Annotated in this window: 41 protein-coding genes, 1 tRNA gene, 17 pseudogenes and 1 riboswitch (2 of these 60 cut by a window edge); of the genes and pseudogenes, 17 read left to right on the plus strand and 42 right to left on the minus strand. The window is 67.5% G+C overall.

Annotated elements, in window-relative coordinates; genetic code table 11:
* The 13 genes and pseudogenes from ACSJDS_RS15620 to cobT all read right to left on the minus strand — a co-directional run.
* Positions 1 to 170, minus strand: the 5' end (the start) of a protein-coding gene (locus tag ACSJDS_RS15620; RefSeq protein ID WP_473034060.1) for a cobalamin-binding protein. Its footprint begins 526 nt before the window's first position; 170 of the gene's 696 nt are visible here — the first part of the coding sequence; it begins with the start codon at positions 168 to 170; its stop codon lies off the left edge, out of view.
* A 203-nt stretch (positions 171 to 373) separates the two neighbouring features.
* Positions 374 to 2,195, minus strand: a pseudogene (locus ACSJDS_RS15625) (TonB-dependent receptor domain-containing protein).
* A 124-nt stretch (positions 2,196 to 2,319) separates the two neighbouring features.
* Positions 2,320 to 2,566, minus strand: a riboswitch (cobalamin riboswitch).
* A 35-nt stretch (positions 2,567 to 2,601) separates the two neighbouring features.
* Positions 2,602 to 2,898 carry a bifunctional adenosylcobinamide kinase/adenosylcobinamide-phosphate guanylyltransferase gene (locus ACSJDS_RS15630; protein ID WP_473034061.1) on the minus strand — a complete coding sequence of 99 codons (297 nt, stop codon included), beginning with the start codon at positions 2,896 to 2,898 and terminating at the stop codon, positions 2,602 to 2,604.
* Positions 2,895 to 3,041: a hypothetical protein gene (locus ACSJDS_RS15635; protein WP_473034063.1), complete on the minus strand. Its 147-nt coding sequence runs from the start codon at positions 3,039 to 3,041 to the stop codon at positions 2,895 to 2,897. The genes ACSJDS_RS15630 and ACSJDS_RS15635 overlap by 4 nt, the downstream gene beginning before the upstream one ends.
* Positions 2,993 to 3,628, minus strand: coding sequence for a histidine phosphatase family protein (locus ACSJDS_RS15640; RefSeq protein WP_473034064.1), 636 nt, complete (start codon positions 3,626 to 3,628; stop codon positions 2,993 to 2,995). Before ACSJDS_RS15640 ends, ACSJDS_RS15635 begins: the two co-directional genes overlap by 49 nt.
* Positions 3,580 to 4,337: pseudogene (gene cobS, locus ACSJDS_RS15645) on the minus strand (adenosylcobinamide-GDP ribazoletransferase). The gene ACSJDS_RS15640 and the pseudogene cobS overlap by 49 nt, the downstream one beginning before the upstream one ends.
* 61 nt (positions 4,338 to 4,398) lie before the next feature.
* Positions 4,399 to 5,220, minus strand: a complete 822-nt coding sequence (locus ACSJDS_RS15650; RefSeq protein WP_473034065.1) for a Fic family protein — start codon at positions 5,218 to 5,220, stop codon at positions 4,399 to 4,401.
* 201 nt (positions 5,221 to 5,421) lie between these two features.
* Positions 5,422 to 5,948: pseudogene (locus ACSJDS_RS15655) on the minus strand (bifunctional adenosylcobinamide kinase/adenosylcobinamide-phosphate guanylyltransferase).
* A complete protein-coding gene (locus ACSJDS_RS15660; protein ID WP_473034066.1) occupies positions 5,945 to 6,067 on the minus strand; it encodes a hypothetical protein in 123 nt (40 codons plus the stop codon). Before ACSJDS_RS15660 ends, ACSJDS_RS15655 begins: the two are co-directional and overlap by 4 nt.
* A 116-nt stretch (positions 6,068 to 6,183) precedes the next feature.
* A pseudogene (locus ACSJDS_RS15665) lies at positions 6,184 to 7,035 on the minus strand (pyridoxal phosphate-dependent aminotransferase); the annotation flags it as partial.
* Positions 7,032 to 7,813, minus strand: a pseudogene (gene cbiB, locus ACSJDS_RS15670) (adenosylcobinamide-phosphate synthase CbiB). The pseudogenes ACSJDS_RS15665 and cbiB, both read right to left, overlap by 4 nt.
* A gap of 8 nt (positions 7,814 to 7,821) precedes the next feature.
* Positions 7,822 to 8,007, minus strand: coding sequence for a cobalamin biosynthesis protein (locus tag ACSJDS_RS15675; RefSeq protein WP_473034067.1), 186 nt, complete (start codon positions 8,005 to 8,007; stop codon positions 7,822 to 7,824).
* Positions 8,004 to 9,063: pseudogene (cobT, locus tag ACSJDS_RS15680) on the minus strand (nicotinate-nucleotide--dimethylbenzimidazole phosphoribosyltransferase). The gene ACSJDS_RS15675 and the pseudogene cobT overlap by 4 nt, the downstream one beginning before the upstream one ends.
* A 104-nt stretch (positions 9,064 to 9,167) precedes the next feature.
* Between cobT and ACSJDS_RS15685 the strand changes: the two are divergent.
* Entirely contained in the window at positions 9,168 to 9,377 is a 210-nt protein-coding gene (locus ACSJDS_RS15685; RefSeq protein ID WP_473034068.1) for a hypothetical protein, read from the plus strand.
* Between the two features lie 28 nt (positions 9,378 to 9,405).
* On the opposite strand, the gene ACSJDS_RS15690 is transcribed toward ACSJDS_RS15685, so the two are convergent.
* From ACSJDS_RS15690 to ACSJDS_RS15715, 6 genes and pseudogenes are all read right to left on the minus strand, one after another.
* Positions 9,406 to 9,966 (minus strand): HAD family hydrolase, encoded by a 561-nt coding sequence (locus ACSJDS_RS15690; RefSeq protein WP_473034069.1) that lies wholly within the window; start codon positions 9,964 to 9,966, stop codon positions 9,406 to 9,408.
* Between the two features lie 77 nt (positions 9,967 to 10,043).
* Positions 10,044 to 11,561: pseudogene (locus ACSJDS_RS15695) on the minus strand (heavy metal translocating P-type ATPase); the annotation flags it as partial.
* Between the two features lie 64 nt (positions 11,562 to 11,625).
* Positions 11,626 to 11,766, minus strand: coding sequence for a hypothetical protein (locus ACSJDS_RS15700; RefSeq protein ID WP_473034070.1), 141 nt, complete (start codon positions 11,764 to 11,766; stop codon positions 11,626 to 11,628).
* A pseudogene (gene ctaD / locus ACSJDS_RS15705) lies at positions 11,763 to 14,281 on the minus strand (cytochrome c oxidase subunit I). Before ctaD ends, ACSJDS_RS15700 begins: the two are co-directional and overlap by 4 nt.
* A complete protein-coding gene (locus ACSJDS_RS15710; RefSeq protein WP_473034071.1) occupies positions 14,278 to 14,736 on the minus strand; it encodes a c-type cytochrome in 459 nt (152 codons plus the stop codon). The pseudogene ctaD and the gene ACSJDS_RS15710 overlap by 4 nt, the downstream one beginning before the upstream one ends.
* On the minus strand, positions 14,733 to 15,257 hold the full coding sequence (locus ACSJDS_RS15715) for a cytochrome c oxidase subunit II (protein ID WP_473034073.1): 525 nt from the start codon (positions 15,255 to 15,257) through the stop codon (positions 14,733 to 14,735). Before ACSJDS_RS15715 ends, ACSJDS_RS15710 begins: the two co-directional genes overlap by 4 nt.
* A gap of 84 nt (positions 15,258 to 15,341) precedes the next feature.
* Here ACSJDS_RS15715 and ACSJDS_RS15720 point away from each other — a divergent pair, with 84 nt between their 5' ends.
* The gene (locus ACSJDS_RS15720; RefSeq protein WP_473034074.1) at positions 15,342 to 15,857 is read left to right on the plus strand and encodes a DUF2231 domain-containing protein; all 516 of its coding nucleotides are present in this window, start codon (positions 15,342 to 15,344) and stop codon (positions 15,855 to 15,857) included.
* Between the two features lie 41 nt (positions 15,858 to 15,898).
* Here the strand turns inward: ACSJDS_RS15720 and ACSJDS_RS15725 are convergent, their stop codons facing one another.
* The 12 genes and pseudogenes from ACSJDS_RS15725 to ACSJDS_RS15780 all read right to left on the minus strand — a co-directional run bounded on the left by ACSJDS_RS15725 (position 15,899) and on the right by ACSJDS_RS15780 (position 27,732).
* On the minus strand, positions 15,899 to 16,336 hold the full coding sequence (locus ACSJDS_RS15725; RefSeq protein WP_473034075.1) for a CopD family protein: 438 nt from the start codon (positions 16,334 to 16,336) through the stop codon (positions 15,899 to 15,901).
* A gap of 167 nt (positions 16,337 to 16,503) precedes the next feature.
* Complete coding sequence (locus ACSJDS_RS15730; RefSeq protein ID WP_473034076.1) at positions 16,504 to 17,454, minus strand: alcohol dehydrogenase catalytic domain-containing protein; 951 nt, start codon at positions 17,452 to 17,454, stop codon at positions 16,504 to 16,506.
* A gap of 259 nt (positions 17,455 to 17,713) precedes the next feature.
* Positions 17,714 to 18,514: a DUF2797 domain-containing protein gene (locus ACSJDS_RS15735; protein ID WP_473035047.1), complete on the minus strand. Its 801-nt coding sequence runs from the start codon at positions 18,512 to 18,514 to the stop codon at positions 17,714 to 17,716.
* Positions 18,515 to 18,563: 49 nt separating this feature from the next.
* Positions 18,564 to 18,848, minus strand: coding sequence for a YeaC family protein (locus ACSJDS_RS15740; protein WP_473034077.1), 285 nt, complete (start codon positions 18,846 to 18,848; stop codon positions 18,564 to 18,566).
* 12 nt (positions 18,849 to 18,860) lie between these two features.
* A pseudogene (locus tag ACSJDS_RS15745) lies at positions 18,861 to 19,708 on the minus strand (rhomboid family intramembrane serine protease).
* A 257-nt stretch (positions 19,709 to 19,965) separates the two neighbouring features.
* A pseudogene (locus tag ACSJDS_RS15750) lies at positions 19,966 to 20,951 on the minus strand (metallophosphoesterase).
* 10 nt (positions 20,952 to 20,961) lie between these two features.
* Positions 20,962 to 21,843, minus strand: a complete 882-nt coding sequence (locus tag ACSJDS_RS15755; RefSeq protein ID WP_473034078.1) for an NAD(+) kinase — start codon at positions 21,841 to 21,843, stop codon at positions 20,962 to 20,964.
* Positions 21,844 to 21,902: 59 nt separating this feature from the next.
* Positions 21,903 to 22,772, minus strand: a complete 870-nt coding sequence (locus ACSJDS_RS15760) for a carboxylate/amino acid/amine transporter (RefSeq protein ID WP_473034079.1) — start codon at positions 22,770 to 22,772, stop codon at positions 21,903 to 21,905.
* A 78-nt stretch (positions 22,773 to 22,850) separates the two neighbouring features.
* Positions 22,851 to 24,503 carry a glycerol-3-phosphate dehydrogenase/oxidase gene (locus tag ACSJDS_RS15765; protein WP_473034080.1) on the minus strand — a complete coding sequence of 551 codons (1,653 nt, stop codon included), beginning with the start codon at positions 24,501 to 24,503 and terminating at the stop codon, positions 22,851 to 22,853.
* 123 nt (positions 24,504 to 24,626) lie between these two features.
* Positions 24,627 to 26,131: pseudogene (glpK, locus tag ACSJDS_RS15770) on the minus strand (glycerol kinase GlpK).
* Positions 26,132 to 26,406: 275 nt separating this feature from the next.
* Positions 26,407 to 27,034: pseudogene (locus ACSJDS_RS15775) on the minus strand (MIP/aquaporin family protein); the annotation flags it as partial.
* Between the two features lie 476 nt (positions 27,035 to 27,510).
* On the minus strand, positions 27,511 to 27,732 hold the full coding sequence (locus ACSJDS_RS15780) for a YqaE/Pmp3 family membrane protein (RefSeq protein WP_473034082.1): 222 nt from the start codon (positions 27,730 to 27,732) through the stop codon (positions 27,511 to 27,513).
* 486 nt (positions 27,733 to 28,218) lie between these two features.
* Between ACSJDS_RS15780 and ACSJDS_RS15785 the strand changes: the two genes are divergently transcribed.
* From ACSJDS_RS15785 to putP (ACSJDS_RS15810), 6 genes and pseudogenes are all read left to right on the plus strand, one after another.
* A complete protein-coding gene (locus ACSJDS_RS15785; RefSeq protein WP_473034084.1) occupies positions 28,219 to 28,626 on the plus strand; it encodes a CBS domain-containing protein in 408 nt (135 codons plus the stop codon).
* Positions 28,627 to 29,191: 565 nt separating this feature from the next.
* A tRNA-Gly gene (locus ACSJDS_RS15790) sits at positions 29,192 to 29,265 on the plus strand.
* An 85-nt stretch (positions 29,266 to 29,350) separates the two neighbouring features.
* A complete protein-coding gene (locus ACSJDS_RS15795) occupies positions 29,351 to 29,731 on the plus strand; it encodes a hypothetical protein (RefSeq protein WP_473034085.1) in 381 nt (126 codons plus the stop codon).
* 51 nt (positions 29,732 to 29,782) lie between these two features.
* Positions 29,783 to 30,604, plus strand: a complete 822-nt coding sequence (locus ACSJDS_RS15800) for a helix-turn-helix transcriptional regulator (RefSeq protein ID WP_473034086.1) — start codon at positions 29,783 to 29,785, stop codon at positions 30,602 to 30,604.
* 161 nt (positions 30,605 to 30,765) lie between these two features.
* Positions 30,766 to 33,955: pseudogene (gene putA, locus ACSJDS_RS15805) on the plus strand (bifunctional proline dehydrogenase/L-glutamate gamma-semialdehyde dehydrogenase PutA).
* Positions 33,956 to 33,998: 43 nt separating this feature from the next.
* Complete coding sequence (gene putP, locus ACSJDS_RS15810) at positions 33,999 to 35,477, plus strand: sodium/proline symporter PutP (RefSeq protein ID WP_473034088.1); 1,479 nt, start codon at positions 33,999 to 34,001, stop codon at positions 35,475 to 35,477.
* A gap of 86 nt (positions 35,478 to 35,563) precedes the next feature.
* On the opposite strand, the gene ACSJDS_RS15815 is transcribed toward putP (ACSJDS_RS15810), so the two are convergent.
* The gene (locus ACSJDS_RS15815; RefSeq protein ID WP_473034089.1) at positions 35,564 to 35,860 is read right to left on the minus strand and encodes a hypothetical protein; all 297 of its coding nucleotides are present in this window, start codon (positions 35,858 to 35,860) and stop codon (positions 35,564 to 35,566) included.
* Between the two features lie 290 nt (positions 35,861 to 36,150).
* Between ACSJDS_RS15815 and ACSJDS_RS15820 the strand changes: the two genes are divergently transcribed.
* From ACSJDS_RS15820 to putA (ACSJDS_RS15835), 4 genes and pseudogenes are all read left to right on the plus strand, one after another.
* Positions 36,151 to 36,711 (plus strand): OmpW/AlkL family protein, encoded by a 561-nt coding sequence (locus tag ACSJDS_RS15820; RefSeq protein WP_473034090.1) that lies wholly within the window; start codon positions 36,151 to 36,153, stop codon positions 36,709 to 36,711.
* Between the two features lie 256 nt (positions 36,712 to 36,967).
* Positions 36,968 to 37,594 carry an OmpW/AlkL family protein gene (locus ACSJDS_RS15825; protein WP_473034091.1) on the plus strand — a complete coding sequence of 209 codons (627 nt, stop codon included), beginning with the start codon at positions 36,968 to 36,970 and terminating at the stop codon, positions 37,592 to 37,594.
* 422 nt (positions 37,595 to 38,016) lie between these two features.
* Positions 38,017 to 39,520: pseudogene (putP, locus tag ACSJDS_RS15830) on the plus strand (sodium/proline symporter PutP).
* An 86-nt stretch (positions 39,521 to 39,606) separates the two neighbouring features.
* Positions 39,607 to 43,268 (plus strand): annotated as a pseudogene (gene putA / locus ACSJDS_RS15835) (bifunctional proline dehydrogenase/L-glutamate gamma-semialdehyde dehydrogenase PutA).
* A 42-nt stretch (positions 43,269 to 43,310) separates the two neighbouring features.
* On the opposite strand, the gene ACSJDS_RS15840 reads toward putA (ACSJDS_RS15835), so the two are convergent.
* Together ACSJDS_RS15840 and ACSJDS_RS15845 are read right to left on the minus strand one after the other, a co-directional pair.
* Entirely contained in the window at positions 43,311 to 43,811 is a 501-nt protein-coding gene (locus ACSJDS_RS15840; protein WP_473034092.1) for a gamma-glutamylcyclotransferase family protein, read from the minus strand.
* Between the two features lie 10 nt (positions 43,812 to 43,821).
* Positions 43,822 to 44,154 (minus strand): YqcC family protein, encoded by a 333-nt coding sequence (locus ACSJDS_RS15845; RefSeq protein ID WP_473034093.1) that lies wholly within the window; start codon positions 44,152 to 44,154, stop codon positions 43,822 to 43,824.
* A gap of 259 nt (positions 44,155 to 44,413) precedes the next feature.
* Here ACSJDS_RS15845 and ACSJDS_RS15850 point away from each other — a divergent pair, with 259 nt between their 5' ends.
* The 4 genes from ACSJDS_RS15850 to ACSJDS_RS15865 all read left to right on the plus strand — a co-directional run bounded on the left by ACSJDS_RS15850 (position 44,414) and on the right by ACSJDS_RS15865 (position 47,394).
* Complete coding sequence (locus tag ACSJDS_RS15850) at positions 44,414 to 45,448, plus strand: DUF3549 family protein (RefSeq protein ID WP_473034094.1); 1,035 nt, start codon at positions 44,414 to 44,416, stop codon at positions 45,446 to 45,448.
* Between the two features lie 33 nt (positions 45,449 to 45,481).
* Positions 45,482 to 45,919, plus strand: coding sequence for an ATP-dependent zinc protease family protein (locus ACSJDS_RS15855; protein WP_473034095.1), 438 nt, complete (start codon positions 45,482 to 45,484; stop codon positions 45,917 to 45,919).
* A 35-nt stretch (positions 45,920 to 45,954) separates the two neighbouring features.
* Positions 45,955 to 46,863 (plus strand): 30S ribosomal protein S6--L-glutamate ligase, encoded by a 909-nt coding sequence (gene rimK, locus ACSJDS_RS15860; RefSeq protein WP_473034096.1) that lies wholly within the window; start codon positions 45,955 to 45,957, stop codon positions 46,861 to 46,863.
* An 87-nt stretch (positions 46,864 to 46,950) separates the two neighbouring features.
* Positions 46,951 to 47,394 carry a hypothetical protein gene (locus ACSJDS_RS15865; RefSeq protein WP_473034097.1) on the plus strand — a complete coding sequence of 148 codons (444 nt, stop codon included), beginning with the start codon at positions 46,951 to 46,953 and terminating at the stop codon, positions 47,392 to 47,394.
* Between the two features lie 227 nt (positions 47,395 to 47,621).
* Here ACSJDS_RS15865 and ACSJDS_RS15870 read toward each other — a convergent pair whose 3' ends face one another.
* The 7 genes and pseudogenes from ACSJDS_RS15870 to ACSJDS_RS15900 form a co-directional block, all read right to left on the minus strand.
* Positions 47,622 to 48,281 carry a SanA/YdcF family protein gene (locus ACSJDS_RS15870; protein WP_473035048.1) on the minus strand — a complete coding sequence of 220 codons (660 nt, stop codon included), beginning with the start codon at positions 48,279 to 48,281 and terminating at the stop codon, positions 47,622 to 47,624.
* A 59-nt stretch (positions 48,282 to 48,340) separates the two neighbouring features.
* A complete protein-coding gene (sufT, locus tag ACSJDS_RS15875) occupies positions 48,341 to 48,913 on the minus strand; it encodes a putative Fe-S cluster assembly protein SufT (RefSeq protein WP_473034098.1) in 573 nt (190 codons plus the stop codon).
* Positions 48,914 to 48,915: 2 nt separating this feature from the next.
* Positions 48,916 to 50,174 (minus strand): annotated as a pseudogene (locus ACSJDS_RS15880) (SufS family cysteine desulfurase).
* A gap of 3 nt (positions 50,175 to 50,177) precedes the next feature.
* Positions 50,178 to 51,542 carry a Fe-S cluster assembly protein SufD gene (gene sufD, locus ACSJDS_RS15885; RefSeq protein WP_473034099.1) on the minus strand — a complete coding sequence of 455 codons (1,365 nt, stop codon included), beginning with the start codon at positions 51,540 to 51,542 and terminating at the stop codon, positions 50,178 to 50,180.
* Positions 51,539 to 52,290: pseudogene (gene sufC, locus ACSJDS_RS15890) on the minus strand (Fe-S cluster assembly ATPase SufC). Before sufC ends, sufD begins: the two are co-directional and overlap by 4 nt.
* A 199-nt stretch (positions 52,291 to 52,489) precedes the next feature.
* Positions 52,490 to 53,932, minus strand: coding sequence for a Fe-S cluster assembly protein SufB (gene sufB, locus ACSJDS_RS15895; protein ID WP_473034100.1), 1,443 nt, complete (start codon positions 53,930 to 53,932; stop codon positions 52,490 to 52,492).
* 86 nt (positions 53,933 to 54,018) lie between these two features.
* Positions 54,019 to 54,483, minus strand: a complete 465-nt coding sequence (locus ACSJDS_RS15900; RefSeq protein WP_473034101.1) for an SUF system Fe-S cluster assembly regulator — start codon at positions 54,481 to 54,483, stop codon at positions 54,019 to 54,021.
* Between the two features lie 513 nt (positions 54,484 to 54,996).
* On the opposite strand from ACSJDS_RS15900, the gene ACSJDS_RS15905 reads away from it, so the two are divergent.
* Positions 54,997 to 56,013, plus strand: coding sequence for a TAXI family TRAP transporter solute-binding subunit (locus ACSJDS_RS15905; protein ID WP_473034102.1), 1,017 nt, complete (start codon positions 54,997 to 54,999; stop codon positions 56,011 to 56,013).
* Between the two features lie 67 nt (positions 56,014 to 56,080).
* Here ACSJDS_RS15905 and ACSJDS_RS15910 read toward each other — a convergent pair whose 3' ends face one another.
* A protein-coding gene (locus tag ACSJDS_RS15910; protein ID WP_473034103.1) for a DMT family transporter crosses the window boundary here: on the minus strand, positions 56,081 to 56,924 show its 3' portion. It continues 92 nt past the right edge of the window; 844 of the gene's 936 nt are visible here — the last part of the coding sequence; its start codon lies beyond the right edge, outside the window; the stop codon is at positions 56,081 to 56,083.

Below are 56,924 nucleotides of genomic sequence, written 5' to 3' on the forward strand. Positions count from 1 at the left end.
CCCAGCCCCTCGAGGGTCTCCAGCTGCTCGGGCGGGTTGCCGGTCATCCAGCCGATCACCAGGTCGGGGGTCAGGGTCACCAGGGTTTCCAGGTCCATGCGGGTATGGCTGCCCACCGACTGGACCTCGCGGGCCTCGGGCGGGTAGTCGCTGTAGGCCACCACCGCCACCACCTTCTCCCCGCCCCGGCGGCGTAGACCAGCTCCGTCGCACCGGGCGAGAGCGCGGCGATGCGCTCGGCGGGCTGCTCGAGGCACACCTCCCGGTCACGATCGTCGATGGCGCAGAGCGAACCGGCACGCGCCTCGCCGACCACCGGCCCGGACAGGGCCAGCAGGGGACGGCGGAGCCAAGGACCCCGCCGAAGCGGCCGCTACTGGCCGAAGTGAACACTGACGAAGGCCGCGCGGCCGGCGTTGATGTAGTCACGAGCGGTCTCGTACTCCTTGTCCAGGGCATTCTCGACCGTCAGGCGGGCCGACCACATGGGCGCGAACGCCCAGCCTGCGCGCAGGTTGACCAGCCCGAAGCCGCTGATGCGATCCTCGTTGGCCGCATCGTCGTAGCGGTAGCCCTGCAGGATCCAGGAGCCGCCCAGCGACCAGTCGCCCAGTTCGCGGTCGACGTCAAAGCGCGCACTCTGACCGGCACGGCGCTGGATGCGGTTGCCCGCATTGGCGCCGCTGCGATTTTCCGGGTCGAGCCAGGTCAGCGCTGCCGCAAGCGTCCAGTCATCGATCTGTGCCCCTGCCGAGAGTTCGACACCGCGGATGCGGGCCTCGGCGATGTTCTGCGGCGCCCAGAGGCCGCTATCGGTGGGCGCCCAGGCGATCATGTCATCGAGATCGGTCTGGTAGGCCGCCAGGTCCCAGTACCAGGACTGATAGCTGCCACGCAGACCGACTTCGACCGTCTCGGACGTCTCCGCCTTGAGGTCGGGATTGCCCGAGTTCGGCCAGAAAAGGTCGTTGAAGGTCGGAGCGCGGAAGGCGGTGCCGACGCTGGCACGCAGCGTGTGAGCGTCGTCCAGGTCGTAGCCCAACGCCAGGCTACCGGTGACCTCCTCGCCATAGGCCTCATTGTCGTCATAGCGCAGGGCGGCCTGCAGCGCAAAGGGGGTGAAGTCGAGCAGCCCCTGGGCGAAAACGGCCGTGTTGTCACGGCGGCTCTCATCGAAATCCGTGGTGCCCGAGACCCGGTCTTCGCTGTACTCGGCGCCGGCGACCAGCTCGTGCAAGCCGAACGCCAGGGTGTTCTGCCAGCGGGCCGTCTGGGTGCGCGTCTCGATGAGAGAGGGGGATGTCGTATTGAAGGTGTCGAGTTCGTCTCGCGCCTCGCTGAGGGTCAGGCGGCTGGTCCAGCGGTCGGTCACCGGCAGCTCGGCATAGACGCCGGCCACCTGCTGGACGAAGTCGCTCTCGCCGCCGTCGAACTCGTTGCTGCCACGGGCCCTAAGCGCCAGCACGCCCAGCTCGCCCCACCGTCGAAGGTATGGGAGAGCCGCGCCAGGCCGGTGGTGTTGTCGTAGCCCTTGTCCTCGCCGTCGCGACGCACCGGGGTACCGTCGGTGTCGAAGCGGCTGCCGGCGAAGCTGTAGCGGGTGCCGCCACTGCTGCCGGAGAGGGTGGCGCTGTAGCGCTGGGTATTGAAGGAGCCGCCGCCCACCGACACGCTCGGGTGGGGGCCGCCCTCCTTCGCCTCGTGGGTGAAAAGCTGCACCACGCCCCCACCGCATCGGCGCCATAGAGGCTGCCTTTGGGGCCGCGGACGATCTCGGCGCGCTGGAACATGCGCGGGTCGAGATAGTGCCAGGCCGCACCGCCGGCCGTGGCGGAGCGCAGGCGAATGCCGTCGATCATCAGCACCGTCGATTCGTTGCCGGTGCCCCGCAGGTAAACGCTGCTGTTCTTGCCGAAGCTGCCGTTGGTGGTCACATCTACCCCCGGCTGACCGCGCAGCAGGTCGGTGACGCTGGTGGGGTCCTGGCGGCGCAGGGTCGCCTCGTCGAGCAGGGTCACCGAGGAGAGCGTCTCATCGGCGGTGCGCGGCGCCAGGGTGGCGGTGACCACCAGGGGGTTGAGCGCGACGGTGTCGGTGTCTTCGGCGGTGGTGGTCTGGGCCTGAACGGCCAGAGGGAGCGCGGCCAGGCCGAAGGCGGCCAGGCCCTGCGCGGCCATGTGTTGCTTGGTTTTCATTTTGATTCCCTTGCTCGCCGTGCCTACCCGCACGGTCTTCTCGGCGAAGCCGGGACGGCGTGAGGGGCGTCGAGAAGGGAGATGAACGGCAGCTTCTACCCTGCCTCGAGGTCGCCCACCGCAACCCGGCAATGTACCTCAGGCCGGTCTCCGGGCTGACGAGCGGAAGCGGCGTGAAGCGCCGGCTTCCCGAACGGCGGCCTTCCCGTGCCTGGGCACAGTGGCATCTCGGCCGTTCTTGTCTCGATCACCGTTGCGGGGGCAGCGTCGGAATGGCGGGCCCTTTGCCTTGGCAGGAGCTCCGCGCACCGACTTCCCGTTTCACCCCTGCGCTGTGACGCGCCTGGGGCACCTGAGAGTGCGCGTAACCTAGCAACACCGCCGGAAGCCGTCAACGCGCGGCAGCCTAGGCCTTGACCTGGGGCAGTGCCATGACGAGACCGTGACGCACGTACCACACCCGCTCGGCGCGGGCCGCGGCGTCCTGGGCGAGCCAGCCGGCCAGGTCGCGCAGTCGGCGCTCGCCGGCGGCCATGGGCACGATGCCGCGGCCCACCTCCGGCAGGATCAGTACCGTTTCTTCACCGCGGCGGCGCTCCGTGTCTCCCAGCCTGTCCAGCTCGGCGACAAGCCGCTGGCGCAGGGCATCGTCGTCGGGCTCATGGGCCAGCGCCGCCTCCAGCCAGCCAAGCCAGCCGGTCACCACCCGCACCGGGCCGGGGATTCCTGGCGACGCCCGTCGTCCAGCGGCCGGCCCGGCACCAGCCGATACCAGCTCGCCTCGGGAAAGCGCGCCGTTACGGCGTCGCGCTTGCCGGCGCAGGCACCGCCGATGAAGAGCTGCATTGCCATGCTCCCTGTTGTCGATGGAAGACGAATCGCCGCCCCTGGGCCTGACCGACGCTGCCCTCCCAAAAATCGAGGGTCTCGAAGCGGCGGCGCAGCTCGCGGATCACCCCGCCGTGGGTCACCGCCAGCACCCGCCGGTGCCCTTCGCGCCGCGCAGCGGCGAAGAGCTCCGACTGCCAGGCCTCGAGGCGAGCCCGCATCGCCGCCGCGGACTCGCCGCCGGGGGGCGCCCGCTCGCCCTGGCTGTCGATCCAGTCGCGGTAGGCCGGCCGCTCCCTGAGCGTTTCCCAGGTGTGTCCCTCGTACTCGCCAAAATCGAGCTCGCGCAGACGCGGGTCGAAGCGAGTCGCACGCTCGTCGACCTCCAGCACATGGGCCAGGGTCTGGCGACAGCGGGTCAGATCGCTGCAGTGAACGGCGTCGAAGCGCTCGCCGGCCAGGGCCTCGCGCAGCCGGGTCAGGTCGGCGAGCGCCTCGGGCAGCAGCAGCGGGATGTCGCGCTGTCCCTGGTAGCGGCGCTGGCGATTCCAGGCCGTCAGCCCATGGCGAACGACCACCAGCTCCAGGCGATCAGCAGCAGCCATAGCTCTCCTCCCTCGATGGCGGCACCCACGATATCGCCGTTGATGCCGGTGAAGGCCCGGGTCATCGCCAGGCCGTAGAGTAGTAGAAAGATCAGCAGGGCGCCGAACAGCAGCATCCACCCCGGCAGCAGCCAGAACAGCAGCGGCAGCGGCCATAGCGCCAGCAGCAGGTCGCGGTGACCCAGGTCCTGACGCCAGGCCCAGGCCAGGCCCTCGCGGCGGGCACAGGGCGCCAGTTTCAGCAGCGCCACGGCGCCGAAACGCGCCAGGGCCGGCACCGCCAGCAGCACGGCCAGGCTGACCCCGGCCTCCACCAGCGCCCACAGCAGCCCCCCTTCCAGGCCAGCAGGAAGACCAGCGCCAGGATGCCGAAACTGCCCACCTGGGGATCCTTCATGATCGCCCAGCGCTTCTCCAGCGGGGCGTTGCTGCCCAGGGCATCGGCCACGTCCATGACCCCGTCCAGGTGCAGCCCGCCGGAGAGCCCCACCCACAGGCTGAGCAGCGCCAGCGCCAGCAGCGGCGCGGGCAGCACGCCCTGCAGCAGCGCCGCCGCCCCGGCCAGCACGACCCCCAGCAGCAGCCCCACCAGCGGATAACAGCGCAGCGCCCAGCGGCGGGTGGCCGGCGTCCAGGGACACGCCACCGGCACCGGCAGGCGGGTCAGGAACTGCAGCGCCAGCAGCAGGCCGTAGGCGGCATCTTTCACGGGTATAGGCATGCAGGGCTATCGCTCCATCGGCAGCACTGTTGAGGGGAATCCCGAGTTATCAAGCATCCTTGTCGTTCTGCTCCGGGGCGTGCTCTTCGAGGTAGCGCCGGCCGCGCTCGGTCAGCCGATAACGCTGCTTGCTGCTGCGGGGCTTGTCGGGGATGGTCATTTCTATCAGCCCCTTTCCCAAGGCAGGCACTAAATAGGCTTTACGGAAATATTCAGCATCCTTCAAGGAAAGCTTCTCTTGAAGCGCCTGCCGCGACATTTCCCCATCCAGAACCCCGCACAGGCGAACTTCCGGGGTGACTTCCGGGGTGACTTCCGGGATAACTTCCGGGGTGACTTTTTCGGAGTCGGGACCAAGTCGCTCCCGCTCCCGCTCCCCCTCCTCAGCCATCACCTGCCGCGGAAAACGCAGCACGAACCAGTGCGGCGAGACCTCGATTTCTGGCTCGGCCACACCATACTCGGCGCACAGCCGGCGGATGCGCCGGATGCCGGAGCCGATATGCTCCACGGCCTCCATGCGGTGCAGCATGCCGAACAGCAGCGGGTTGCGCGGGATGCTCTTGATGCCCAGGTCCGCCTCGCTCATGCCAGCAGGCAGGCCGCCGGGGCTGACCACCTCGACCCGATCCTTGAACACATAGACATGCACATTGGCGGTGGAGCGGTAGTCGCGGTGCACCAGGGCATTGACCACCGCCTCGCGCAGAGCCTCCTCCGGCAGTTCGGGGCGCTCCTCGCGCTTCACGTGCTTGATGATATAGGCGACGTTGAGCTTGGAGAGCAGCCAGGCCATGGCGTCGTCGATCATCGAATAGACATCGCCGTTGAAGCCACGTCGGTCGAGGATATGCACCTTGTCGGTACCCATACACGTCACCTGTCTTCTACCTTACTTATGTTTGGCTCTTCGCACTTTAGCGTGAACATGCTTGCCAGGTTCTATGGTGGTAGGCGGCTCTGCCGGCGGTTCAACGCTTCAACGTAGGCGCCCCATGGGTAGCGCTGCGCGCTACTTCGCAAGCTGAAGCTCCCTCCCACAGGGTAAGTTCACGCCAGTCTGCGATGAACCTCATGCTTTCCACTCGATGGGCACGCCGGCCACTACCTCGATCACCCGGTCCGCCTCGGCGGCGAGGCGGCGGTGCAGGTGCTGCAGAAAGGCGATGTAGCGCCAGGTCTCGGCGTCGCGGGGTGGCAGGTCCTCGTTGAGGTCGTTGGAGACCACCACCAGGTCGAGGGGCCGGGCGCGGGCATCGGCCAGCAGGGCGACGAACTGCTCGAGCCCCTGATCGTGGCTGTATCGCGCCTCGTAGAGGGCGCGGCTGGCCCACAGGGTCAGGCAGTCGAGCAGCACGCAGGCGCCCGCCGGCATCTCCTCGAGGGCCTGGCCCAGCGCCAGGGGGGCCTCCCGGGTGAGCCAGCCCTCCCCCGCGTACGGCGGTGGCGCGCGATACGGGCGGCCATCTCGGAGTCGCTGGGGCGGGCGGTGGCCAGGTAGGCCCGCGGCCCGCCGCCCCGGCGCTGCCGCTCGCCCACCAGGCGCTCGGCCACCTCGCTCTTGCCCGAGCGCGCCCCGCCGCTGACGAAGGCGATCATGCCCCGGCCTCCTCGGCCAGCGCCGCCAGCAGCCGGTCGTTGTCGGCACGGTCGCGCAGCGCCAGGCGCAGCCAGCCGCCGTCGAGGCCGGCGAAGTTGTGGGTGTGGCGGGCCAGCATCCCGCGACGCAGCAGCCCCTCGAACAGTCCCGGGGTGGCCTGGGGCCCCCGGCGGGCTGGACCAGGAAGAAATTGGCACGGCTGGGCACGACCCGCAGGCCCTGCCCGGCGAGGCCCCGCTGCAGCCGGGGGTGCTCCGCCGCCAGCCAGCTGTGCATCCGGGTCATGAAGTCGTCATCGTCGAGCAGCGGCTCCACCAGCTCGGCGGCCAGGTGATTGACGCTCCAGGGCGGCTGATGGTCGCCGGCCCGGCGAAGGGTCTCGGCCCTCCCCAGCAGATAGCCCAGCCGCAGCCCCGGCAGCGTATAGCACTTGGTCAGCGAGCGCAGCAGCAGCAGGTGGGGAAAGCGCGAGAGCAGCGGCGTCAGGCGCTCGTCGTCCGGGGCGACGAAATCGATAAAGGCCTCGTCGACCACCACCCGGCAGCCGAGGGGCTCGGTCAGCGCCAGCAGCCGCTCGACGGCCTCGCGGGGCACCAGGGTGCCGGTGGGGTTGTTGGGCCGGCACAGGAACAGCACCCGACAGCCCGCCAGCTGCGCCGCGACCCGCTCGGGGTCGAGCCGGAAGTGCGGTGGGGTCAGCGCAATCGACGACACCGCCAGGCCGTGGGCGGCGCAGGCCCGGGCGTACTCGGCGAAGCTGGGTTCGACGATGGCCGCCCGGGTGCCGGCGTGCAGCGCTGCGGCGAGAAAGATCGCCTCGGCCCCGCCGTTGGTGAGCCGCACCTGATCGATTCCGACGCCCTCTCGACGGGCGATGGCGGCACGCGCCCGGGTGTAGTCCGGCGCCGGGTAGCGGGCAAGCCCCTGCACCAGCGCCGCGAGCCTCGCCGGCACCCAGGCCGGCGGCCCCAGGGGGTTGAGATTGGCGCTGAAGTCGATCAGCGGATGATCGGCGGGCAGCCCGAAGCGGCCCAGCAGCGCGGCGGCCTGGCCCCCGTGGGCCGGCCATGGCGGAGACGGGCTCATCGCAGCGCCTCCCTCAGCAGCACCCCGCCGGCCATGATCAGCAGGAAGAGCGCCCAGCCGGCGTGCATGTGGCGAATCGCCCGGTGAACATGGGCCACCCCCAGCGCCTCGTGAGGCTCCCCCAGGGTGGCACGGTGGGACGCCACGCCGGCGTAGCGGTTGGTGCCCCCCAGCTGAACGCCCAGCAGGCGCGCCATCATCGCCTCCGGCCAGCCGCTGTTGGGGCTGGGGTGACGCGGCGCCTCGCGCACCACCGCGGCCATGGCCCCACGCCGGCGAGCGCCGCCCACGGCCAGTCCCCCAGGCACATCGCCAGGGCGGTCAGCCGTGCCGGCAGCCAGTTGGCCAGGTCGTCGAGCCTGGCCGAGGCGTAGCCGAAGTCGGCATAGCGCGCACTGCGGTAGCCGACCATGGAGTCGAGGGTGTTGACCGCCTTGTAGGCTAGCGCCAGGGGCACCCCGCCGAGCAGGGCGAAGAACAGCGGCGCGGTGATACCGTCCACGCTGTTCTCGGCGACCGTCTCGACCGCGCCTCGGGTGATCTCGGCCTCCTCCAGCGCCTCGGTGTCGCGTCCCACCACCTGCCCCAGGGCCCGTCGCGCCTCGGTGAGATCGCCCCGGGCCAGCGGCAGCGCCACCGCCAGGGCGGCATCGCGCAGCCCCTTGATGGCCAGGGTGGTGGCCAGCAGCCACAGCTCGGCGGCCAGCGCCAGGCCCGGATGGAGGCGGGCGAGTCCCGCCAGCGCCAGCCAGGCGAGCAGGAAGACGCCCGCCACCACCAGCGCCGTCAGCAGGTAGCCCTTGCGTCGCCTGGCCCGGGGGAGCCGCGGTTCCAGGCCCGTTCCAGCCGGGCGATCACCGCGCCCATGCCCACCACCGGATGGGGCAGGCGCCGCGGGTCGCCGATCAGCAGATCCAGCAGGACGGCCGCGGCCACCAGGCCCAGCAGCGCCAGGGAGAGCGGCTCGGTCATCCCGCCCCGTCCGCCTCGCCGGCGTCGACGCCGGCCGTGTCGAAGGTGGCCATCTCACTCAGCATCCGGCTGGCCGACTCGAGCAGCGGGAAGGCCAGGGCCGCCCCGGTGCCCTCGCCCAGGCGCAGCTCCAGGTCGAGCAGGGGGTGAGCGCCGAGGGCGGCCAGGGCGTGGGCGTGCCCCGGCTCCCGGGAGCGATGGCCGAAGATCAGATAGTCGCGCACCGACGGGCTGAGTCGGCAGGCCAGCAGTGCCGCCGTGGTGGCGATGAAGCCGTCCACCAGCAGCGGCACCCGCCGCGCCGCGCCGCCCAGGTAGGCGCCGACCATGGCGGCGATCTCCAGGCCGCCCAGCTTCGCCAGCACCTCCAGGGATTGTCGGGATCCGGCGCCCGGGCCTCGATGGCCCGGGAAATGATCCTTCGCTTGTGGGCCAGGCGCTCCTCCACGAGCCCCGTGCCGGGCCCGGTCAGGCTGGCCACCGGCTTGCCGGTCAGCACCGCCAGCAGGGCGCTGCTGGCGGTGGTGTTGGCGATGCCCATCTCGCCGACGATCAGGCAGCGGCAGCCGGCATCGACGGCCCGCTCGGCGGCGCGGATGCCCGCCTCGATGGCGCGCTCGGCCTCGCTGGCGCTCATGGCATCCTGCTCGATGACATTGGCCGTGCCCAGGCGCACCTTCTCGTCGACGACCCCCACGGTCGGCAGCGCCTCGGCCACCCCCACGTCGATCACCTCGAGTCGCGCCCCGATCCCCCGGGCGAAGACATTGATCGCCGCCCCGCCGGCCACGAAGTTGGCCACCATCTGGGCGGTCACCGACGGGGGAAGGCGGAGACGCCCTCGACCGCCACGCCGTGGTCGGCGGCGAACACCAGCACCCCGGGAGGCGACACCCGCGGCAAGGGCTCGCCGGTCATAGTGGCCAGATTGACGGCCAGCGACTCCAGCTGTCCCAGGCTGCCCGGCGGCTTGGTCAGGCAATTGAGGTGGTCGACGACCTGGGGGACGATCGCCTTGTCGACCGGCCGAAGGCGCGCGATGGTCTCGATGAGCATAGGGGGCATCCTGCGTTGGCTCGAAAACGGCGCCCATCATAGCAAGCTCCCCCGCCGCCGACAGGCACCAGCGTCCCTGCGCCATAGGGAGACGCTCAAGACGCTTGCGTCGGGCTGCCTCCGGCGCCGCCCGCGGGGACCAGCGGCGGCTCGGCTGGCCGGCCCGAGCCAGTGCCCCGGTCGCCGGCGCCTGGCTCCAGGCCAGCCGCGCGGCGTTGCCCATCACGCTCAGCGAACTGGCCACCATGGCCAGCACCGCCACCAGGGGCGGGATCGTCATGCTCACCGCCAGCCCCAGCGCCAGCGCATTGTAGAGCGCCGAGAGCACCAGGTTCTGGCGCATCACCCGCCGCGTGCGCCGGGCCAGGCACCAGGCCTCCTCGACGCCGCCGATGCCCGATCGCAGCAGCACCACCGCCCCCCCTCCCGGGCCGCCGCGCTGGCCCCCAGGGGCGCCATGCCGACGCTGGCCGTGGCCAGGCCGAGGGCATCGTTGATGCCGTCACCCACGTAGAGGGACGGCTGGGGGAGCGCCTCGATCAGCGCCGCCTTGGCCTCGGGGGAGCGGCCGGGGAAGCACTCCGCCTCGCCCAGGCCCAGTGCCCGGCCCAGCCGCCGCACGGCCGGCGGACGATCGCCGCTGATCAGCGCCAGGGCAAGGCCGCCGCGGCGCAGCCGCGCCAGGGTCTCGGCGCTGCCGGGCAGCGCCGCCTCGCCCAGCAGGACGCTCCCCAGCCAGCGACCGTCGCAGGCCAGGGCCACCTCGCTGTCGCCTCCGGGTTCGTCCGCCGGCACGGCGATCCCCCGCTGCGCCAGCCAGGCCCGGCTCCCCAGGCACAGTTCGCGGCCGTCGACCAGCTGGACCCGGCGGCCGAGGCCGGCAATCTCCTGCTGACTGGCCACCTCGCCGGCCGCAGGCAGCCCCCATCGTGGGCCGCGCGCCCCAGGGCACGGGCCAGGGGGTGGTCGCTGCCCTGGGCCGCCAGGGCGGCCAGCGCCAGCAGCGGCTCCGCCTCGATGTCCGGCGCCGGCAGCAGCCGGGTGACGGCGGGCTCACCGGCGGTGAGGGTGCCGGTCTTGTCGAAGGCGGCCGAGCGCACCCGGGCCAGGGTCTCGAAGGCGGCGGGATCGCGAAACGCGATGCCCCGCTCCAGGGCGCGACCGCTGCCGGCGAGCCCGGCCAGAGGAATCGCCAGCCCCACGGCACAGGGGCAGGCCACCACCAGCACCGAGAGGGCACGCACCACCGCCTCCTCCGCCGGGATCCCGGCCAGCCAGGCGAGCAGCAGGGTCAGCCCGGCCAGCCCCACCGCCAGCGGGCTCAGCCAGGCGGCGAAGCGATCGGCGAGGCGCGCCAGCTCGCCCTTGCGGGCCTGCTGCCACCACATCTGCTCGCAGAGGCGGTCGAGCCGGCACTCACCGGCCTCGGCGCTGACCGTCATCTCCAGCGCCGCTCCCGCATTGCGGCAGCCGGCGGCCACCGCCTCGCCGGACAGCCGGCGCTGCGGGGCGCTCTCGCCGGTGAGCGGCGCCATGTCGAGCCGCGCCTCGTCCGAACGGAGGGTGCCATCCAGAGGGATGGGGGCCCCGGCCGCCACCCACAGCCGATCGCCGCGGCGCACCGCCTCCAGGGCGCAAGGCTGCCAGCGCCCCCCCTCCCATCGGCACACCTCGGCCGGGGGCTCATGCAGCGCCTGCAGGGCACGCAGCCCCCGGTGGCGGCAGAGGGTCTCCACCAGGCGCCCCACCAGCAGCAGGCCGATCAGCATCACGGCGGTATCGAAATAGACCTCCGCCGAGCCGCGCCCCAGCAGCCACACCGACACGGCCACCGCCCCCAGGGCGCCCAGCGAGACCAGGGCATCCATACCCGGCAGGCGCGCCCTGAGCGTGCGCCAGCCGGCGCGATAGAACGGCAGGCCTGCGTAGGCGACCACCGGCACCGAGAAGGCCCCCGACACCCAGGCCATTACCCGCTCCAGGTCGTCGTCGGGCAGGGCACCGGCGTAGATCAGCAGCGAGGCGAGCATGGTCCACATGCCGAAGGCCGCCGCCACCAGCAGCCGCAGGCTCAGGTAGCGGCTCTCCGCCTCCAGGCGCGCCTCGGCATCCCGCGCCGCCTCCGGCGGCGCCAGGCGGTAGCCGAGCCGCGCCACCGCCGGGGCCAGGCGCGCCTCCTCCAGCGCATCCGGCTCTCCGCTCACCAGCAGGGTCGCGCTGGGGTAGTGCAGGCTGGCCGAGTGGACGCCCGGCAGACGCCGCAGCTGCGCCTCCACCGCCAGCGCACAGCTGGTGCACCGCAGCCCCTGCACCGAGAACAGCGCCTCGCGAGAGGAAGTTCCCGACGCCGACGGCGCTACAGGCATGGCGGCACGGCGATCACCGGCACCCCGATGTAGAGCGTGCCCACCGCCGAGAAGGCGTAGAGCCAGGCGGCGACGCGCGCCACGTAGCAGCCGCGGCCGCTGGCGGCCCCGGCAACCTGCCAGCTGCGCCATGCCAGGGCGGCGAGCAGTGCCACGGTGGCCAGGGTGAGCAGGCCCAGCGCCAGGTTGATGGGAGTCAGCGCCCCCGCTCCGGCGCCGGGGGGGCCACCGCACAGGCTACGGACAGGCCGCCATAGACGATCACGAACCACAGGCTCCAGAGGGTCAGGCCGATGGCCAGATGCAGCGGATGGGTCAGCGGCAGGTTGGGTCTCATGCGCCACCTCCCAGCAGCGTCGGCAGCAGCCACAGCGATGCCGCCGATAGCCAGTAGGCCCCCAGCAGGTAGCGCCACAGCAGCACCACCACCCGCGGCTCGTAGGGCAGCTCGGCGCCGACGTAGCCGTAGCCGACCCGCAGCGCCTGCAGCAGAGCCAGCACCGTGGCCAGGCCGGCATGAATCATCAGGTAGATCAGCGCCACGCAGAGTACCGCATCGTGGGCATTGTCGGTGGGGGCGATCGGCGCCTGCCAGAGCAGCGCGATCACCCCCAGCAGGTGCAGCCCGCCCAGGGCCGCCACCGCGTAGAGCCCCGGGCCCAGCCCCCGGTCGCGGCGCTGGCAGAGCGCCCGAACCAGCCGCTCGAAGCCCAGCCAGCCCAGGGTGAGCAGCGCGCCGGCGGCGAGCAGCATCGATAGCGACAGCGGCGAGGCCTCGGGCATCCGCCATTCGGGCGAGACGGTCCACAGATAGAACCAGCCGAACAGCAGCGACAGCAGCAGCGAGCCGTTGGCCAGCAGCGCGATGCCCATGCACCAGCGCCCCGGGCCGTCCAGGGTGCGGGAGTGCAGCGGCGGGTAGCCCTCGGCCACCCGGCCGTCCGCGGCGGCGCGGGGGTGGGCGCCGTTCTCCCAGGACCAGCGCAGCAGCAGCAGCGTGGCTACCAGGGTGGCCAGGGCCGCCACCCAGTAGACCCGCACCAGCAGGCTGACGCACACCACCGCCAGGGCGGCGGCCGCCAGGAAGGGCCACCAGCTGCTGGTAGGAATATGGATCACCTCGCGCAGCTTGCCGGTCAGGGGATCGCTGCCCCAGAGCTCGCGGCGCCCGTAGGGGGCCCCGGGCAGGCCGTGCTCCCCGGCCGAGGTGCTGCGGGGCAGGTCCGGATCGTCCCAGAGCGGATGGCGACTGTGCACCGCCGGCAGACTGACCAGGTTATAGGGACTCGGCGGCATGGTGTTGACCCACTCCAGGGTATCGGCGCCCCAGGGGTTGCGCGGCGCCCGCCGGCCGAAGCGGAAGTGCAGGCCCAGATCCAGCAGCAGCATGGCAATGCCGGCCGACATCATGAAGCCCCCAGGGTCGAGATCAGGTTGAACAGCTCCCAGCCCATGCCGGCGTCGTAGGTATAGACACGCCGCGGCATGCCCAAGAGCCCGGTCCAGTGCATGATCAGGAAGGTCAGGTTGAAGCCGATGAAGGTCAGCCAAAACCCCCAGCGCCCCAGCCGTTCGTTGGGCAGCCGCCCGGAGAGCAGCGGCAGCCAGTAATAGGCCCCGGCGATCAGCGGGAAGAGCATGCCGCCAACCAGCACATAGTGCAGGTGGGCCACCACGAAGTGGGTGTCGTGGACCTGCCAGTTGAAGGGCACCAGCGCCAGCATCACGCCGGTCAGCCCGCCACAGACGAAGATCACCAGGAAGCCGACGATCCACAGCATCGGCAGGGTCATGCGCGGCCTGCCCAGCCACAGGGTGGCCAGCCAGGCGAAGATCTGGATGGCGGTGGGCACCGCCACCAGCATGCTGGCGGCGGAGAAGAAAGCCTGGGCGAGCTGCGGGATGCCCACCGTGAACATATGGTGCACCCAGAGCCCGAAGCTGACGAAGCCGGTGATGATCACTGCCGCCACCACCCAGCCATAGCCGACAATGGGGCGCCCGGCGAAGACCGGAATCAGGGTCGAGACGATCCCCGCCGCCGGCAGGAAGATGATGTACACCTCGGGGTGGCCGAACAGCCAGAACAGGTGCTGCCAAAGGATGGGATCGCCGCCGGCGGCCACCTCGAAGAACGGCATCCCGGCCGCCCGCTCCAGCTCCAGCAGGATGCTGGCGAGGATCAGCGGCGGGAAGCCCACCACGATCATCAGTGCCATGACCAGGATGTACCAGGCGAACAGCGGCATGCGCAGCAGCGACATGCCCTGGGTGCGGGTGCGCAGGATCGATACCACCAGCTCGACCCCCGCGGCCATGGCCGATATCTCGATGAAGGTGATGCCGAGCAGCCAGAAGTCGGAGCCCGGCCCCGGCGAGAACTCGCCGGAGCTCAGCGGGGTGTACATGAACCAGCCGCTGTCCGGCGCCATCTCCAGCAGCAGGCTGGAGAACAGGATGATGCCGCCGAACAGGTAGCACCAGTAGCCCAGGGCGGTGAGCCGGGGGCAGACCAGGTCGCGTGCGCCGATCATCTTGGGGATCATGTAGATCGCCAGCCCCTCGAGCATGGGGATGGCGAACAGGAACATCATCACCGTGCCGTGCATGGTGGTGACCTGGTTATAGATCTCCGGCGACAGGAAGGCCTGGTCGGGGAACGCCAGCTGGGTGCGCACCAGCATCGCCAGCACCCCGCCGAGCAGGAAGAAGACCAGGCCGGTGGCCATGAAGCGCAGGCCCAGGGTGGTATGATTGACGATGGTCAGGGCCCGCAGGCCGCGGGGGTTGCCCCACACTTCCTCCATGTTGCGATGCAGCTCTGCGGGGTCGCGACGGGCGGTCTCGCTCATGGTTGCAGGGTCTCCAGCCAGGCGCCGATCTGCTCCAGGGTCTCGGCGTCGATGTCGTCATGGGCGGGCATGCGGTTACCGGGCTTGAGGTCCTGATGGCGCTGCAGCCACTCGCCGATGGCGCCCTCCTGCATGGCCATCACCCCCGCCCCTAGGGTGGCGCGCGCGCCCACATCGCTCAGGTCGGGGCCCAGGTTACCCTCGCTGACACCGGCGACACGATGGCAATCCGCGCAGTGCTCACGGAAGTGTTCCCGCGACTCGGCGTGCTCCGGTACCGTCTCTGGCTCGGGCTGCCGCGCCGCCAGCCAGTCCTCGACGTCGTCTCTCGGCATCGCCTCCACGTGGAGGCGCATATGGGCATGCTGGGCGCCACAGAACTCGGCGCACTGGGCACCGAAGACGCCGGCCTGGTCGGCCTCCAGGCGAATCCGGTTGGTGCGGCCGGGAATCATGTCGATCTTGCCCCCAGGCGCGGAATCCAGAAAGAGTGGATCACGTCGGCCCCGGTGACCTGAAAGTCCACCGGCTCGCCCGCCGGCATCACCAGCTGGTTGGCAGTCACCACCTCGCCGCCCTCGGCGTCGGGGTAGCGCACCTCCCACCACCACTGGTGCCCCACCACCTTGATGACCATCGGCGACTCGCCGCCGGGCAGCGGCAGCATCCGTTGGCCTGCCGGCACCCCCCAGGCCAGCAGAACGACGATGGTCACCCCAGGCAGCAGGATGCCGCCGCCGATCACCCAGCGCCGGGCGATGCGGCGTTCCTGCTCGGCGCTGAGCTCGGGGCGCTCGCCGCGGCGAAAGGCGTAAAGCCACAGCCCCACCACCGCCACGAATACCAGGGTGAAGAAGGCCAGCATGCCCCACCACACCAGGGCCACGTCACGGGCCGCCGGCCCGGCGGGGTCGAGGATCGAGGTGTCGCCGCTGCAGCCGGCCAGGCCGACCATCAGCGGCAGCGCCCAGAGCACCGGGCGTTGGCCAGGCGACTTGACCCCGGCTCGGACGGCGCCTTGAATGCGAAGACAGACACTGTCACGACCCGGAGAGGCTCCATGGCCAGGACACGTCAGCGCGCGACCCAAACGCCCAAGGGCACGGTGTATCACACCATCAAGAGCCACGCTGCCATCGCCGGTCATCCCCTGCACCCGGTGATGATCCACTTCCCGGTGGCGATGCTGATAGCCCTGGTGGCCAGCGATCTGGGCTATCTCTACACCGGCGATCCCTTCTGGGCGCGAACCGGCCTGTGGCTGGCCGGGGTGGGCGCCTTCGGCGGCTGGATCGCCAGCATCGCGGGGCTGATCGACCTGACCACCATCAAGGAGGTGCGGCGCCTGGTGGCCGGCTGGTGTCACGCCATCGTCGCGGTGATGATGCTGTCGCTGGCGTCGCTGAACTGGCTGCTGCGCTTTCACGATCCCAGCGCCATCCTCCCCTGGGGGCTCGGGCTGTCGCTGCTGACCGCCGGGCTGGTCGCCCTGGCCGGCTTTCTCGGCGGCCAGCTGGTCTACGAGCACGCCGTGGGCGTCGACCTGGAGCACGCCCTTAAGGAGCGTCAGGAATGAGGAGCGCCCGGCCCGACGGCCGGGCGGTGTCTGCCGGAGTTTCATGGCATCCCTCCCGTCCAATCCAGCGGCTTGACCAGCACCAGCCCGATCACCACCAGCATGCTCAGCCCCGCCAGCAGCGCGCAGCCCAGGGCCCCGACACCCAGCCAGCGCTCGCTGCCCGCCTCCAGGCGCAGGATCAGCCAGCCCAGCAGCACATGGCTGACCACCATGCCGCTGACCGCCACCAGCTTGCCGATGAGCCAGCCGCCCAGCAGGCCATGCAGCAGGAACAGCAGCGTGCCCGAGGCGATGGCGACCAGCGCCGCCGGGGTGGTCAGACCGTTGAACAAGGCGCGTGGTAAGGGCGGGGCATCGCTGCCGAAGCTGGCATCTCGATGCTGAGACAGGCTCTGGGTGAGCAGCGCGGGGAGATACAGCAGCGTCCCGCACCAGATGACCAGAGCAACGATGTGCAGAAACTTTAGCCAGGGCATAGCAGCTTCCTTGCACGGTGACTGATATCGACGGTGCCGACTCTGTTCACCCTAGCCAAGGGGCCCGTCCAGGACCAGGCAGGCTGTCAACGGCAAGCCTGCGGAGCGGCCGGCGCCAGGCTCAGGGCATCAGCACGGCGGCCCCGGAGAGTCGCCCATGACGCAGGTCATCCAGCGCTTGATTGGCCTGGTCGAGCGGATAGGCACGGGTCTCGGTGCGAATCGGCACGCGGGGTGCCAACCGCAGGAAGGCCTCGCCGTCGCCACGGGTAAGGTTGGCCACTGAGCGGACGCTGCGCTCCTGCCACAGCAGCCGATAGGGAAAGGCCGGGATGTCGGACATATCGAATCCCGCCCGATACCACCGCGCCTCCCGGTCGCACATGCGAGAGCGCCGTGGGGATGAGCTCGCCCACCGGGGCGAACAGCAGGGCCGCATCCAGCGGCTCAGGTGGCGCCTGGTCGCTGCCACCCGCCCAGACCGCACCCAGCCGCCGGGCGAAGTCCTGGGCGGCGCTGTCGCCGGGGCGGGTGAAGGCATACACCGCCTGCCCCTTGGCCACGGCCAGCTGGGCGAGGATATGGGCGGCGGCGCCAAAGCCGTAGATGCCGAGCCGCCGCGGCGCCTCCCCGCCCGCCAGCCGCCAGGTACGGTAGCCAATCAGGCCGGCACAGAGCAGCGGTGCGGCCGCCTGAGGGTCTTCGGCTTCCAGAGGAAAGCAGTAGCGGGCATCGGCGACACCGTATTCGGCGTAGCCGCCGTCGCGGGTGTAGCCGGTGAAGGCGGCGCGCTCGCAGAGGTTCTCGTCGCCGCGCCGACAGGGCTCGCACTCGCCGCAGGTCCAGCCCAGCCAGGGCACCCCCACCCGCTGCCCGACTCGCAGCGCCTCGACACCCTCCCCCAGGACGGTGATCTCGCCGACGATCTCGTGGCCGGGAATCAGCGGCAGCGTCGGCTCGCTGAGTTCTCCGTCCACCACGTGCAGGTCGGTGCGGCAGACGCCGCAGGCCAGTACCCGAAACTGCACCTCGCCCGGACCGGGGTCGGGGCGGGGAATCCGCTCCAGCACCAGCGGCTGGCCCGGGGCCTGCAGGCGCATCGCGCGCATCTCGCTCATGGTTGAGCTCCTGCCAAAACCTCATGTTCGATACTGGGCTCGCACGACAAGAAGCACTCACGACAATGGGTGATGTCTGCTGTGGGAGGCCGGTTTACCGGGCGAAGCAGCGCGTAGCGCTGCCAGTAAGGGGCACCTGCGGTGCCTTCGCGCGGCGGAGCCGCCCTCCCACAGGTAATGTCTTCCCAGCGAAAAGCTGCCCGATTGGAAAGCGTTGCGTCATGCGATCACCCTGGCTGTCGACAGGATAGTCCAGCATTCAGGCGGCCACCGCCACCTCGTAGCCGGTGAACTTGCGCAGGTTGATCACCCCGCTGTCGAGGATCAGGTACTGGCCCTTGAGGCCCAGCAGGGTCCCGGCGACCTCGGGCTGCTTGTCGAAGTTGTGGGAGACGATCTTGGCGGGAAACTCCAGCACCGGGTAATCGAAGCTCACCGGCGCTGCGTCCAGCGGACGAATAGCCGCCTCGCCGAAGCGCTCGCGCAGGTTGTCCAGCCCTCCCGCCAGACGGGCCAGCAGCCGGTCGCGCTCGGCGGGGAGATCCAGCATCCGGGTCTCGCCCTTGAGCATGGTCCGCCAGTTGGTGCGATCGCTCACCTCCTCCTTGAACAGCACCTCGACGAAGCCCGACTGCTGGCGGGTCTCCACCTCGAGGATCGGCAGCGCCTGCACGGCCCCCTGGTCGAGCCAGCGGGTCGGCACCTGGGTGCCGCGGGTGATCCCCACCTTGAGGCCGGAGGCGTTGGCCAGGTAGATCACATGGGGCTGGAAGCAGTGGCGCTCGCCCCAGTCGGGCTCGCGACAAGTCCCCTCGAAGTAGTGGCAGAGCTCCGGCTTCATGATGCAGGTGTCGCACTGGGCGAGCCGCTTGAAGCAGGGATAGCAGTAGCCCTGGGCAAAGCTCTTCCGGGTGGCGCGCCCGCAGTGGGTGCAGGCGATGGCGCCGCTCCAGGTCAGCCGCAGCGGCCGACCCAGCCAGGCGTTGAGATCCAGTCGGTGCTCACCGGCGCGCAGGGTATAGCGCGCCGCTTCGCCCGGGGCGCCGGGCTCGATGTACATCTTGCGCAGACAGCCCTGCAGCGGCTCCGTCGCTGCGATCTGCCGGTCATCAGTCACGGGTGGCGTCCCGGGCCAGGCCGGCCAGCTCCGGCGGCACGTCGGCCCCACTGCTGGCGCTGCCGCAGGTGCGCTGCTCCAGGTAGCCCACCCGCTGCTCCTCGGGCACCCGGCTCTCCACCTCGTAGCGCATCACCGCCTCCAGGCATAGCTCGGTCTGCTCCGCGGTCAGCCGGCGCCCATCGGGCCATTTGCGCAGGGAGACCGCCTGCTTGAGGCTCTCGTAGATGCTCGGGGTCATCTGCTGGATCATGCGCTCGAAGGTCATATCGCTCATGGCGTCATCCTGTCACTGTCGAAATCGGGCCTGGCTCGAATCGTACCAGCCCATCGCCAGGCCCACGACCAGCCCACCCAGGTGGGCCTCGTTGGCCACGTTGCCGAAGCCCACCGCGCCGGCGGCGTCGGTCATGGTGAAGACCATCCAGCCGAGCATGAACACCACCAGCATCTGCGGCACGAAGAAGCCGCTGTGCGGGGCGCGGCGCGACATCAGCCACACATAGCCGAGCAGCGCGTAGTCGACGCCGGACATGCCCCAAACAGCACCGTACCGGTGGCGTACTGGGCCAGGTTGGCCCCGATCCCGGCCACCAGCAGGATCATCAGCATGCGCCGCGAGCCGTGGAAGGCCTCGACCTGGCGGCCGAAATACCACAGCCACAGCATGTTGAAGATCAGGTGCATCCAGCCAAAGTGCAGAAAGGCCGGCGACAGCAGCCGCCACACCTGGCCGGAGGTCAGCGCATCGCCGAGGCTGCCGAAAGCGAGACTACCGTTGACGATACCGATGGGCACGATGGTGAGCATGGCCACCACGATGTCGCCCATGATCGCCATCAGCGCGAACACCAGCAGACACAGCGCCAGGGTGGTGGCACAGACCGGCGCCTGACGAAAGGGCACCGCCAGCGAGGCGCCGCCTGCCGGCTGGCGCCGCCGCTCGGGCATGACCCGCTCGCCGCGCTGCCAGCGTGTCAACAGCTGCATCATGGCCTCGTGCTGGTCGGGGTCGGCCAGCCAAAGCACCTGCCCCTCGGCTTCCTCGGTGAAACGATGACCGATGCGATGGGCCCACAGCGCCTGGCGCAGATCGCGGGTGTCGATATCGTGGGGAAACAGCATGACGCGATACATGAGCTCTCCCTGAGATTGGCGTCTAATCCCATCATGCGGCGAGTGGGGCGACACCACAATGAGTCAGCATATCAGCGGGAGTCAGCATAAAACCCGCACGCAGAAAAAATCCGGCGGAAGGGGGGCCGCCGGACAAGAGCAAGGGATCATTCAAGGGAACACCTACTCTGATGGGCATCGCCCCGGGAAGTTCACGCCGGGATAAAAAAATCATGTAATAAATTGTATGCTGGGCTAGGTCACTTGCACGCAACGCATCAGTCGAACTCGATCTCCCAGGGGCAGGGTCGCGCCTCCTCTTCCCGAGGCACCCGCACCCAGACGAAGTGATTGGCATCCAGACGCGACTCGCCGCTCCAGCGGTAGGCCACCAGGCGCCCGAACTTCACCGCGCTGTAGTCCAGGCAGGCCACGTTGGCGGTAGGCAGCGCGGGTATGCCCTCGCACCAGTAGTGACCGATGAACAGCGGCCGCTCGCCGGGACCATCGAAGCTCAGCCGAGCCCGCTCCTCGTCGGTCAGTGGCCGCTGCTCCAGATCGCCGGGGAGGTTGTCGGGCTGGAAGACCACGTCGCCCAGGTGACCGGAGCCCGGGCCCAGAAGTGGGCGCGAAAGCTGCGCCGGGTGAAGCCGTCGCCGGAGTGAATCTCGGTGCCTCGGGGCAGCGGAATGTGGGTGCCCCGGGTCAGGCGGTCGAGGATGCGAAACGCCTGGGTCGAGGGGTCCACCGAGGCCTCCAGGAAGCGCTCGTCGATGCGCCCGTCGGGGCGCTCGCGGCACAGGGCATCGATCAGCGACTGGTCCCAGCAGGCGTGGACCACGCGCAGGCCGGCAAACTCCAGGAACAGCGGAATCTCCAGGAACCAGGCCAGGGTATCCTCCCACTCGGCAGGATGATCGCGGTACTGATCCAGGGTTTCCTTGATGATGCGGTTGTGGCGCGGCGAGTGGTCGCGCAGCCATTCCCGCCCCAGACGGCGCGGGGCCCGATGGCAGTAGGCCAGGGCGTTGTATTCGTGGTTGCCCATGACGATATGGGCCTCGCCCTCCTCTACCATGCGCCGAGCGATGGTCACCGCCAGCCGAATGCGCGGGCCGCGGTCGATCAGATCGCCGAGGAAGATGACCCGCCGTCGCGGATGGCGGTAGACGCCGCCACGCTGGTGATAGCCGAGCTTCTCCAGCAGCGCGGCCAAGGTGGCACCGCAGCCGTGCACGTCGCCGATCAGGTCGTAGCCTTCGATTGCCGTCACCTCAGTCCCCCAGGCGGTTGCTCCAGCCCAGCTTGCTGCGCAGGACTTCATAAAAGTTGTGTCCCAGCGGATGCACCAGCTGCACCCGCTGGGGCTTGCGGCGCACCACCAGCACATCATCGGGCTTGGCCACCGCGCGGGTCTGGCCGTCGCAGCTGATATGCGGATAGGTCTGGTTGGTCTCACCGATATGCACGCGGATTTCGCTGGCGGCATCGATGACGATGGGTCGGCTGGAGAGGGTGTGCGGGAACATCGGCACCAGCTCGATGACGTCGAGCTTGGGATGCATGATGGAGCCGCCGCCGGAGAGCGAGTAGGCGGTAGAGCCGGTGGGCGTGGCCATGATCAGGCCGTCGCTGCGCTGGCTATAGACGAACTGACCGTCGATGAACAGCTCGAACTCGATCATGCGCACCGCCTTGCCCGGGTGCAGCACCACCTCGTTGAGCGCGTCGCCGCTGCCGACCAGGGTATCGCCGCGATAGAGCTCTGCATCCAGCAGGAAGCGCTCCTCCACCTCGTACTGCCCGGCCAGCACGTGGCCGACCCGCTCCTCCAGCTCGTCCGGGGAGATATCGGTGAGAAACCCCAGCCGTCCACGATTGACGCCCAGCACCAGGGTGCCGCTGTGACAGAGGGTGCGCGCCGCCCCCAGCAGGCTGCCGTCGCCCCCCACCACGATAACCAGGTCGCACAGCTCGCCCAGGGTGCGTCGACTGGCCTCGGGATGGCCGTGGTCGAGCAGCACCGTCGCGGTGCGATCCTCGACGATGACGTGATAGCCCGCTTCGTCGAGGAAGTGCATCAGCCGTTTGAGGGTATCGACCACCTTGGCGCTGCCCAGGCGGCCGATCAGCCCGATATTCTTGAAGGATTGCATTCCCTGGCCTCTCGGATCACGGCCGCTCATTATGGCGGCTGGCCGCGGGCCCAGCAAACTCAAGCCGCAGCCGGCACCCGCCGGCGAAGCCACCATTCGTTGAGCAGCAGCGAGCCGACGATGATCGCGCCGCCCAGCGCCAGGCGGACCAGGTCGGCGTCGCGGTTCCAGATCACCAGGTTGACCAGCAGACCGGCGGGAATCAGGGCGTTGTTCATGATCGCCAGCGCTCCGGCGTCGACCCGGGTGGCCCCCAGGTTCCACAGGAAGTAGCCCAGGCCCGAGGCCACCAGTCCCAACCAGGCCAGCACCCCCCACTGCACGCCGGTGGTGGGCATGGCGCCTGCGTTGCCGAGCAGCGCGAAGGCCGGCAGCGCCACGGCCATGGCGCCCAGATAGAACCAGGCGAAGACGCTGTAGCGTGGCAGCGACGCCGGCAGCTCGGCGGAGAGCCGCCGATAGCCCACCTGTCCCAGGGCGAAGCAGAGGTTGGCTCCCTGCACCACCAGAAAGCCGAGCCAGAAGTCGCCGCTGACCCCGTCGTAACGGATCACCGCCGCGCCCAGCACGGCCAGGGCGGCGGTGAGCAGGTAGAAGGGGGTGAAGCGCCCGAACAGGGCGTCGTCGAGCAGCGCCACATAGAGCGGCGTGAAGATGGTGAACAGCAGCACCTCCGGCACCGAGAGCAGCAGGAAGGACTGATAGAAGAAGATATACATCGCGCCCAGCTGGACGGCCCCCAGGGCCATCAGCGCCAGGCGCTGGCGGCCCTTGAGCAGCGCGGGGCGCAGAAAGGGCAGGAATACCAGCGCCGCCAGCGCCACCCGCACCAGCACCGCGAAGTAGCTGTCCACCTGGCCGGCCAGGTAGACGCCGATCAGCGAGAACGAGAAGGCCCAGAGGGCGGTGACGCCGATGAGATAGCCCACGGTTAACTCCAGTCAAAAAATCAGGTTGACGGAGATTATACCCACCCAGCCGCGGGCATCAATGCAGTCCTCTCTTGACTAGCGCCCCGACGCCTCGGCGCGCTCCGCCTGCTCTGGCGCCGACTCGGGCGTCTCGGCGAAGTACTCATCGAAGCGAGTCCGAGCCTGATCACCAAACAGGATCTCACAGGCTTCGAGCAGACCGGGCGAGCGGCGAATCCGCTCGTTGCTGACCACCAGCGAGATCTTCGAGCGGCGACGCAGGAAGTCTTCGAGCCGGGTGATCATCTCGCGGCGCTGAGCCTGGCGCAGCTCGCAGCGGATGTATTCGGTGCCCTCTATCAACAGCTCACCCTGGCGCGGATCCTCGCGAATTTCCTCGATCATATCCAGGGCATGAGTGCCGTAGCGTCGCCACAGCCGGGCCGTCAAGGGCTCCGAGGCCTCCGGCGAGGTCATGGCGTCCAGCCCCATTAGCCTTGCCTGGTGGAGGAATTCCTGGCGCACCGACTCGGGAGGCTCGCCGTACCAGCGGTAGTCAGGATATGGCACCGCGACGCCCAGTCGCTTGACCTCGTCGACGATCTCCTCGCCTACGTTCAGGCAGTCGGTCAGCTTGCCACCGAAGATGCTGATATGCGCCTTGGCAGGGTCGGTATCGACGGCATGCTTTCGTGACAGCTGTAGGAAATCGCGGCTGCCGCCGGCGCTGGCTTCGACCGCCAGGGGGCGAACGCCGCAGCGGGTGGCGATGATATCGTCGCGGCTGAGCGGCGCGTCCAGGTCGAGACGCTTGTTGATGTTGTCCAGCACGAAGTCGATATCGCTGTCGGTGACGTGCACCTCCGGACTCTCCATGCGCGTATCGGTGGTGCCGATGCAGGTACGCTGGCCCATGGGAATGACGAAGAACAGCCGGCCGTCATCGGCGAAGAAGGCCAGCACGCGCTGACTCTCCGTCAGTCGCGGCACGATCAGATGAATGCCCTTGGAGTAAGCGTGCCGGTGGCGGGTCTGCTGCCCGGTCAGCTCATTGTGCTTGTCGACCCAGGGCCCGGCGGCATTGATCAACACCTTGGCACGGATCTCGAAACTTTCGCCGTCCATCACGTCACGGGCGCGGGTCACCCAGACCCCGTTCTCGCGGCGGGCGCCCTGGGACTCGACGTAGTTGGCCGCCACGGCCCCATAGTTCAAGGCACTGCGGACGAAATTAAAGACGAAACGGGCATCGTTGTCATGCAGGTAGGCGTCGGAGTACTCGAAGCCGCCCACGGCATCCCCGACATCGATGATCGCCTCCCGCTGCTTGAGGGCTGCCGGCGTGAGGAATCGGGGAGTCCGCGTAAAGCCATTGCCCATCAGCCAGTACAGCCAGGTGCCCGCCCACAGGTAGCGCGGCCGATAGCGAAACCCCTGGGTGATGGTGGTCAGAAAGCGGATCTCCTTCACCGTAGAGGGGAAGCTCTTGATCAGGTGGTTGCGACTCTTGCAGAGCTTTCGCACCAGTGAAAAGTCATAGCTTTCCATGTACTTGATGCCTCCCCAGACCAGGTTGGAGGAGTGCATGCTGGTGCTGCCGGCGAAATCGCCGCGGTCGATCAGCGCCACTTTGACCCCCTTGCCGGCCAGCGCCGCCGCCGCCGAGGCGCCGTTGATGCCGCCACCAATGACCAGCGCATCGTAGGTATCGTTGGCCAGTTTGCCGATATTGCTGTTACGCAGTTGCATGTGAGCACTCGTCTGTTGCGAAGATGGGAGCCGCCCAGTGCGCCGGGCGGCACCGCGAACCTCGCCTCGCCACCGGACATCGGGCGTGAGCACCCGGCGGCGTGCGAGGCGGCGGCAGAGCGGTCAGTCTTCTTCGTCCCGCTCCCAGTGCATGGTGCGCCGGACGGCCTTCTTCCACCCCTTGTAGCTACGCTCCCGGCATTCGGCGTCCATCTGCGGCTCGAAGGTGCGCTCCAGCTTGACCTTGCCGCTCACCTCCTCCTGGGTCCACAGATCCACGGCGATGCCGGCCAGGTACGCCGCCCCCAGCGCCGTGGACTCGGTGATCCGAGGGCGCTCCACGTTGACTCCCAGCATGTCGGCCTGGAACTGCATCATGACGTTGTTGGCCACGGCACCGCCGTCCACTCGCAGGGACTTGAGTGTGATGCCGGAGTCGGCCTGCATGGCATCGATGACATCGCGAGTCTGATAGGCCAGTGAATCCAGGGTGGCGCGGGTGATGTGCTCCTTGCGCGTGCCCCGGGTGATGCCAAAGATCGCCCCGCGGGCGTACATGTCCCAGTAGGGCGCTCCCAAGCCGGCAAAGGCCGGCACCACGTAGACGCCACCGGCGTCATCCACCTTGCCGGCGTAGTACTCCGAGTCCTCGGCGGAATCGATCAGCTTGAGCTCGTCGCGCAGCCACTGCACGGCCGCCCCGGCAATGAAAATGGCGCCTTCGAGCGCGTACTCCACCTTGCCATTCAGCCCCCAGGCGATGGTGGTCAACAGCCCAGACTTGGAAGGCACCGGCGTATCGCCGGTGTTCATCAGCAAGAAGCAGCCGGTGCCGTAGGTGTTCTTCACCATGCCCTTCTCGAAGCAGGCCTGACCGAACAGCGCGGCCTGCTGGTCACCGGCGATACCGGCGATGGGCACGCGAGCACCGCCGAACATTTCGGCCCCAGTGGTCCCGTAGACTTCGCTGGAGGGCCGCACCTCGGGCAGCATGGAGGCCGGAATATCCAGCTCATCGAGCATGCGGGCATCCCACTCCAGGCTGCGAATGTTGTAGAGCAGCGTGCGCGAGGCATTGCTGTAGTCGGTGACATGACGCTCGCCGCGGGTCAGGTTCCAGACCAGCCAGGTATCCATGGTGCCGAACAGCAGATCGCCGCGCTCCGCCCGCTCCTGGGCACCTTCGACGTTATCGAGAATCCAGCGAATCTTGGTGCCCGAGAAGTAGGCGTCCGCCACCAGGCCGGTGGTATCACGAATGTAATCCTCCAGGCCGCGCTCCTTGAGCTGGTCGCACAGCGACGCCGTGCGCCGGTCCTGCCAGACGATGGCGTTGTGGATGGGCTTGCCGGTATGCCGGTCCCAGACCACCGTGGTTTCGCGCTGGTTAGTAATGCCGATGGCGGCCACCTGCGAAGGCTTGATCCCCTGGGTTTCCAGCACTTCACGAGCCACCCCCATCTGACTCCCCAGATCTCCATGGCATCGTGCTCGACCCAGCCGGGCGTGGGGTAATACTGCGTGAACTCCTTCTGGGCGACGCCGACGATCTGGGCGTCGCGGTCGAAGAGGATGGCACGGCAGCTGGTCGTGCCCTGATCGAACGACATGACGTATTGTTTTTCCATGAGTGGCCTCCTAGGTGTGGCGGGTAGCAATGTTGCTGTTGTTATCTTAGTAATGGCGATGAACGGTGCGGGTAACGCAGCGATCACTCTTGCTCGAGCTTCGTTTTACCGGTTGGCCAGCGCTTGGCGAAGATGAAATCCACGCCCAGACAGGTCATGATCACCCCCAGCGCGATCATCATGGCGGCAGTGCTGCTATCAATGAAGACATGGCGGTAGAAGAGCCCTCCGGCCACCCCGCCCACCAGCGGTCCCACCACGGGTATCCAGGCGTACTTCCAGTTCGAAGGGCCCTTGCCGGCCACCGGCAAGAGCCAGTGAGCCAGGCGCGGGGCCAGATCGCGAGCCGGGTTGATGGCGTAGCCGGTGGTGCCCCCGAGAGAGGCCGATGGCGAGGATGAACAGCCCGATGATCAGCGGATTGAGCCCCTCGGTGAACTCATTGGCCCCGATTGCGAGCACGCCCAGCACCAGCACGAAAGTACCGATGATCTCGCTCATCAGGTTGGACGGCGTATGGGCGATGGCCGGGTCGGTACAGAACACCGCCAATTTGGCGGCCTGGCTCTCGGTGCGCTCCCAGTGCGGGTAATCGTGCAGCCAGACCACCACCGCGCCGATAAAGGCGCCGATCATCTGTGCCAGCACATAGACTGGCACCTTGGCCCAGGGAAACTCGCCGATGACCGCCAAGCCCAGAGTGACCGCAGGGTTGATGTGGGCGCCGCTGAACTGGCCTACCGCATAGATGGCCATCGCCACACCCAGGCCCCAGCCGAAGGTAATGACGATCCAGCCGCTCGCTTCGGCCTTGGAGTGCTTCAGCACCACCCCGGCGACCACGCCGCCGCCGAATATGATCAGCAGCATCGTGCCGAATATCTCGCCTAGAAAAGGGGTCATGACGCATCCTCGCTGTATTGTGGTTGTTGGCGTTAGCGCTATCGGTGAGCTGCGTCGAAACGAACAGGAAGGCCATTGCGCCGCCCATCGGCATGTTCGCTTTCGATCACACCCGCCCTCTCAATGTTCGATTTCGATAGCGACATTAGCCTGACACGACACCCAAGGCAACGCCTGATGCCGAGAAATTTATGCGACTTTAGTAGCAAAATAACCGGAAAATACATTAACGCTTGCGTATTCATGCCGAAAATAGCGCCCAGACAAGCAGGCCGCACGACTTTCGAACACAATCATAAAAGATGCAAAACGAACATCTGGGAAGCAGCCGCTTTCGGAACGCCACGACAGAGCGCCTCGCACAGACACCTCCGCGGAGGCAGCGAAGACGACTGCAGGACGGCTTTTCGGCCGGCCGGGACGAGACGCTAGGAAGCGAGAGAAGGTGAGTAAGGAAAGAAGGTGATAAAGGGGGATCAGAAGCGACGCCGGGCCTTGGCATGCTGCAACCAGCGCAGCGCATGCACCACGCCGGGGAGCCAGCCAAGCAGGGTCAGCAGCACATTGACCATCAGGCGCCTGCTCCCGCCGCGGGACAGCCCAACGGCCAGCGGCGGCAGCAACACCGCCAAGGTCGTGAACGCCAGCCGCACCGAGGGATGAGCCGGCACCGGGCTGGCACCCGTCTCTTGCGACACGTCGCCGTCGTGACCCGGGAGGGCTTTGGCTTCCCCTCCTTGAGCGCCCGGTGAGCCTCGTGATCGATCTTCTGATCGATCTCTCGACCCCCTCGGCGAGCTCGTCATGGTGGCGCTCCCAGTCTTCCCAGTCGTGGGGCGTCCCCGCCCGCGGGCGATGATCGCCGGCCTCGCGGGCTCGCGCCCAGGCCTTCTCTTCGAGCGTATTGGGGCGCTCTTCATCACGGCCCCCGCCAATGCCTTTCTTGGCCATGTCTTCCCGTGCATCCATCGCGATCTCCTCTTGATGGCAAACAGCTACCAACTGTCAGACTGGACGGCGAACCTTGCCAGGCACAAGCATTATTCATTTGGAGCGCACGACCTCTGCCGGGTTCCGGAGCCGTGGAAGCCCAGCGTTGGTAAAAGTGTTGGCGACCGTCCGCTTCGCCCCTACCCCATTCGGCTATGCTGAACGCAACAGAACCATGGACAAGGAGATCCGCCATGCCCAGCAAGGCCCCCACCATCGTTCGCGATATCATGTCCCGCGACTGCTACCGGGTCACCGGCAACACCTCGGTCACCACTCTGGCCGAAGGCCTGGCACTGCACCGACTCCCCGGCGTGCCCGTGGTCGACAGCCATGATCACCTGATCGGCTTCATCTCCGAACAGGATGTCCTCGGCAAGCTGCTGGAGAGCGCCTATCTCAACGAGGAACCGCCGCTGGTCAGGGAGCTGATGCGTCACGAGGTGCTCTCGGTAACGGCCAACAAGAGCATCACCGACCTGGCCCAGGAGATGCTCGGCTCCAAGCCCAAGGTCTACCCGGTGACCGAGCAGGAGCGCCTGGTCGGCATCGTCACCCGACGCGACGTGCTGACTGCCATCCTGCGCATGCGCCACGCCTAATCCCCACTGACGACGCCCGGCCCACCCTGTCGGGCGTCGCTGCGTCAGGCGTTTACGGCGGCGCGTCGCGCACAAAAGAAAGGTTCATAGCAGACTGGCGTGAACTGGTGCTGTGGGAGGGAGCTTTAGCTCGCGAAGTAGTGCGCAGCGCTACCCAAGGGGCACCTACGGCGCCTTCGCCCGGCAGAGCCGGCCTCCCACCTTAAAGCTTGCCAAACATATTCACGCTAAAGAGCGAAGAGCCAAAAGAAAGCCGCCACATGGAGCCATGGGCGGCAAGATCGAAACTGCGAGCCAGAGCAACAGTGTTAGCGACTGCCATCGCGCTGTTGTCTGTACCCACTAAGACACGCCTGCGCCAAAAAGTTCTCGCGCCTCGATAGGTTTTTCCAGCGCCCTGGGCGTACGCCCTCGGCGAGCCCGCCGCCCGCCTGGCGCACGAGGCCGTGCCGGATGAGAACGACAAAACAGCCATTTAGCGCATAGATGCCGGCAGAGAACAAGCGCTAGAGGGCGAGACAGCTTGCAAGCGGCAACCATTTGGTTTTACTATCGAAACCGCGTCGCGGGTGTAGCTCAATGGTAGAGCAGAAGCTTCCCAAGCTTAAGACGAGGGTTCGATTCCCTTCACCCGCTCCACTCGCCGCGGCCACACGCCTCGCTTCACTCGTATCCGTTCTCTCCTGCGGCGCCCCTGTCACGCTCCTGTCCAACGAGACTTCGCATGGCGCTACTGCTGCTCGTCTTCGCCGTCTGCCTCCTGATCATCGGCAGCATGGTGCTGATCCTGATGTTTTCGCACACGCCGCGCTACCGTACCGAACCCGAACACCTTCTGGAGGCCTTCGACAAGGCCCTTGAGAGCCGGGTCAGCGAGAATGAGTGGAATGCGGTCGTCGGCTACCCGATTCGTCATGATGAGTACCTGGAGGGGGTTCGCCGCCGCGCCCAGCGGCTGATGAGCGAGCACGGCCGCCATTGGCAGATCCCCCAGGGCAAATCGCTGCTGGACGCCACGGGTCAGGAGGAACTGGCGGCCCTACGCGACCACCTGGCCGCCCACACCCGGCTCAGGCGACAGCAGGAACAGGACAATGAACGTTGACCGGGCATCGGCTATACTCTGACGCCAATACACGTCAGGCCGGGAGCGTGCATGTCCAGCGCCATTCGCCAGATCCCTCTCGACACCGCCACCCAGCACCATGCGCACGACTTTCACCAGATCGTGATCGGGCTGAGGGGACAGGCCGAATTCGAGATCGAGGGACTGGGCGGTGCCATCTCGGCGCTTTCGGGCTGCATCGTGCCGGCAAACCATGTTCACTACTACGTCGGCCAGGGCGACAATCGCCAGCTGATCCTCGACCTGCCCGCCGACGCCCCCTCACTGACCGGCTACCATCATGAGCTGGTTCGCCTGTTCGATGCCCCGCGCTTCTTCGAGCTCGATGACCCCCTGAAGCGCTACCTCGATTTCCTGCTCCATGAGCTGGCAAGCTCGCCCGCGGATTGCCACGATCCCCTACAGAGCGACCGCCTGGCGGCTACCCTGCTAGGCTGCCTGCACGCTCGCCTGGGCAGCAGCGCGCCACCTCCGCCCCTGCAGCGGCTCGACCTGGCCAAGCTCGACCACTATATCGACCAGCACCTGGCCAGCCCGCTGACGGTGGGCGACCTGGCCGCGCAGGCCTGCCTGAGCGAGGCACACTTTCGCAGCTGCTTTCGCGAGCAGACCGGCCTTTCTCCCTGGCAGTACGTTCGCCGCCGGCGCCTCAACCGCGCGAGGCGGCTACTGCTGGAGAGTCGCATGCCGCTGTCCGAGGTCGCCGCCGCCACCGGCTTCACCCACCAAAGCGCCCTGTCTCACGCCTTCCGGCGCACCTTCGGCTGCGCCCCCAGCAAGCTGCGCCAACAGCCGCTCGGCCGCCTGAACCACAGCGGCGAGAATGCCCACAGCATCCGACTTAAGTCGTAACCTCCTGTCACCACGCGCGAAATCGACAAACGTACCCCTGAAATCGACAAGCACAACGCCGACCTGCCCCTACTCTCAAGCTAACCCACCGGCCCCGGGCACTGTGCCCGAGCGCGGCCGTGGTGACGCCTTAGCAAACGGGTAATACCCGGGGGATCCTCATGCTCGATGCCAACAAGATGCTGGACACCGCCACCTGGCAGCAGGAGCTCGACGCGCTCTTCGCGCGCGTCAGCGAACACTACGTGGTCGACGAAGACGCCTTCGTCGGCGAACTGATCGAGGTGCTGAGCGCCAACGCCGACGACTTCCGGCGCATTGCCGGCAAGACGGCCGAACTGGTGCGCGAAGTACGCGAGATGGACACCGCGGTGGATACCATCGACGAGCTGTTGCAGCAGTACAGCCTGGATACCCATGAGGGCCTGATGCTGATGTGCCTGGCCGAAGCCATGCTGCGCATCCCTGACAAGGCCACCGCCGATGCGCTGATCGAGGACAAGCTGGGGCCGGCCGACTGGAAGGCGCACATGGGCCAGAGCGACTCCTGGCTGGTCAACGCCTCCACCTGGGGGCTGCTGATGACCGGTCGCGTCGTGACACTCGACAAGCCCCGTGAAGGCAAGCCCAGCGGTTTCATCAACAAGCTGGTCAACCGCATGGGCGAGCCGGTGATCCGGCGCGCCATGGTCGAAGCCATGAAGATCATGGGCAAGCAGTTCGTGCTGGGCCGCGACATCGAGGAGGCCCTGAAACGCTCCAAGCCGCTGTTCGACAAGGGCTATACCTACTCCTACGACATGCTCGGCGAGGCCGCTCGTACCCGCGCCGACGCCAAGCGCTACTTTCACGACTATGCCCGCGCCATCGAACGGGTCGGCCATACCAGCCAGAGCCTGTCAACCAAGACCCCGGCACCCTCGGTGTCGATCAAGCTCTCGGCGCTGCACCCTCGCTACGAGTTCGGCCGTCGCGAACAGATCCTTCGCGAGCTGGTGGGCAGCGTGCGCAAACTGGTCGACATGGCCCGCGAGCGTCACGTGGCGCTAACCATCGACGCCGAGGAGGTCGACCGTCTCGAGCTGTCGCTGGAGGTATTCCGCGCTGTCTTCGAAAGCGACAGCTGCCGGGGCTGGGGCCACTTCGGCCTAGTGGTGCAGGCCTATTCCAAGCGGGCTCTACCCACGCTGCACTATCTCAATCGCCTGGCCGAACGTCAGGGCGACGAGATTCCCCTGCGCCTGGTCAAGGGCGCCTACTGGGACAGCGAAATCGAGGAGTCGCAGCAGCTTGGCGTGGACGGCTATCCGGTCTTCACTCGCAAGGCGGCCACCGACGTGGCCTACCTGGTGTGCGCCCGTTTCCTGCTCTCCGACGACACCCGCGGGCGCATCTTCCCGCAGTTCGCCACCCACAACGCCCACACCATCAGTACCATCCTCGAGCAGGCCAATGCCGCCCAGCGCGCCTTCGAATTCCAGCGCCTTCACGGCATGGGCGAGGCGCTCTACGACGCCGCCCTAAGGCGCGCCCCCAAGGGCACCTACTGCCGCATCTACGCGCCGGTGGGCGCTCACAAGGACCTGCTCCCCTACCTGGTGCGCCGACTGCTGGAGAATGGCGCCAACTCATCGTTCGTGCACCAGCTGGTCGACCCCAAGGTGCCGGTGGAATCGCTGTGCGTGCATCCGGTGGAGAGCCTCAAGCAGCACAGCCGCTACGCCAACCCCAAGATCCCGCTGCCCCGCGACATCTACGGCGAGCGGCGGCGCAACTCCCGCGGCGTCAACCTGAACGTGCGCAGCCAGTACCGGCCGCTGATGGACGCCATGGACGGCTTCATGGATCAAACCTACAGCGTGCGGCCGCTGTTGGCCTTCGAGGTTACCGCCGACCCGGCCAACACCCACGAGGTGACCAGCCCCTTCGACCGCACCCGGCGGGTGGGCAGCGTGCAGTGGACCCGCGCCGATCAGGCCGCCCAGGCAGTCGATGCCGCCTGGGCCGCCTTCCCGCGCTGGGAGGCCACCCCGGTGGCCGAGCGGGCCGCCATCGTGCGTCGCCTGGGCGACCTGATGGAAACCCACATGGCGGAACTGATGACGCTGTGCTGTCGGGAAGGCGGCAAGCTGCTCACCGACGGGGTCGACGAGATTCGGGAAGCGGTGGACTTCTGCCGCTACTACGCCATGCGCGCCGAGACGCTGTTCGCCGAGCCGACCGTGCTGCCCGGCCCCACCGGCGAATCCAACCAGCTGATGCTCGCCGGCAAGGGGATCTTGCGGCGATCAGCCCCTGGAATTTCCCGGTGGCGATCTTCTGCGGGCAGATGGTAGCCGCCGCCGTGGCGGGCAATACCGTGCTGGCCAAGCCGGCCGAACAGACCTCGATCATTGCCCACCGAGTCGTAGAGCTGCTTCATGAGGCCGGCATGCCGCGGGACGTGGTGCAGCTGCTGCCGGGTGACGGCCCCACGGTGGGCAGCGTGCTGACCGGCGATCCGCGCATTACCGGCGTGGTCTTCACCGGTGGCACCGACACCGCCCAGATCATCAACCGCGCCCTGGCCGCCCGCGAGAACGCTCCGCTGCCGACGCTGATCGCCGAAACCGGCGGCATGAACGCCATGATCGTCGACTCTACCGCCCTGCCCGAGCAGGTGGTGATGGACGTGATCCAGTCGGCTTTCCAGAGCGCCGGCCAGCGCTGCAGCGCGCTGCGGGTACTCTACCTGCAGGATGACATCGCCGACCGAGTGATCGAGATCCTCGACGGCGCCATGGACGAGCTGCACGTGGGCGATCCCCGGGAGCTTGGCACCGACGTCGGCCCGGTGATCGACGAGGACGCTCGCCAGGGGCTGCTCGAGCATATCAAGGCGCTCAAGGGCGAGGGTCGCCTACTGGCAGAGACGCGACTCGACCCGCTGCATACCGCCAACGGGACCTTCGTCGCCCCGGTCGCCTTCGAGATCGACGGCATCGAGGCGCTGGCGCGCGAGCAGTTCGGCCCCGTGCTGCATATCGTGCGCTACCGGGCCAGCGAGATCGACAGGGTCATCGAGTCGATCAACCAGCGCGGCTATGGCCTAACCTTCGGCGTGCATAGCCGCAATGAGTCCTTTGCCGATGAAATAGCGCAGAAAATCCGAGTTGGTAACGTGTATATCAACCGCAATATCATCGGCGCCGTCGTCGGCGTTCAGCCGTTTGGCGGTCAGGGGCACTCCGGAACGGGCCCAAGGCTGGCGGACCGCACTACCTGCTGCGCTTCGCCACGGAAAAGACGGTGACCAATAACACCGCCGCGCTGGGCGGCAATGCGTCACTGCTTGCGCTGGGAGATGAGTGAACACTCATGACTGGAACCACAACAACACTGAAGGAACTCTCATATGATTGAGAACAACATGGCCATCGGCTTTACCTTCGTGGCGTATCTGCTGCTGATGCTGGGCATCGGTATCGTCGCCTATATGCGCACCACCAACCTTTCCGACTACATTCTCGGCGGTCGCTCGCTGGGGCCCTGGACCTCGGCGATCTCCGCCGGCGCGTCGGACATGTCGGGCTGGCTGCTGCTGGGGCTGCCGGGCGCCGCCTACGTCAGCGGGATCTCGGCAAGCTGGATCGCCGTGGGCCTGCTGGTCGGCACCTGGCTCAACTGGCTGATCGTGGCGCGGCGCCTGCGTCTCTACAGCTTCAAGCTGAGCGACTCTCTGACCCTGCCGGAGTACTTCGCCAACCGCTTCCAGGACAAGACGCAGCTGCTGCGGGTGATCTCGGCGGTGTTCATCCTGCTGTTCTTTCTCTTCTATACCAGCTCGGGCCTGGTGGCCGGCGGGCGTCTGTTCGAGACGGTCTTCGGCTATGACTACACCCTGGCGGTGACCATCGGCACCCTCGCGGTGATCTCCTACACCTTCTTCGGCGGCTTCCTCGCGGTCTCCTGGACCGACCTGATCCAGGGGCTGATGATGGCCGCCGCGCTGGCCATCGTGCCGATCATCGCCTTCGGCGACCTGGGGGGCACGGCCGGTGCCGGTGCCGCCCTCGCCGCCGAGAGCGAGCACATGCTGGCCTGGTTCCGCGACGCCTCCACCGGCGAGGCGCTGACGGCGATCGGCATCATCAGCTCGCTGGCCTGGGGCCTGGGCTACTTCGGCCAGCCGCACATCCTGGCGCGCTTCGCCGCCATTCGCAGCGACCGTGACATCCCCACCGCGCGCCGCATCGCGGTGAGCTGGACCGCCATCGCGCTGGTCAGCTCCGTAGCCGTGGGCCTGCTGGGCGTGGGCTATGTTCAGCGCGACCTGGCCGACGGCGAGACGGTGTTCATGGTGATGGTCAACCTGATCTTCCATCCGGTGATCGCCGGCATCCTGCTGGCCGCCATCCTGGCCGCCATCATGTCGACCGCCGACTCCCAGCTGCTGGTCTCCTCGTCGGCGCTGACCGATGACTTCTACAAAGCGATCTTCCGCAAGGACGCCAGCCAGACCGAACTGGTGTGGGTGGGTCGCTTCGCGGTGGTCGGCATCGCCGTGATCGCCTACCTGCTGGCCCTGAACCCGGACGCCACCGTGCTCGACCTGGTGGCCTACGCCTGGGCGGGCTTCGGCGCCGCCTTCGGCCCGGCGCTGATCATGTCGCTCTACTGGCGACGCATGAACAAGTGGGGCGCGCTGGCCGGCATCGTGGTGGGCGGCGTAACCGTGGTGGTGTGGGCCGAGCTCTCCGGCGGGCTGTTCGACCTCTACGAGATCGTGCCCGGGGTGATCTTCGCCTATATCGCCATCGTGGCGGCAAGCCTGGCCACCGAGGAGCCCAACCTGCGCGTGACCGCGGACTTCGATACCTTCGCGGAACCCTGATCATTGCCGCTTCTGGCATTTCACCACCCTCGACAGGCCGCCTCCGGGCGGCCTGTCGTTTAATGGCCTGGCAGTCACCGCCATGCTTACGCCAGCCAGATCGCCCTCAGTAGCAGGATCAGCGTGAAAGCCCCCAGGGCCATCAGGCTCCAGGGCGGCGCCGTCGCCCACCGCTGCCAGTGGCGCTGCGGCTCGAGGCCCAGCGGGCGCATGAAGGCGGCCCCCAGGGCCCAGACTCCGAGAGCGATCAACGGCAGACGCAGCGCCATGGGCAGCGTACTGATCAACTCGGGACGCAGCAGCAGCCACATCGCCAGCACGGCTGCCACCAGCATCGCCACCAGCGCGACAAGGCCGGCTCGCGCAGACACATCGCTTTTCATCGGCTCACCTCCAGACGCTGCTCTACCCTCCCCAGTCAAGACGATAGCGCAGTGAATGGCGAATCCGCATATGCTGCACTACGGAATTTCTTATACAGTAATAACTGCTACCTCACCGCTTCCCGGCATCAGGGGCCATAAAATTCCCATATTGCGCCAATCAACGTCATTGAATAATTTTACAAGACGTTTAGAAACGGCGTTCCTACAATGAAAGCTGTCCAATGCCGCCGGCGCTGTTCACCCGGCACCCCTGACTCGTCACGACCCCTACCTGGAGGATTCCCCTGATGAGCACCACTCGACTGCTTCCCGTCGCCGTGATCGCCGCCGGCTGCCTCTTCGCCAGCCAAACCGCCCTGGCCTTCAGCGCAGGCGACACCTTCATCCGCGGCGGCTTCGCCAAGACCGACACCCGTACCGACAACGGCGTGCTCGACACCGTCAGCAGTGGGGAAACCGGCTTCACGTTCGGCGCCGGCTATCTGTTCCACGACAATATCGGCGTCGAGCTCAACAGCTCCGAGAAGGTCGAGCACGACTTCGCGGCTGGCCCGCTATCGGGGAGCGTTGACCGCATGCCGGTCAATCTAATGGTCAACTACTACCCGCTGGGTGGGCTCGACTCCCGCGTGCAGCCCTACGCCGGCGCCGGCCTCAACTACACCCGCTTCTCCGGCGAGCCCGCGGGCGTCAATGCGCGCCGTAGCTATGGCGCCGTGGGCCAGCTGGGCGTCGACCTAGCGGTCACCGAGCATTTCATGTTCAACGGCTTCGCCAACTACGCCGACGTGGACTCACGAATCTCCGTAGGGGAGAGCGTGTCGGCACCGCCAAGATCGATCCGCTGACCATTGGCGGCGGGGTCACCTTCCGCTTCTGAGCGTTCGCAGACCCTCTGCTGTCTCACCACGCCGGGCCCTGCGCCCGGCGTTTTGATCTGGACACGCCTGGATAACAGGTATGTAAAATACTCATTTAGTTGTCGAATACAACTATTGCCACAGATCAAGAATCGCCGCGCATGAGCTGAGTAATATGGCGCCAGGAATCCCCACGCGGCTATGGCCGCCTCGCTCCGAACCGCATATCGACAAGGAGTTGCCCATGCGTAAGACCACCCTGCCCACTCTGCTCGCCGCCAGCCTGGCTGCCGCCGCCGTGACCACCAGCACCCAGGCCATGGCCTACGGCGAAGGCGACTTCTTCACCCGTGTGGGTGTCGCCCACGTCAGCCCCAAGAGCGACAACGGCTCCCTCGCCGCTGGCGCCATCGACGTCGACGTGAAAAGCGATACCACCCTGGGCTTTACCCTCGGCTACCGCTTCCACGACAACTTTGGAGTCGAACTGCTGGCCGCCCTGCCCTTCGAGCACGATATCAAGCTCAACGGCGACACCCTGGCCTCCACCAAGCACCTGCCGCCGACGCTGACCGTGCAGTACTACCCGCTGGGCGGTAGCGGTGCCATGGTGCAGCCCTACGCGGGGATCGGCCTCAACTACACCACCTTCTTCAGCGAATCCAGTGACCTGGGCGACCTCGACCTGAGCAGCTCCTGGGGCGCCGCCGGCCAGCTGGGCGTGGACGTGCTGTTCGATGACAACTGGGCGCTCAACGCCGCCGCCTGGTATATCGATATCGACACCGACGCCAGCCTGGACGGCAACGACCTGGGGACGGTCAACATCGACCCCTGGGCCTTTATGGCCGGTATCAGCTACCGCTTCTGATCGACCAACGCGTCGTCACGAGGCCCGCCAACTGGCGGGCCTCGTTGCGTTGGCAGGCGTGCAAGTAGTACCGGCTCCCGCCGCAACGCCACGCATGATCTCCCCCGCTGACAACAGTCGCCGCGCATTCTCCCAACCGACACCGGCCGGAGTGTCTCGGCTTACCTGCTACGCTTGATAACAGAGTTCGAATACGGTCAAGCCAGCAGCGTGCCTTGCCCGCGACACTCTCCCGAAGACAGAACGCTGAACGCCAGGAGGCAGGCCACAAGATGTTTCCCAAGCGCGACGAGCGGTAGCGCCTCGTTGCGCCAGGAGAATGCGGCACTACAACAATAATCCCGCGCCGCTACCGGACTCCAAACGGTAGATGCGCCACCCGGCCGGAGCTGGCTCCGGCCCACGAGAAGTGGAGAAATCACATGGCAACTGGAGTCTGGATAAGCCTGTTGGGGTATTTCGCACTGATGATCGCCATTGGCGTCTATGCCATGCGAAGGGCCACGTCATCATCCGAAGACTACATGCTGGGCGGTCGCGCCCTCAGCCCGCAGGTGGCGGCCCTGTCGGCAGGGGCCTCGGACATGAGTGGCTGGTTGCTGCTGGGGCTACCCGGGGCGCTGTTCGTCTCGGGCCTGGGCTCGGCCTGGATCGGTATCGGTCTGCTCGTGGGCGCCTTCCTCAACTGGACCCTGGTCGCACCTCGTCTGCGTGAACAGACCGTCCACTATGGCAACGCCATTACCATTCCGGAGTTCCTGGCGAACCGCTTCCCAACCCGGGCGCTCTCCCTGCGCACGGTCTCCGCCATCGTCATCGTCATCTTCTTCGCGGTCTATACCGCATCGGGCCTGGTGGCCGGCGGCAAGCTGTTCGAGAGTGCGTTCTCCGGCATCTACAACATCGGGGGCATGAGCGACTACGCCATGGGGGTCGTGATCACGCTCGGCGTGGTGCTGATCTACACGGTGGTCGGCGGCTTTTTGGCGGTAAGCCTCACGGACTTCGTGCAGGGCTGCATCATGATGCTGGCCCTGGTGATCATGCCGGCGGTGGTGCTCTTCGGCGAGGGTGGGGCGGTTTCGCCCAGGCCTCCCAGACCCTGAACGAAGTCGATCCCACGCTGCTCTCGTGGACGGCGGGACTGACCTTCGTCGGCTGGCTCTCGGCGGTGACCTGGGGGCTGGGCTATTTCGGGCAGCCCCACATCATCGTACGCTTCATGGCCATCCGGACACTGAAGGACGTGCCCGTTGCCCGCAACATCGGCATGAGCTGGATGCTGGTCTCCCTGGTCGGCGCCATTTCCGTGGGGATCTTCGGCCGGGCCTTTGCGATCCGCAACGGCCTGGATGTCCAGGATCCGGAGACCATCTTCATCATTCTGGCGAACCTGCTGTTCCATCCGCTGATCACCGGTTTCCTCTATGCGGCGCTCCTGGCGGCGATCATGAGCACGATTTCCAGCCAACTGCTGGTGTCGTCGTCATCGCTGACCGAAGATTTCTATCGCCTGTTTCTGCGCAAGGAAGCCACCGATAAAGAGACCGTGACCGTCGGCCGAGCCTGCGTGGTGATCGTGGGCCTGGTCGCCGCCATCATCGCCTCCGACGAGGACTCCCAGGTGCTGGGCCTGGTCAGTAACGCCTGGGCCGGCTTCGGTGCTGCCTTCGGTCCGCTGATCATCCTGTCGCTGATGTGGCCGCGCACCAACGGCGCCGGTGCCATCGCCGGCATGGTGGTCGGGGCCGCCACCGTCATGATCTGGATCACCCTGGGCTGGAATGCCGAGTTCCTGGGCGGTCCCGGGTCTACGAGATCATCCCCGGCTTCATCGCCGCCATGATCGCCATCGTGGTGGTAAGCAGCGTGACCGCCGATGCGGGGGAGTATCAGCACATCGATCGCCAGAAACAGACGACCTGACTCGCTCAGGGTAGCGCAAGGGCGCCTGCGGGCGCCCTGTCGGGCGGCGCACCGGCGCTGCGTGTCGGTTACCCAAGGAGACCACCATGAACGAAGCCAACCTACCCCCACATGGCGCCGTGAGTGAGACCCGGGCGCGCATTCGCGACTACTATGCGGCCGACGAGGCAGCACTGCTGCACGAGCTGGTCGAGCGTATCGGGCTGTCGGACGACGAACGCCGCCGGGTGGCCGACAGCGGCGCCCACTATGTGGAGCGGGTTCGCAAGGAGCGCTCCCCCTCGATGATGGAGGCCTTCCTGGCCGAGTACGGGCTCTCCACCGCCGAGGGCGTCGGCCTGATGTGCCTGGCCGAGGCGCTGCTGCGCGTGCCCGATGCGGAGACCATCGACGAGCTCATCCACGACAAGATCGAGCCCTCCGACTGGGGCGCGCACCTGGGCAAGTCCGCGTCGTCGATGGTCAACGCCTCGACCTGGGCGCTGATGCTGACCGGCAAGGTGCTGCAAGACGATCCCAAGGGCCCGGGGCGTGCGCTGCGCGGCCTGGTCCGCCGCATGGGCGAGCCGGTGGTGCGCAAGGCGGTCGGTCAGTCGATGCGTATCCTCGGGCGTCAGTTCGTGCTCGGCCAGACCATCGAGGAGGGCATGAAGATGCCCGGGAGCTCGAGCAGCAGGGCTATACCTACTCCTACGACATGCTGGGCGAGGCGGCGCGTACCGACGCCGATGCGCTTCGCTATCACCAGGCCTACGCCAGGGCGATCACCGCCATCGCCAAGCAGGCCAAGGGCGACGTTCGAGGCAGCCCCGGCATCTCGGTCAAGCTCTCGGCGCTGCATCCGCGCTACGAAACCACCCACCGCGACACGGTGATGGAGACCCTGGTGCCCCGCGCCCGGGAACTGGTGCGGCAGGCGGCCAAGGCCAATATCGGCTTCAACATCGACGCCGAGGAGCAGGACCGTCTGGACCTGTCGCTGGACGTGATCGAGGCGCTGCTGGCCGACCCGGAGATCGCCGGCTGGGACGGCTTCGGGGTCGTGGTACAGGCCTACGGGCGGCGCGCCGGACCGGTGATCGAGGCGCTCTACGACCTGGCCGAGCGGCTCGGCCGCCGGATCATGGTGCGGCTGGTCAAGGGCGCCTACTGGGACACCGAGATCAAGCTGGCCCAGGAGATGGGCGTCAAGACCTTTCCGGTCTTCACCCGCAAGGTCAACACCGATGTCAGCTACATGGCCTGCGCGCGGATGCTGCTCGACCGGCGCGACCGCATCTATCCGCAGTTCGCCACCCACAACGCCCATACCTGCGCCACCGTCGTCGCCATGGCGGGCGACGACAAGGAGAGCTACGAGTTCCAGCGCCTGCACGGCATGGGCGAATCGCTGCACCACATCGTCAAGGAGGCAGAGGGGACGCACTGCCGCATCTATGCGCCGGTCGGCGCTCACCGCGACCTGCTGGCCTACCTGGTCCGCCGTCTGCTGGAGAACGGGGCGAACTCCTCCTTCGTGAACCAGGTGGTGGACGACGCGATTCCCCCAGCGAGATCGCCAAGGATCCGGTGGCCGGCCTGCAGAGCCTGGGCGACGCCATCCCCAGCCCCCTGATCCGCCAGCCCGGCGAGCTGTTCGCCCCCGAGCGCAAGAACTCCCGCGGCTACCGGATCAACGAGCCCGCCTCGATCCTGCCGCTGCTCTCGGCCCGCGAGGCCTTCGCCGACGCCACCTGGACCGCCGGGCCCATGCTGGCGGAAGCCCGCCCCCCAGGGACCGGGGCGCGACGCCCTGTCGCCCGCCGACGGTTCTCGGGTGGTCGGCCGGGTGCAGGAGGCCACGAGGGACGAAGTGGCGGCCGCCCTCGATGCCGCCGAGGACGGGTTCCGCGACTGGTCGGCGCGCCCCGCGGCGGAGCGCGCCGAGGTGCTGCGTCGTACCGCCGATCTCTACGAGGAACACATTGCCGAGCTGACCGCGATCGCCACCCGCGAGGCCGGCAAGATGCTGTTCGATGGCATCGCCGAGGTACGCGAGGCGGTGGATTTCCTCCGCTACTATGCGGGCGAGGGGGAGCGTCTGGAGGCGGAGGCGCCCGGCAGTGCCCGCGGCCTCTTCGTCTGCATCAGCCCCTGGAACTTCCCGCTGGCCATCTTCACCGGCCAGATCGCCGCGGCCCTGGCGGCCGGTAACGCCGTGCTCGCCAAGCCCGCCGAGCAGACGCCGCTGATCGCCGCCCGGGCCGTCGAGCTGATGCGCGAGGCCGGCCTGCCGGAGGCGGCGCTACAGCTGCTGCCCGGCGACGGACCGACGGTGGGCGGGCCGCTGACCAGCGACCCGCGGATCGCCGGCGTCTGCTTCACCGGCTCGACCGAGGTGGCGCAGATCATCCATAAAGCGTTGGCCGAGAATGCCGGGCCGGATGCGGTGCTGATCGCCGAGACCGGCGGGCTCAATGCCATGATCGTCGACTCCACGGCGCTGACCGAGCAGGCGGTGCGCGACATCCTGATCTCCTCCTTCCAGTCGGCCGGCCAGCGCTGCTCGGCGCTGAGGATGCTCTACGTTCAGGAGGAGGCGCGCGAACGGCTGCTGACGATGCTCGATGGCGCCATGGACGCGCTCACCATCGGCGACCCCTGGAATACCGATACCGACGTGTCCCCGGTGATCGACACCGAGGCCCAGGCCGATATCAGCGCCTATGTGGCTGACCAGCAGAAGGCCGGCAAGGTGCTGAAGACGCTGCCGGTGCCGGAGTCCGGCACCTACGTCACCCCGGCGGTGGTGGAGGTCGAAGGCATCGAGGCGCTCGAGCGCGAGATCTTCGGCCCGATCCTGCACGTGGCCAGCTTCAAGGCGCGGGAGATCGACCAGGTGGTCGACGCCATCAACGACCGCGGCTACGGGCTGACCTTCGGCCTGCACACCCGCATCGACGATCGCGTGCAGCAGATCGTCGAGCGCGTCCATGTGGGCAATATCTACGTCAACCGCAACCAGATCGGCGCCATCGTCGGCTCCCAGCCCTTCGGGGGCGAGGGCCTCTCGGGCACCGGCCCCAAGGCCGGCGGCCCGCTCTACGTCAACCGCTTCCGCCGCACCGCCGCCGCGGCGTCCCACCCGGCGCCCCAGGGCGAGGCTGTGTCCCTTGACGATCTTCAGGCAGCCCTCGACAAGCTCGACCCGCGCAACTGGGCGGCGCGCCCCGATAGGGTCGAAGCGCTGCGCAAGGCGCTCTCCGGCAAGGGGGGTGTGATCCGCAAGGCGCTCGCCGAGACCGCGGCGCTGGACATGACCCCGCAGACCCTTCCCGGGCCCACGGGGGAAAGCAATCGCCTGGCGATGTATCCCAAGGGTCCGGCGCTCTGCCTCGGACCGACCCCGGAGATCGCCATCGCTCAGGCGGTGCAGGCGCTGGGCGCTGGCTCCCCCGCGGTGCTCGTGGTTCCGGGGGCGGCTCAGGCCGCACGGCCGCTGATCGACGCCGGAGCGCCTATCGCCGCCCTCGACGGCTGCGTCACGCCCGACGCCCTGACCAAGGTCAAGGGCATCGCCTCCGTGGCCGCGGCCGGCGCCAGCGACTGGACCCGGGCGCTGCGCATTGCGCTCGCCGAGCGTGACGGGGCCATCGTGTCGCTGGAGACCCGGACCATCGCGCCGGAGCGCTACGTCGTGGAGCGCCATCTGTGCATCGACACCACCGCCGCGGGGGGGAATGCTAGCCTGCTGGCAACGGCCGTCTAGGCGACGTGGGGTTTACCCAGCTGGGTAAACCCCGAAAACGCCTTAGCGCGGCCCGTGTCGGGAAAGTCCCAGCGCCGCCAGACTGGCATCATCGAGCTCGCCGACCGCCTCCACGGCCGCCAGCCGCGCATGATAATCGCGGCTGTGGAAGGCACTGCCCGCCAACAGGTGTTCCAAGTACTCACGCGCCGGGCGCAGCGCTTCGGCGGTGGTCCCCGGCGCGGCGATGTACACCCAGGCCTCGATATCACCCTCCATCGTGACCACCGGCAGCCGGTGGCGCTCATACTCATGGGGATACCCTTCGAAGGGGTCCATCAGCTGAATCTGCTCGGGGTCCACCAGCTCGAACAGCGCTCCCTCGACCCGCTCACCGGGCCTCGGGGCCACGTTGGCATGAGCGATACCGGCCACCCGCGACGCCTTGTCGAAGCGCAGCACATGGTCGTGGAGCACGCCCGGCAGGGCGCGCCGGGTGGCGCCAATGCGAGCCTCGACCCGGGCCGGATTCATGTTGCTGCCGTAGGCAAAATAGTAGGGCATGTTCCTTCGCTCAGTTTTCGGTAATCAGCCTGTCCAGCTCTTCGACAGCCTTGGCAACCAGCAGCCGGTCTCGGGCACGCACGCCGCGCTGGGCCAGGTAGGCTTCCACCGCCGGGGCCACGTCGCATTTCGCCGGCATCGGGCCACGCGCCTCGACGAGGGCATCGAGCCGGGCGATGAAGACGAAGCGCAGCCACTGCAGCGGGGTCATGGTGTCGATGCAGAACGGCTGCTGGCTGTTGAAGGCGTCGGCCTCAGGGCACTCCATTCGCCACATATCGGTCGCCTTCAGGGTCGCCTCGAGCCGCCTCAGCGCCACATCGAGCTCCTCGTGAACCGTCATATTGCACACCTCGCTTGCATTGACCCCCATTATCCCGAGGCATCGCTGCGCTGGCCACCCCGCGGCACCGGCACTGTACACAGATAGGCTGCATGAGCCTGTGGATAATCTCTGGAAAATCGTGCGAAACCCCGATGACAGGCGCGTCCGCGGGAAGCGATCATTTCATGACCAGGCGCAGCGGCTGCCGGGCTCGGCCGGGTAGCTGACAAGCCCCCGGCGACCACGGTAGAGTGCACGCTTCAGCAAGGGAGCCGACATGCAGCCAATCCTTACCCTTCATGAATTCTTCGTGCGCACCGGCGCCGAGGTCCGTGCCTATCACCTGGGCCGACGGGTCGAGCCCGTCGCCCTGGCGACCCTGGCCGGCTTCGAGGCAGGCGAGCAACCCTGGCCCTCCCCTTGGCAGGGCCAGGCGCGCCTGGGGCTGGTGTTTCGGCTAGGCGACATGCCCGAGCCGGCCATCTGGTTCCTCGCCCTGCCGCTGGATGAGCAGGGCCAGCTGGTGGCGGCTCCCCGCGACGCCTTCCTGCAGCGACTGCTGGAAACCCTGGGACGTCGCGTGCAGCGCCTAGGTCAGCCGGACGAGGGCGCCATCGACAACCTGATGAAGGACAACCCCCTGGCCTTCACCCCGTCGCTGCCCTTCCAGGCGATGCTGCACGCCCGCGCTCGGCATGACATGGGGCTGTCCGCCAGCCAGCATCTGGAGCCGGTGGAGGACTATCTCAGCGGCCAGCAGGCACTGGACTGGCAGGCGCTGGGGCTGCAGGGACTCGCCGACTTCGCGGTGCGCCTGGACGCCGACAGCGGCCGCTCGCTCGCCGCAAGGCTCGCTAGCCTGCCCGAGGAGGTGCTGATCTCGCTGTGCTACTGCCTGGAGCATGTCGAGGTGCCGGACCCGCTCGCCAAGGCCCTGCGCGCACGCGGTGAGCGGGCCGCCGCCCAGGGCGATATCGAGGGCTTCTGTGCCTGCGTACGCGCCCTGGGCGGCGCCTCCGAGGCCATCGCCGGGGCCTGGTTCGACAGTCTGCTCGACGACCCTAGCGTCGGCGGCCCCGATCTGCTGGCCGCCATCGCCGGACGCGGCTGGTCGCATCTGGAGCACGCCGAGCGCCTGCCGCGCTTTCTGACCCGACTGGCCGAGGAGCCTCGGGCCGACTTCGCCGCCGTGGCTCGTGACCTGGCGCTGATCCCGCGGCTGCGCCTGCCGGTGCTGATGGCGCTGCGCGAGGCCGACAGGGACTCGGCCATCGGCCAGCGGCTTCACGCGCTGACGCAACAGGCCGGCTGAAGCCGCAGGGGTAACCACACAGGAGTCGCTGCCATGAAGGAACTGCCCTACACCCCCAAGGCGGTGATCGGCCGTCGCGAAATGATCACGCTGCCGGCACTGCGTCTGACGCTGTGCTGCAAGGCCGACACCGGCGCACGCACCTCGGCACTGCATGCCGAGGATATCGAGACCTTCGAGGAAGACGGCCACCTCTGGGTCAGCTTCACCACCCGCGGCGGCGGCCCCGGCACGCCGGCGCATGTCTATCGAATGCATCTCCACGACCACCGCCGCGTGACCAGCTCCAACGGCCAGGCGGAATGGCGCTACGTGATTCGCACCCCCATGCAGCTGGGCAAGCTCGAGATGATGGTGGAGCTCTCCCTGGCCGACCGCAGCAGCATGCGCCACCCCATGCTGCTCGGCCGCCGCGCCCTGCGCCGGCTGCTGGTGGCCCCCGGGACCGCCTTCCTGCACGGCGAACCCTGAGCCCTACCCGGCCCCCCTGACAACCGGAGCCCGAGATGCATATCGCGCTGCTGTCACGCAATCGCAACCTCTATTCCACACGCCGGCTGGTGGAAGCCGCCGAGCAGCGGGGGCACAGCGCCCGGGTGGTGGATACCCTGCGCTGCTACATGAGCATCGTCTCCCATCACCCCTCCATCCATTACAAAGGCAGGGAGATCGAGCACTTCGACGCGGTGATCCCACGCATCGGCGCCTCGGTGACCTTTTACGGCTGCGCGGTGCTGCGACAGTTCGAAATGTCGGGCACCTACGTACTCAACGACTCGGTGGCCATTACCCGCTCACGGGACAAGCTGCGCTCGCTGCAGCTGCTGTCACGCAAGGGGCTCGGGTTGCCGATCACCGGCTTCGCGCATTCGCCGGACGACATCCCCGACCTGATCACCATGGTCAAGGGCGCTCCACTGGTCATCAAGCTGCTGGAGGGCACCCAGGGCATCGGCGTCGTACTGGCCGAGACCAACCAGGCGGCGGAATCGGTGATCCAGGCCTTCATGGGCATGAAGGCCAACATCATGGTGCAGGAGTACATCAAAGAGGCTCGCGGCGCCGATATTCGCTGCTTCGTGATCGGCGACAAGGTGGTGGCGGCCATGAAGCGTCAAGCCGCCGACGGCGAGTTCCGCTCCAACCTGCATCGCGGCGGCAGCGCCAGCGTGATCCGCATCACCCCGGAGGAGCGCTCCACGGCGATCCGCGCCGCCAAGGCCATGGGCCTGCGCGTGGCCGGCGTCGACCTGCTGCGTGCCAACCACGGCCCGGTGATCATGGAGGTCAACTCCTCGCCGGGGCTTCAAGGCATCGAAACCGCCACCGGGAAAGATATCGCCGGCATGATCATCGAGCACATCGAAAAGAATGCCGGCGCCTTACGCAAGGCGCCGCCCAAGCCGAAGGGCTGAACCGACTGCGACGAAATAATTGTCAACGGGGGTGGCAAAAGCGTGTCACCCCCCCACAATCGGCGTCACCGGAGGAGGTGACCGCTCATGTTTCTCGACAATCGCCAGGTGGCGATGGACAGCGTACTGGAAGCGCTGGCCGACAGTATCGACTATTTTCAGGACAACCTTGAGCGCCTGCGCCCGTCGCTGCGCGAAGCCCTCAAGCCCCACTATGAAGCCCGCGCCAAGGCGATGCGCCAGCTCGGGGATCAGGCCCGCCGTCACCTCAAGCTACTGCCGCGCGATGCCGACGTCGAGCGCGACGACTACATGTGGCTGTGGAGTCGGCTGAAGAGCTTCGTGGGCAACGAGAGCCAGGTGGTCATCGGCGAGCTTCTCGAGCAGGAGCGGGTGCTGATGCAGGCGTTGGCGACCCTGCTGACCCACCCCCTGCCCGACCCGCTGGAGCCCACCGTGGAACGGTGCTGGCAGGAGTGTCGCGCGCTGATCCGCGAGCTCTACCGACAGCAAAAACAGCGCCAGCGCTGACGCCATCCGTGCTGAACCTATTCGGTGTCAGGTCCATCGCAGACTGGCGTGAACTGGCTCTGTGGGAGGGACGGTTCGACGCTTCGACTTCAGCTCGCGAAGTAGCGCGCAGCGCTACCCATGGGCGCCTGCGGCGCCTTCGTCGAAGCGTCGCACCGCCGGCAGAGCCGGCCTCCCACCAAAAAACTTGCCAAACTTGTTCACGCTAAAGTGCGAAGAACCTTCGGTCAGGGCGCCTCGACCGGCAGGTGCCATGCCTGGGGGGCGATCTCCAGCGGCTCCAGCGGGCCCAGGAAGTGGGGCTCGCGGCCCCACAGGTAGAGGTCGCCCAGCGTCGCCACCCGGGCGACCCACTCACGCGCCTGCAGCCGCCACAGCCCGGCCACCGGGCGAGCCGGCGCGGCGCAGCCGATGACCTCCAGGCCAAGCGCATCGGCGATGAACAGCGCCCGCGGCAGATGCCACGCCTGGGTCACCAGCATCGCCCGCTCCACCCCGAAGACGTCCCGCGCCCGGGCCAGGGTGTCGAAGGTGCTGAAGCCGGCATAGTCCAGGGTCATGTCCTCATCGCGGACCTGGCGGCCGCGCAGGTCGCGCCACATGGTCACCGGCTCGTTGTAGTAGCGCGTGCGGTTGTCGCCAGAGAGCAGCAGGTGCTCGACCCGCCCCATGCGGACCAGCCGCGAGGCGGCACTCATCCGCGCTTCGAAGTGGGGATTGCGCACGCCGCTGCGCGTCCAGTGGGAGGTGCCGAAGACGATCCCGACCCGGTCGGGCCCGCACAGCGGCAGTTCGTATTCGATACGCCCCTGGGTCTGCCCCAGCATCCAGAGGTTGGCCCCCACGAACAGCAGCGACGCCAGGAGCAGCAGAGCCCCCAGCGCCATCAGCACCCCTTTGAAGAGTTTCCACGCCACCACAGGTATCCCCATCCACACTGGAGGGGCTAGAACATCCCGAGTTCCAGCTTCGCCTCGTCGCTCATCATCTCACGACTCCAGGGCGGATCGAAGACGATCTCGGTGTGCACCTGGCTGATCTGTGGCGCACCGAGGATCTTGTTGCGGGCATCGGCGGCGATGACATCGCCCATGCCGCAGCCCGGCGCGGTGAGCGTCATGCGGATGGTGACGATGCGCTCGCCGGTGATCAACCGCTCAATGCGACAGCCGTAGACCAGCCCCAGGTCGACGATGTTGACCGGAATCTCCGGATCGAAGCAGGTCCGCAACTGGTCCCAGACGAACTGCTCGATCTGCTCCTCGGTGGCATCTTCAGGCAGGGTCGGCCGTGGCAGCGGTTCGAGCCCCAGGGCATCCAGGTTGGCCCCTTCGATCAGATAGAGTCGGCCCTCGAAGCCGACGCTCACCGTACTGCCCTTGGCCTGCATGACGCTGACCTCACTGTCCTCGGGTAGGGTCACGGTCTTGCCGAAGGGGATGGAGATAGCCGCAACGTCGCGCTGAAGGGGCAGGGTCTGCCCCTTCTCCAGGCTGGCAATCTGCTCGATAGTCGACATGATCAGCGCACCATTCCAATGACCCGCTCCAGGGCCTCGACGAAAACCTCGATCTCTTCCAGGGTGTTGTAGGCAGCGAAAGAGGCGCGGCAGGTGGCGTCCACGCCGAACTGGGTCAGCAGCGGCTGCGCGCAGTGGTGGCCGGTGCGAATCGCCACGCCGAGCTGATCGATCAGTAGGCCGATGTCCTGGGAGTGAGCCCCGTCGACCACGAAGGAGAGCACCCCCGCCTTGTCCGGCGCCGTGCCCAGGATGCGCAGGCCGTCGATACGCGACACCGCCGTGGTGGCATGGGCCAGCAGCCGCGCTTCCCAGGCGCCGATGGCATCGAGCCCCACGCCGCCGACCCACTCCAGGGCACGCCCCAGGGCGATCACCTCGGCGATGGCCGGGTACCGGCCTCGAACTTGTGGGGAATGTCGGCGAAGGTGGTTGGCGTCTCGAAGGAGACCGTCTTGATCATTTCCCCACCGCCCTGCCAGGGCGGCATGCCCTCGAGCAGGGCCGCCTTGCCATAGAGCACGCCGACCCCGGTCGGGCCGTAGACCTTGTGGCCGGAGAAGGCATAGAAGTCGGCGTCGATGTCCCGAACGTCGACCCGCTGGTGGGGCGTGGCCTGGGCGCCATCCACCAGGATCAGCGCCCCATGGCCATGGGCAACGGCGGCCATCTCGCGCACCGGGTTGACGGTACCAAAGGCATTGGAGACATGGTTGACCGCCACCAGCCGGGTGCGCTCGGTGAACAGGGCCCGGTAGGCTTCCATGTCGAGCACACCGCGCTCATCGACCGGAATCACCTTGACCACGATGCCCAGCTGATCGGCGAGCAGCTGCCAGGGGACGATATTGGAGTGATGCTCCAGCAGCGAGACCAACACCTCGTCGCCGGCCTCGAGGTTGGCCCGCCCCCAGCTGTTGGCCAACAGGTTGATCGCCTCCGTGGTGCCTCGGGTGAAGACGATCTCGCGCGTCTCGCTGGCATTGAGGAAGCGGCGCACCGTTTCCCGGGTGCCCTCGAAGGCCGCCGTCGCTTCATCGGCCAGGGTGTGCAGGCCGCGGTGGATGTTGGCGTTGTAGCGGCCGTAGTAGTCGCTGAACGTCTCGATCACCTGGCGCGGCGTCTGGCTGGTGGCGGCGTTGTCGAGATACACCAGCGGCTTGCCGTGCACCCGGCGCTCGAGAATCGGAAAGTCCGACCGTACCCCGGCCACGTCCAGGAGCGGGGTCTCGATCACGCTTTCGGTGGCCAGTTCGGTCATGGCTTACTCCTCGTCTTCGTGCAGGGCCACGGCGGCTTCCACCAGCCCGGCCAGATTGAAGCGCTCGGGCAGCTTACCGGCCACCGCCAGCTCGACCCGCTCGGCCACGGCATCCAGCGCCACCCGCTCCATGACCTCGCCGGCAAAGGCAAGGGTCAGCAAGCCGCGAGCGGTCTGCTCGTCGAGGCCACGGGTACGCAGCGCAAACACCGCCTCCTCGTCGAGCTGCCCGGTGGTCGCGCCGTGGGAGCACTTGACGTCGTCGGCATAGATCTCCAGCTCCGGCTTGGTGTCGATCTCGGCGCGGTCGGAGAGCAACAGGTTGGCGTTGCTCTGATGCGCCTCGATCTTCTGGCTGTCACGCTTGACGATCACCTTGCCGTTGAACACCCCACGAGCCCGGTCGTCGAGAATGCCCTTGTAGTTCTCGTTGGAGAAGGTCCGGGGAGCATTGTGGTTGGCCAGGGTATGGTTATCCACATGCTGGCGCCCCTGGCCGAAAAACAGGCCGTTGAAGTTGGCCTCGGCCCCTTCGCCGTTGAGGTCGGCAACCAGGTCATTGCGCACCAGGCCACCGCCCAGGTTCAGGTTGAACGAGGTATAGGTGCTGTCGCGCCCCTGCTCTACCTGGATGCTGGCCACGTGCAGGTCGGCCAGCGGCGCCTCCTGCAGCTTGTAGTGGGTGAGATTCGCACCGCGATCGAGAATGATCTCCTCCACCAGGTTGGTGAAGTTGGCGGCCTCTGTCTCGCCCACGTGATGCTCGATCAGCGTGGCCTGGCTGCGGGAGCCGGCCTCGATCAGGATGCGCGGATGGCTCATCACCGGCGTCTCGCCGCGGCGGGAGAGAAACTGCAGGATGATGGGCTTGTCGACCACCGCACGCGGCGCCAGCCGGACCAGGGCCCCCTCCTCCATGAAGGCGGTGTTGAGCGCCGCGAAGGGAGAGAACTCCACCCCGGTCAGCCGGCCCAGCGGGCCGCCCACCGCCTCATGGTTCTCGGCCAGGGCGTGGGACAGGGGCATGACCTGCACCCCCTGGGGAAGAGCGTCGAGGGAAGAGAGCTCGGCGGAGAAGATGCCGTCGACGAAGGTCAGCCGATACGCCTCGATGGGCAACGTCAGCGTTGCCGCGCTGGCCGGCGAGAAATCGGCATTCTCGGCCAGCACGAAGTCGCCGGTGGCGATGGGCCGCACATCGGTATACTTCCACTCCTCGACGCGGCGATTCGGAAAGCCCAGCGCCTCGAAGCGAGCGGCCCCTGCCTGGCGCCGCGCGGCGATCCAGGTCGGCTCGGGCCCGTGGGCCTGGCGACGCGCCTCGCTGCGCTCGCTCAGGCGATCGAGAAAGGTCTGAACGTCGCTCATGCCGCCGATTCCTCCTGAACCCAGTCGTAGCCGCGGGCTTCCAGTTCCTTGGCCAGCTCGGCATCGCCGCTCTTGGCGATGCGGCCGTTCACCAGCACATGGACCTTGTCGGGCACGATGTAGTCGAGCAGACGCTGATAGTGGGTCACCAGCAGGATGCCGCGATCCTCGGCGCGCAGGGAGTTGACCCCGTCGGCCACCACCCGCATGGCGTCGATATCGAGGCCGGAGTCTATCTCATCGAGCATGGCGAGCCGGGGCTGCAGCACCAGCATCTGCAGGATCTCGTTGCGCTTCTTCTCACCGCCGGAGAAGCCCTCGTTGACGGCACGCTGCAGGAAGCTGGCATCCATCTTCATCTCGGCGATCCGCGACTTGATCAGCTTCATGAACTCCGGCGCCGGGATCTCCCCCTCGCCGCGGGCCTCGCGCTGAGCGTTGAGGGCCGCCTTGAGCAGATAGATGTTCTTGACCCGGGGATCTCCACCGGGTACTGGAAACCGAGCAGCAGGCCCGCCCGGGCACGCTCCTCGACCTCCATCTCCAGCACGTCCTGGCCTTCGAAGGTGATCGAGCCCTGGGTCACCTCATAGCCGTCCTTGCCGGCGATGACCGCCGATAGGGTCGACTTCCCGGCGCCGTTGGGGCCCATGATGGCGTGCACCTCGCCGGCCTGGATGGTCAGGCTCAGGCCCTTGAGGATTTCCTGGCCTTCGACCGTGACGTGCAGATCCTTGACTTCGAGCATCGTGACTACCTTTGATTCGTGGTGAGCCGCCTCGGCGGCTCCATCATTTCGTTTGTCGGTGACTGCAATGGGTTGTCCAGCTCCCGGTGGGAGGGTGCTTCAGCTCGCGAACGCGGACTCCAGAACAACTGAAGCAACACCGCCCGGGCGCCTTCGGCGCCATTCGCCCGGCAAAGCCGGCCTCCCACAGGAATCTGCCTTAGCCCACGGCGCCTTCCAGGGTGACACTCAGCAACGCCTCCGCCTCCACGGCGAACTCCATGGGCAGCTCCTGGAAGACGTCCTTGCAGAAGCCGTTGACGATCATGCTCACCGCATCCTCCTCGGAGATACCGCGGCTCTGGCAGTAGAACAGCTGGTCCTCGCCGATCTTGGAGGTGGTCGCCTCGTGCTCCACGGTGGCACTGCTGTTGCCGATCTCCTGATAGGGGAAGGTATGGGCGCCACAGGTGTCGCCGATCAGCAGCGAGTCGCACTGGGTGAAGTTGCGCGCTCCCTTGGCCCGCGGCCCCACCTTGACCAGGCCGCGGTAGGACTGGTTGCTGCGCCCGGCCGAGATGCCCTTGGAGACGATATAGGAGCGGGTCCCCTCGCCGATGTGGATCATCTTGGTGCCGGTGTCGGCCTGCTGGCGGCCATTGGTCACCGCCACCGAGTAGAACTCGCCGACGCTATCGCGGCCACGCAGCACGCAGGAGGGATACTTCCAGGTGATGGCGGAGCCAGTCTCCACCTGGGTCCAGCTGATCCGCGAGCGATCCCCGCGGCAGTCGCCGCGCTTGGTGACGAAGTTGTAGATGCCGCCCTTGCCATCCTCGTCGCCGGGGTACCAGTTCTGCACCGTGGAGTACTTGATGTAGGCATCATCCAGCGCCACCAGCTCGACCACGGCGGCATGGAGCTGGTTCTCGTCGCGCATCGGCGCGGTGCAGCCCTCCAAATAGGAGACCTGGGCGCCCTCTTCGCAGATGATCAGGGTGCGCTCGAACTGGCCGGTGTTGGCGGCATTGATGCGGAAATAGGTGGAGAGCTCCATGGGGCAGGTCACGCCCTTGGGCACGAAGACGAAGGAGCCGTCGGTAAAGACCGCCGAGTTGAGGGCCGCAAAATAGTTGTCCGCCACCGGCACCACCGTGCCCAGGTACTGCTTGATCAGCTCCGGATAGTCGCGGATCGCCTCGGAGATGGAGCAGAAGATCACCCCCGCCTCGTGCAGCTTCTCCTTGAAGGTGGTGGTCACCGACACCGAGTCGAACACCGCGTCCACCGCCACCCCGGCCAGGGCCGCGCGCTCGTGCAGGGGAATGCCCAGCTTCTCGTAGGTCTCGAGCAGCTTGGGGTCCACCTCGTCGAGGCTCTGGGGACGATCCTCGGGACGCTTCGGCGCGCTATAGTAGGAGATCGCCTGGTAGTCGATGGGCGGGTAATCCAGATGCGCCCAGGAGGGCGGCGTCATCTTCAGCCACTGGTGATAGGCCTTGAGACGCCATTCGAGCATCCACTCGGGCTCACCCTTCTTGTTGGAGATGAAGGCGATGGTGCTCTCGTCGAGACCGGGCGGAACCGTGTCGCTCTCGATGTCGGTCACGAACCCTTCCTTGTAGTCGCGACGAACGAGCTGTTCCATTTCCTGACTTGCCATGATGTCTCCCCTCCCGGGCGGTTGGGCCGGCGAGGCGGGCTCGCCTGGGTAGTGTGATTCGGTGAAGAAACCGGGTCGCGAATGCCTCAGGCCGTATCGGAGGCCAGGCTGACGCTCTGTATGGGCAACTGAACCGGCAGCTTGAGCGGTGCGGTATCGGCCAGGTGAGCGAGGGTGACGCTGTCGAGCAGGGTGCGAATGGCCAGCGACACCCGCTGCCAGTTGTCGGCCACCCCACACACGCTGGCCAGATCGCAGTCGCCGTCGGCATGACTGCATTCGGTCATCGCCACCGGCCCCTCGATGGCGGTGATGATGTCGCGCGCCGTGATCCGCGAGGCCGGACGCGCCAGCGAATAGCCGCCCTGGGCGCCTCGCCGCGACTCCAGCAGCCCGGCGCGTACCAGCATCTTCAGCGTTTTGCTGACCGTGGGATGCGGCAGCTGCACGGCCTCGGCCAGCTCCGCCGCGGCGTGGGGCTGCTGCGGGTGGCGGGCGATCTGCGCCATCACCACCGCCGCATAGTCGGTCAGCCGAGAAAGCTTGAGCATGCCTGACTCCTGAGGGTGCAACGGCGAGCCGCGTTTGGGCCTCGCCCTCGATTGGGGACCATTTTAGTCCTGTATCGATTCGATGTGAAGCCCCTGCCCCGCTTCCTGTCACAGAAGCGCGGTTTCGCCGCACGTTCACCGCCGTTTACGACAATAACGACAACCATTCTCACTCGACAACCGGGCGCACTCCGCCCTAGGAGCCTGTCGGGTTTGACCGATCGTCGCGAGGAACACGGATTTCGAGACAAGTTTATCGATCTGATGAGGCGAATAGCGCGCTATTTAACGAATCAGATCGAATGAAATTGGCCGAAAGCTCGGGTTTCGCAGCAGGTCAGCGTTAAGTTCGACAGGCTCCTAGGAGCCAGATCATCGAGCGCGCCGGCGGGCAGCGCTTCCTATCCGGCCCTCGCGTCACCGGCCTGCTAGACTTTTCTCGAAAGCCCCCGATGGGCCCTCAACGAGTCGACTCCGGTCGCAGACACCGGAATCGCGCAGCGGGAGACGACGATGAGCCACTCACCCTGCACGCCGCCACTGGCCGGTACCGGACGCCTGGCCGCCGGCCTTGCCCTCACTGCGCTGGCCCTGCCGCTGGTCACCGCTGCTCAGGCCGACGACCCCATCGTCATTGCCACGGCCAGCCCCACGGGCGTCTACCATCTTACCGGGCAGTCGATCTGCCGCCTGCTGGAGACACCCTGTCAGGCACGACCTTCGGAAGGCTCCGAGGCCAACCTGCGCGCCGTGCGCGCCGGTGAAGTGCCCATCGCCCTGGCCCAGTCGGATCTGCAGCACTATGCCGTGGAAGGCGTGGAAGGCTTTGCCGATGCCGGCCCGGACGCCTCGCTGCGGTCACTGTTCTCGGTGCACAGCGAGCCCTTTACCCTGGTAGTGAGACGCGACGCCGGCATCGAGAGCTTCGATGACCTGGAGCAGCGGGCGGTCAACATCGGCAACCCCGGCTCCGGACAGCGCGGCACCATGCTTCAGCTGATGGCCGCCAAGGGGTGGACCCTGGACGACTTCGCCATGGTCAACCAGCTGCCCGCCGATCAGCAGTCGCTGGAGCTCTGCCACGGCAATATCGATGCCATGGTCTACACCGTGGGGCACCCGGATCTCTCCATCCGGCAGGCCATCGACCTGTGCGACGCCGCCATCGTCGGCGTCGAAGGCGCCTATGTGGAGGCGCTGTTGGAAGACGCGCCCTTCTATACACCCACGGAGATTCCCGCTGGCGTCTACTCCCGGGACCAGCCGGCGGTGACCACCTTCGGCGTGCGCGCGACCCTGGTCGCCAGCGAGGCCAGCGACCCGGATGAGGTCTACGCGGTGGTCTCCAGCGTCTTCGAGAACTTCGCGCGCTTCACCAGCTTTCACCCGGCATACTCGCTGCTCGACCCCGAGGGCATGATCCGCGACGGACTCTCCGCGCCGCTCCATGACGGGGCGCTGCGCTACTACCGCGAGCGCGGCTGGATCGACGACGAGAGTATGGAAGCCGAGCAGGCACAACCCGAGTGAAATGGAGCAGGCGGCGTGAACGACCTCATTCAGGCCGCTCCCGCCGCTATGCCCTTCCCGCCTCGGTTCAGCGCCGCCGGCGCTGCAGCAGTCCGCTGGCGAACACCACCCCCAGACTGACCAGGGCCATGCCCAGCGCAGTGGCGAGGGCAATGTGCTCCTCCAGCAGCAGCCAGGCCATCAGGGTGGCGCAGACGGGGGTCAACGACCCGATCGACGAGGTGATCTCGGCCCCCAGCTGGCGAATGGCGAACCCGTAGAGAAAGCTCGACCCTAGCCCCACGGCCACGCCCTGCACCAGCAGCTGAAGCAGCCATTCATTGCCCGACACGCTGCCCAGCGTCAGGGGGCTGGCGGTGGCCAGCAGGTAGAGCACGGCGATGGCACCGTTGGGCACGGTCACCACGGCCGCCGCCTCCAGGGCGCTGAGCCCGCTCTGGCGCATCGACACGGTGAACAGCGCCCACAGCAGGCTGCACACCAGGAACAGCGCCTGGCCGCGCCCCATGGCGGTGCCTTCGGCCTGGCCGCCCCACAGCAGACAGAGGACGCCGGCCAGCACCGCACAGAGCCCGAGACGGCGCCAGGACGACAGCGGCTGGCGAAACACCGCCACCGCCAGCAGGGTGACGAACAGCGGCGCGGTACCAGGAATCAAGGTGCTGCCCTGCGCGACCGGCGCCCAGCCCATGCCGATGGCACCCAACAGGAAGAAGGGCAGTCCGGCCCCCAGGACCATACCGGCCAGCCAGACGGGATGAACCCGGCGTATCGTCGCCCTGCGCTGGATCAGCAAGGGCAGCAGCACCAGCCCCGGTACGGCATAGCGAAACAGCGTCATGTCCAACTGGCCGATGGGCGACAGCGCCCCGTGGCGCAGCGACAGGAAGTAGGAGGACCAGATCAGCACC

The sequence above is a fragment of the Halomonas sp. SL18_1 genome (genome assembly GCF_055755715.1).

Excerpts from the sequence above, each read along its gene's own strand:
- ACSJDS_RS15720 (WP_473034074.1), top strand. The coding sequence starts at position 15,342 with ATGGCCAGGACACGTCAGCGCGCGACCCAAACGCCCAAGGGCACGGTG.
- ACSJDS_RS15640 (WP_473034064.1), bottom strand. The coding sequence starts at position 3,628 with ATGGCTGCTGCTGATCGCCTGGAGCTGGTGGTCGTTCGCCATGGGCTG.
- ACSJDS_RS15650 (WP_473034065.1), bottom strand. The coding sequence starts at position 5,220 with ATGGGTACCGACAAGGTGCATATCCTCGACCGACGTGGCTTCAACGGC.
- ACSJDS_RS15740 (WP_473034077.1), bottom strand. The coding sequence starts at position 18,848 with ATGAGCGATATGACCTTCGAGCGCATGATCCAGCAGATGACCCCGAGC.
- ACSJDS_RS15855 (WP_473034095.1), top strand. The coding sequence starts at position 45,482 with ATGAAGGAACTGCCCTACACCCCCAAGGCGGTGATCGGCCGTCGCGAA.
- ACSJDS_RS15675 (WP_473034067.1), bottom strand. The coding sequence starts at position 8,007 with ATGACCGAGCCGCTCTCCCTGGCGCTGCTGGGCCTGGTGGCCGCGGCC.
- ACSJDS_RS15765 (WP_473034080.1), bottom strand. The coding sequence starts at position 24,503 with ATGCAACTGCGTAACAGCAATATCGGCAAACTGGCCAACGATACCTAC.
- ACSJDS_RS15785 (WP_473034084.1), top strand. The coding sequence starts at position 28,219 with ATGCCCAGCAAGGCCCCCACCATCGTTCGCGATATCATGTCCCGCGAC.
- ACSJDS_RS15900 (WP_473034101.1), bottom strand. The coding sequence starts at position 54,483 with ATGCTCAAGCTTTCTCGGCTGACCGACTATGCGGCGGTGGTGATGGCG.
- ACSJDS_RS15865 (WP_473034097.1), top strand. The coding sequence starts at position 46,951 with ATGTTTCTCGACAATCGCCAGGTGGCGATGGACAGCGTACTGGAAGCG.
- rimK (WP_473034096.1), top strand. The coding sequence starts at position 45,955 with ATGCATATCGCGCTGCTGTCACGCAATCGCAACCTCTATTCCACACGC.
- ACSJDS_RS15800 (WP_473034086.1), top strand. The coding sequence starts at position 29,783 with ATGTCCAGCGCCATTCGCCAGATCCCTCTCGACACCGCCACCCAGCAC.
- ACSJDS_RS15700 (WP_473034070.1), bottom strand. The coding sequence starts at position 11,766 with ATGAGACCCAACCTGCCGCTGACCCATCCGCTGCATCTGGCCATCGGC.
- sufD (WP_473034099.1), bottom strand. The coding sequence starts at position 51,542 with ATGAGCGACGTTCAGACCTTTCTCGATCGCCTGAGCGAGCGCAGCGAG.
- ACSJDS_RS15845 (WP_473034093.1), bottom strand. The coding sequence starts at position 44,154 with ATGACGGTTCACGAGGAGCTCGATGTGGCGCTGAGGCGGCTCGAGGCG.
- sufT (WP_473034098.1), bottom strand. The coding sequence starts at position 48,913 with ATGTCGACTATCGAGCAGATTGCCAGCCTGGAGAAGGGGCAGACCCTG.
- sufB (WP_473034100.1), bottom strand. The coding sequence starts at position 53,932 with ATGGCAAGTCAGGAAATGGAACAGCTCGTTCGTCGCGACTACAAGGAA.
- ACSJDS_RS15710 (WP_473034071.1), bottom strand. The coding sequence starts at position 14,736 with ATGATTCCCGGCCGCACCAACCGGATTCGCCTGGAGGCCGACCAGGCC.
- putP (WP_473034088.1), top strand. The coding sequence starts at position 33,999 with ATGATTGAGAACAACATGGCCATCGGCTTTACCTTCGTGGCGTATCTG.
- ACSJDS_RS15825 (WP_473034091.1), top strand. The coding sequence starts at position 36,968 with ATGCGTAAGACCACCCTGCCCACTCTGCTCGCCGCCAGCCTGGCTGCC.
- ACSJDS_RS15755 (WP_473034078.1), bottom strand. The coding sequence starts at position 21,843 with ATGCAATCCTTCAAGAATATCGGGCTGATCGGCCGCCTGGGCAGCGCC.
- ACSJDS_RS15850 (WP_473034094.1), top strand. The coding sequence starts at position 44,414 with ATGCAGCCAATCCTTACCCTTCATGAATTCTTCGTGCGCACCGGCGCC.
- ACSJDS_RS15725 (WP_473034075.1), bottom strand. The coding sequence starts at position 16,336 with ATGCCCTGGCTAAAGTTTCTGCACATCGTTGCTCTGGTCATCTGGTGC.
- ACSJDS_RS15730 (WP_473034076.1), bottom strand. The coding sequence starts at position 17,454 with ATGAGCGAGATGCGCGCGATGCGCCTGCAGGCCCCGGGCCAGCCGCTG.
- ACSJDS_RS15905 (WP_473034102.1), top strand. The coding sequence starts at position 54,997 with ATGAGCCACTCACCCTGCACGCCGCCACTGGCCGGTACCGGACGCCTG.
- ACSJDS_RS15735 (WP_473035047.1), bottom strand. The coding sequence starts at position 18,514 with ATGTACATCGAGCCCGGCGCCCCGGGCGAAGCGGCGCGCTATACCCTG.
- ACSJDS_RS15635 (WP_473034063.1), bottom strand. The coding sequence starts at position 3,041 with ATGCAGCTCTTCATCGGCGGTGCCTGCGCCGGCAAGCGCGACGCCGTA.
- ACSJDS_RS15815 (WP_473034089.1), bottom strand. The coding sequence starts at position 35,860 with ATGAAAAGCGATGTGTCTGCGCGAGCCGGCCTTGTCGCGCTGGTGGCG.
- ACSJDS_RS15840 (WP_473034092.1), bottom strand. The coding sequence starts at position 43,811 with ATGCCCTACTATTTTGCCTACGGCAGCAACATGAATCCGGCCCGGGTC.
- ACSJDS_RS15820 (WP_473034090.1), top strand. The coding sequence starts at position 36,151 with ATGAGCACCACTCGACTGCTTCCCGTCGCCGTGATCGCCGCCGGCTGC.
- ACSJDS_RS15795 (WP_473034085.1), top strand. The coding sequence starts at position 29,351 with ATGGCGCTACTGCTGCTCGTCTTCGCCGTCTGCCTCCTGATCATCGGC.
- ACSJDS_RS15870 (WP_473035048.1), bottom strand. The coding sequence starts at position 48,281 with ATGGCGCTGGGGGCTCTGCTGCTCCTGGCGTCGCTGCTGTTCGTGGGG.
- ACSJDS_RS15660 (WP_473034066.1), bottom strand. The coding sequence starts at position 6,067 with ATGCTGGCCCGCCACACCCACAACTTCGCCGGCCTCGACGGCGGCTGG.